Source organism: Hyphomicrobium sp., assembly GCF_051860585.1.
In the GTDB taxonomy this organism is placed as follows: Bacteria; Pseudomonadota; Alphaproteobacteria; order Rhizobiales; family Hyphomicrobiaceae; genus Hyphomicrobium_C.
Map to the genome: position 1 here is coordinate 111,706 of NZ_JBHYDS010000006.1, position 56,492 is coordinate 168,197.

Annotated in this window: 49 protein-coding genes (1 of these 49 running past the window's edge); 32 read left to right on the top strand and 17 right to left on the bottom strand. The window is 64.5% G+C overall.

Features of this window, described 5'->3' with window-relative positions:
• Positions 1–84 precede the first annotated feature (84 nt).
• The 8 genes from panB to ACTIFK_RS11350 all read left to right on the top strand — a co-directional run bounded on the left by panB (position 85) and on the right by ACTIFK_RS11350 (position 10,150).
• Positions 85–960 carry a 3-methyl-2-oxobutanoate hydroxymethyltransferase gene (gene panB / locus ACTIFK_RS11315; protein WP_439543175.1) on the top strand — a complete coding sequence of 292 codons (876 nt, stop codon included), beginning with the start codon at positions 85–87 and terminating at the stop codon, positions 958–960.
• Between the two features lie 194 nt (positions 961–1,154).
• On the top strand, positions 1,155–1,976 hold the full coding sequence (locus tag ACTIFK_RS11320) for a tetratricopeptide repeat protein (RefSeq protein WP_439543176.1): 822 nt from the start codon (positions 1,155–1,157) through the stop codon (positions 1,974–1,976).
• Positions 1,977–2,123: 147 nt separating this feature from the next.
• The gene (locus ACTIFK_RS11325) at positions 2,124–3,530 is read left to right on the top strand and encodes an outer membrane protein assembly factor BamB family protein (RefSeq protein ID WP_439543177.1); all 1,407 of its coding nucleotides are present in this window, start codon (positions 2,124–2,126) and stop codon (positions 3,528–3,530) included.
• Between the two features lie 151 nt (positions 3,531–3,681).
• A complete protein-coding gene (locus tag ACTIFK_RS11330) occupies positions 3,682–5,016 on the top strand; it encodes a trypsin-like peptidase domain-containing protein (RefSeq protein ID WP_439543178.1) in 1,335 nt (444 codons plus the stop codon).
• Between the two features lie 66 nt (positions 5,017–5,082).
• Positions 5,083–7,266 (top strand): protein kinase domain-containing protein, encoded by a 2,184-nt coding sequence (locus ACTIFK_RS11335; RefSeq protein ID WP_439543179.1) that lies wholly within the window; start codon positions 5,083–5,085, stop codon positions 7,264–7,266.
• 273 nt (positions 7,267–7,539) lie between these two features.
• A complete protein-coding gene (der, locus tag ACTIFK_RS11340) occupies positions 7,540–8,922 on the top strand; it encodes a ribosome biogenesis GTPase Der (RefSeq protein WP_439543180.1) in 1,383 nt (460 codons plus the stop codon).
• Between the two features lie 214 nt (positions 8,923–9,136).
• Positions 9,137–9,433 (top strand): hypothetical protein, encoded by a 297-nt coding sequence (locus ACTIFK_RS11345; RefSeq protein ID WP_439543181.1) that lies wholly within the window; start codon positions 9,137–9,139, stop codon positions 9,431–9,433.
• A 252-nt stretch (positions 9,434–9,685) separates the two neighbouring features.
• On the top strand, positions 9,686–10,150 hold the full coding sequence (locus ACTIFK_RS11350; RefSeq protein ID WP_439543182.1) for a DNA polymerase III subunit chi: 465 nt from the start codon (positions 9,686–9,688) through the stop codon (positions 10,148–10,150).
• A 109-nt stretch (positions 10,151–10,259) separates the two neighbouring features.
• Here the strand turns inward: ACTIFK_RS11350 and ACTIFK_RS11355 are convergent, their stop codons facing one another.
• The 3 genes from ACTIFK_RS11355 to argB are packed head-to-tail and all read right to left on the bottom strand — an operon-like array spanning position 10,260 to position 12,586.
• Positions 10,260–10,784 (bottom strand): Csp1 family four helix bundle copper storage protein, encoded by a 525-nt coding sequence (locus ACTIFK_RS11355; RefSeq protein ID WP_439543183.1) that lies wholly within the window; start codon positions 10,782–10,784, stop codon positions 10,260–10,262.
• A gap of 57 nt (positions 10,785–10,841) precedes the next feature.
• A complete protein-coding gene (locus tag ACTIFK_RS11360; protein ID WP_439543184.1) occupies positions 10,842–11,630 on the bottom strand; it encodes a pyrimidine 5'-nucleotidase in 789 nt (262 codons plus the stop codon).
• A complete protein-coding gene (gene argB / locus ACTIFK_RS11365; protein WP_439543185.1) occupies positions 11,627–12,586 on the bottom strand; it encodes an acetylglutamate kinase in 960 nt (319 codons plus the stop codon). Before argB ends, ACTIFK_RS11360 begins: the two co-directional genes overlap by 4 nt.
• A gap of 296 nt (positions 12,587–12,882) precedes the next feature.
• Between argB and ACTIFK_RS11370 the strand changes: the two genes are divergently transcribed.
• Entirely contained in the window at positions 12,883–14,604 is a 1,722-nt protein-coding gene (locus tag ACTIFK_RS11370; RefSeq protein ID WP_439543186.1) for a Clp protease N-terminal domain-containing protein, read from the top strand.
• An 11-nt stretch (positions 14,605–14,615) separates the two neighbouring features.
• Positions 14,616–15,131 (top strand): DNA-deoxyinosine glycosylase, encoded by a 516-nt coding sequence (locus tag ACTIFK_RS11375; protein ID WP_439543187.1) that lies wholly within the window; start codon positions 14,616–14,618, stop codon positions 15,129–15,131.
• Between the two features lie 72 nt (positions 15,132–15,203).
• Here ACTIFK_RS11375 and ACTIFK_RS11380 read toward each other — a convergent pair whose 3' ends face one another.
• From ACTIFK_RS11380 to rpmH, 5 genes are all read right to left on the bottom strand, one after another.
• Positions 15,204–16,262, bottom strand: coding sequence for a linear amide C-N hydrolase (locus tag ACTIFK_RS11380; protein ID WP_439543188.1), 1,059 nt, complete (start codon positions 16,260–16,262; stop codon positions 15,204–15,206).
• Positions 16,263–16,441: 179 nt separating this feature from the next.
• Positions 16,442–17,092, bottom strand: a complete 651-nt coding sequence (gene yihA / locus ACTIFK_RS11385; RefSeq protein WP_439543189.1) for a ribosome biogenesis GTP-binding protein YihA/YsxC — start codon at positions 17,090–17,092, stop codon at positions 16,442–16,444.
• Positions 17,089–18,948, bottom strand: coding sequence for a membrane protein insertase YidC (yidC, locus tag ACTIFK_RS11390; protein ID WP_439543190.1), 1,860 nt, complete (start codon positions 18,946–18,948; stop codon positions 17,089–17,091). The genes yihA and yidC overlap by 4 nt, the downstream gene beginning before the upstream one ends.
• Before the next feature lie 132 nt (positions 18,949–19,080).
• Entirely contained in the window at positions 19,081–19,494 is a 414-nt protein-coding gene (gene rnpA, locus ACTIFK_RS11395; RefSeq protein ID WP_439543191.1) for a ribonuclease P protein component, read from the bottom strand.
• A 52-nt stretch (positions 19,495–19,546) separates the two neighbouring features.
• Complete coding sequence (gene rpmH, locus ACTIFK_RS11400) at positions 19,547–19,681, bottom strand: 50S ribosomal protein L34 (protein ID WP_291153660.1); 135 nt, start codon at positions 19,679–19,681, stop codon at positions 19,547–19,549.
• A gap of 283 nt (positions 19,682–19,964) precedes the next feature.
• Between rpmH and ACTIFK_RS11405 the strand changes: the two genes are divergently transcribed.
• From ACTIFK_RS11405 to ACTIFK_RS11420, 4 genes are all read left to right on the top strand, one after another.
• Complete coding sequence (locus tag ACTIFK_RS11405; RefSeq protein ID WP_439543192.1) at positions 19,965–21,482, top strand: dihydrolipoyl dehydrogenase family protein; 1,518 nt, start codon at positions 19,965–19,967, stop codon at positions 21,480–21,482.
• Positions 21,483–21,730: 248 nt separating this feature from the next.
• Complete coding sequence (locus ACTIFK_RS11410) at positions 21,731–23,245, top strand: sensor histidine kinase (RefSeq protein ID WP_439543193.1); 1,515 nt, start codon at positions 21,731–21,733, stop codon at positions 23,243–23,245.
• Positions 23,246–23,375: 130 nt separating this feature from the next.
• Entirely contained in the window at positions 23,376–24,029 is a 654-nt protein-coding gene (locus ACTIFK_RS11415; RefSeq protein ID WP_439543194.1) for a response regulator transcription factor, read from the top strand.
• 3 nt (positions 24,030–24,032) lie between these two features.
• The gene (locus tag ACTIFK_RS11420; protein WP_439543195.1) at positions 24,033–25,385 is read left to right on the top strand and encodes a sensor histidine kinase; all 1,353 of its coding nucleotides are present in this window, start codon (positions 24,033–24,035) and stop codon (positions 25,383–25,385) included.
• A gap of 55 nt (positions 25,386–25,440) precedes the next feature.
• On the opposite strand, the gene ACTIFK_RS11425 is transcribed toward ACTIFK_RS11420, so the two are convergent.
• Together ACTIFK_RS11425 and ACTIFK_RS11430 are read right to left on the bottom strand one after the other, a co-directional pair.
• Positions 25,441–25,671 carry a hypothetical protein gene (locus ACTIFK_RS11425; RefSeq protein ID WP_439543196.1) on the bottom strand — a complete coding sequence of 77 codons (231 nt, stop codon included), beginning with the start codon at positions 25,669–25,671 and terminating at the stop codon, positions 25,441–25,443.
• Positions 25,672–25,898: 227 nt separating this feature from the next.
• Complete coding sequence (locus ACTIFK_RS11430) at positions 25,899–27,272, bottom strand: glutamate-1-semialdehyde 2,1-aminomutase (RefSeq protein ID WP_439543197.1); 1,374 nt, start codon at positions 27,270–27,272, stop codon at positions 25,899–25,901.
• Between ACTIFK_RS11430 and ACTIFK_RS11435 the strand changes: the two genes are divergently transcribed.
• Positions 27,271–27,486: a hypothetical protein gene (locus tag ACTIFK_RS11435; RefSeq protein WP_439543198.1), complete on the top strand. Its 216-nt coding sequence runs from the start codon at positions 27,271–27,273 to the stop codon at positions 27,484–27,486. The two genes, ACTIFK_RS11430 and ACTIFK_RS11435, sit on opposite strands and share 2 nt — an antisense overlap.
• A gap of 199 nt (positions 27,487–27,685) precedes the next feature.
• Positions 27,686–30,247 (top strand): glycosyltransferase, encoded by a 2,562-nt coding sequence (locus ACTIFK_RS11440; RefSeq protein ID WP_439543333.1) that lies wholly within the window; start codon positions 27,686–27,688, stop codon positions 30,245–30,247.
• Between the two features lie 9 nt (positions 30,248–30,256).
• Here the strand turns inward: ACTIFK_RS11440 and ACTIFK_RS11445 are convergent, their stop codons facing one another.
• Complete coding sequence (locus ACTIFK_RS11445) at positions 30,257–30,982, bottom strand: TylF/MycF/NovP-related O-methyltransferase (protein WP_439543199.1); 726 nt, start codon at positions 30,980–30,982, stop codon at positions 30,257–30,259.
• A 259-nt stretch (positions 30,983–31,241) separates the two neighbouring features.
• On the opposite strand from ACTIFK_RS11445, the gene ACTIFK_RS11450 reads away from it, so the two are divergent.
• Positions 31,242–32,870, top strand: a complete 1,629-nt coding sequence (locus ACTIFK_RS11450; RefSeq protein ID WP_439543200.1) for a GMC oxidoreductase — start codon at positions 31,242–31,244, stop codon at positions 32,868–32,870.
• Here ACTIFK_RS11450 and ACTIFK_RS11455 read toward each other — a convergent pair.
• The 3 genes from ACTIFK_RS11455 to ACTIFK_RS11465 all read right to left on the bottom strand — a co-directional run bounded on the left by ACTIFK_RS11455 (position 32,846) and on the right by ACTIFK_RS11465 (position 35,699).
• Positions 32,846–34,195: an NAD(P)H-dependent oxidoreductase gene (locus ACTIFK_RS11455; RefSeq protein WP_439543201.1), complete on the bottom strand. Its 1,350-nt coding sequence runs from the start codon at positions 34,193–34,195 to the stop codon at positions 32,846–32,848. The two genes, ACTIFK_RS11450 and ACTIFK_RS11455, sit on opposite strands and share 25 nt — an antisense overlap.
• Before the next feature lie 14 nt (positions 34,196–34,209).
• Positions 34,210–34,770 carry a dTDP-4-dehydrorhamnose 3,5-epimerase gene (gene rfbC / locus ACTIFK_RS11460; RefSeq protein ID WP_439543202.1) on the bottom strand — a complete coding sequence of 187 codons (561 nt, stop codon included), beginning with the start codon at positions 34,768–34,770 and terminating at the stop codon, positions 34,210–34,212.
• 62 nt (positions 34,771–34,832) lie between these two features.
• Positions 34,833–35,699 carry a glucose-1-phosphate cytidylyltransferase gene (locus ACTIFK_RS11465; protein WP_439543203.1) on the bottom strand — a complete coding sequence of 289 codons (867 nt, stop codon included), beginning with the start codon at positions 35,697–35,699 and terminating at the stop codon, positions 34,833–34,835.
• A gap of 259 nt (positions 35,700–35,958) precedes the next feature.
• On the opposite strand from ACTIFK_RS11465, the gene ACTIFK_RS11470 reads away from it, so the two are divergent.
• The 3 genes from ACTIFK_RS11470 to ACTIFK_RS11480 are packed head-to-tail and all read left to right on the top strand — an operon-like array spanning position 35,959 to position 39,143.
• The gene (locus tag ACTIFK_RS11470; protein ID WP_439543204.1) at positions 35,959–37,149 is read left to right on the top strand and encodes an NAD-dependent epimerase/dehydratase family protein; all 1,191 of its coding nucleotides are present in this window, start codon (positions 35,959–35,961) and stop codon (positions 37,147–37,149) included.
• Positions 37,146–38,486, top strand: coding sequence for a UDP-glucose dehydrogenase family protein (locus tag ACTIFK_RS11475; protein ID WP_439543205.1), 1,341 nt, complete (start codon positions 37,146–37,148; stop codon positions 38,484–38,486). Before ACTIFK_RS11470 ends, ACTIFK_RS11475 begins: the two co-directional genes overlap by 4 nt.
• 9 nt (positions 38,487–38,495) lie before the next feature.
• A complete protein-coding gene (locus tag ACTIFK_RS11480) occupies positions 38,496–39,143 on the top strand; it encodes a PIG-L deacetylase family protein (protein ID WP_439543206.1) in 648 nt (215 codons plus the stop codon).
• Positions 39,144–39,183: 40 nt separating this feature from the next.
• Here the strand turns inward: ACTIFK_RS11480 and ACTIFK_RS11485 are convergent, their stop codons facing one another.
• Together ACTIFK_RS11485 and ACTIFK_RS11490 are read right to left on the bottom strand one after the other, a co-directional pair.
• The gene (locus ACTIFK_RS11485) at positions 39,184–40,044 is read right to left on the bottom strand and encodes a WecB/TagA/CpsF family glycosyltransferase (RefSeq protein WP_439543207.1); all 861 of its coding nucleotides are present in this window, start codon (positions 40,042–40,044) and stop codon (positions 39,184–39,186) included.
• Between the two features lie 27 nt (positions 40,045–40,071).
• Entirely contained in the window at positions 40,072–40,326 is a 255-nt protein-coding gene (locus ACTIFK_RS11490; protein ID WP_439543208.1) for a hypothetical protein, read from the bottom strand.
• A gap of 400 nt (positions 40,327–40,726) precedes the next feature.
• Between ACTIFK_RS11490 and ACTIFK_RS11495 the strand changes: the two genes are divergently transcribed.
• The 8 genes from ACTIFK_RS11495 (at position 40,727) to ACTIFK_RS11530 (ending at position 50,395) form a co-directional block, all read left to right on the top strand.
• The gene (locus ACTIFK_RS11495; protein ID WP_439543209.1) at positions 40,727–42,013 is read left to right on the top strand and encodes a polysaccharide biosynthesis/export family protein; all 1,287 of its coding nucleotides are present in this window, start codon (positions 40,727–40,729) and stop codon (positions 42,011–42,013) included.
• Position 42,014: 1 nt separating this feature from the next.
• The gene (locus ACTIFK_RS11500; protein WP_439543210.1) at positions 42,015–42,998 is read left to right on the top strand and encodes a Wzz/FepE/Etk N-terminal domain-containing protein; all 984 of its coding nucleotides are present in this window, start codon (positions 42,015–42,017) and stop codon (positions 42,996–42,998) included.
• A gap of 37 nt (positions 42,999–43,035) precedes the next feature.
• The gene (locus ACTIFK_RS11505) at positions 43,036–44,397 is read left to right on the top strand and encodes an O-antigen ligase family protein (RefSeq protein ID WP_439543211.1); all 1,362 of its coding nucleotides are present in this window, start codon (positions 43,036–43,038) and stop codon (positions 44,395–44,397) included.
• Positions 44,397–45,860, top strand: a complete 1,464-nt coding sequence (locus tag ACTIFK_RS11510; protein ID WP_439543212.1) for a right-handed parallel beta-helix repeat-containing protein — start codon at positions 44,397–44,399, stop codon at positions 45,858–45,860. The genes ACTIFK_RS11505 and ACTIFK_RS11510 overlap by 1 nt, the downstream gene beginning before the upstream one ends.
• Before the next feature lie 281 nt (positions 45,861–46,141).
• Positions 46,142–47,143, top strand: a complete 1,002-nt coding sequence (locus ACTIFK_RS11515) for a glycosyltransferase family 2 protein (RefSeq protein ID WP_439543213.1) — start codon at positions 46,142–46,144, stop codon at positions 47,141–47,143.
• Positions 47,140–47,829: a class I SAM-dependent methyltransferase gene (locus ACTIFK_RS11520; RefSeq protein WP_439543214.1), complete on the top strand. Its 690-nt coding sequence runs from the start codon at positions 47,140–47,142 to the stop codon at positions 47,827–47,829. The genes ACTIFK_RS11515 and ACTIFK_RS11520 overlap by 4 nt, the downstream gene beginning before the upstream one ends.
• A 209-nt stretch (positions 47,830–48,038) precedes the next feature.
• A complete protein-coding gene (locus ACTIFK_RS11525) occupies positions 48,039–49,166 on the top strand; it encodes a sugar transferase (protein ID WP_439543215.1) in 1,128 nt (375 codons plus the stop codon).
• 374 nt (positions 49,167–49,540) lie between these two features.
• Positions 49,541–50,395 (top strand): response regulator transcription factor, encoded by an 855-nt coding sequence (locus tag ACTIFK_RS11530; protein WP_439543216.1) that lies wholly within the window; start codon positions 49,541–49,543, stop codon positions 50,393–50,395.
• A gap of 418 nt (positions 50,396–50,813) precedes the next feature.
• Here ACTIFK_RS11530 and ACTIFK_RS11535 read toward each other — a convergent pair whose 3' ends face one another.
• Complete coding sequence (locus ACTIFK_RS11535) at positions 50,814–51,839, bottom strand: helix-turn-helix domain-containing protein (protein ID WP_439543217.1); 1,026 nt, start codon at positions 51,837–51,839, stop codon at positions 50,814–50,816.
• Positions 51,840–52,021: 182 nt separating this feature from the next.
• On the opposite strand from ACTIFK_RS11535, the gene eat reads away from it, so the two are divergent.
• The 4 genes from eat to ACTIFK_RS11555 all read left to right on the top strand — a co-directional run.
• The gene (gene eat / locus ACTIFK_RS11540) at positions 52,022–53,467 is read left to right on the top strand and encodes an ethanolamine permease (RefSeq protein ID WP_439543218.1); all 1,446 of its coding nucleotides are present in this window, start codon (positions 52,022–52,024) and stop codon (positions 53,465–53,467) included.
• Positions 53,468–53,507: 40 nt separating this feature from the next.
• On the top strand, positions 53,508–54,896 hold the full coding sequence (locus tag ACTIFK_RS11545; RefSeq protein WP_439543219.1) for an ethanolamine ammonia-lyase subunit EutB: 1,389 nt from the start codon (positions 53,508–53,510) through the stop codon (positions 54,894–54,896).
• A 24-nt stretch (positions 54,897–54,920) separates the two neighbouring features.
• Complete coding sequence (gene eutC / locus ACTIFK_RS11550; protein WP_439543220.1) at positions 54,921–55,733, top strand: ethanolamine ammonia-lyase subunit EutC; 813 nt, start codon at positions 54,921–54,923, stop codon at positions 55,731–55,733.
• Positions 55,734–56,450: 717 nt separating this feature from the next.
• Positions 56,451–56,492 carry the beginning of a response regulator gene (locus tag ACTIFK_RS11555; protein ID WP_439543221.1) on the top strand. The gene runs 324 nt beyond the window's last position, so 42 of the gene's 366 nt are visible here — the first part of the coding sequence; it begins with the start codon at positions 56,451–56,453; the stop codon falls past the right edge of the window.

A 56,492-nucleotide genomic window follows, 5' to 3' on the forward strand; every position in this document is an offset into this window, starting at 1 on the left:
TTGCACGAACGCACGACTGGCGCCGCCGGGCGGCGGGGGGTAGGGTCCGCGTCCCAGAGTTCTCTTGGAGACGTCAGCAGGACCATGTCCCTCCATCCGCTGAGCCGCCGCTTGATGGCTCCCGACATCACCGCCATGAAGCGGGTGAAGCCGATCATCTCGCTCACGTCCTACCACGCCCACACGGCGGCGATTGCCGACAAGTATTGCGATTTCCTGCTCGTCGGCGACAGCCTGGGCATGGTCATGCACGGCTACGAGACGACCGTGCCGGTGACGCTCGACATGATGATCGTGCACGGGCGCGCCGTGGTGCGGGGCGCGAAGAAGGCGCTGATCGTGGTCGACATGCCGTTCGGCTCCTATGAGGAGAGCCCTTCGGTCGCCTTCCGGAACGCGGCGCGGGTGATGAAGGAAACGGACTGCGGCGCCGTCAAGCTCGAGGGCGGCCAGCGCATGGCGGAGACGACGCGCTATCTGGTCGATCGCGGCATCCCGGTGATGGCGCACGTCGGCCTCACGCCCCAATCCATCAATGTTTTCGGTGGGTTCAAGACGCAGGGCCGGACTCGTGATCAATGGGCGGCGATCGAGAACGACGCCCGCGCGGTGGCCGAGGCCGGTGCGTTCGCCGTCGTACTCGAGGCGATGGCTGAGCCGCTCGCGGTCCGGATCACGGACGCGATCCCGATCCCGACCATCGGCATCGGCGCGTCATCGGCCTGCGACGGGCAGATCCTGGTCATGGAAGACATGCTCGGGCTGTCGCCGCGGGTGCCGAAATTCGTCAAGAAATTCGGGGCGGTAGCGATTGCCATCGAAGAGGCCATCCAGGCCTACGCGGAGGATGTCCGCGGCCGCCGCTTCCCGGGCGAAGAGCATGTTTACACCATGAAGGACGGCGCAGAGGCGGATCCCCCTCAGGGGTCCGCGCAGTCACGAAAAAGCCGGAAAAGCTGAGCATTTTGCGGCGGCGGTTGAGAACCGGCGGGAACCGGTCTCACATCATTTGCTCTCAGCGGGGTTAGCGCGCTATCTAGCGCATCTCAGCGGGCCGGTGGCCCGGTCGGGTTGCGAGAGCCCCCAGCCGTCGTTACGGCTGGTCTTTCACGGCTTGGGCAAGCGTCAATCACAATGGGTGTTACGGGGCTTTTATGGTCGACAATAACGACGCGCTGTTCCGCGAAGTCAAAGAGGAGCTCCGCCGCGAACAGTTCGCAAAGTTCTGGGAACGCTACGGATATTATATCGCCGGCACGGCCGTCGCGATCATCGCGATCATTGCGGGCGCAAAGCTTTGGGAAAGCCAGCGCGTCGTGCAGGCCAACCAGGCGGGCGCCGAGTACGAGCAGGCTGTCGATCTCGCCAAGTCAGGCAAGATCGAGGACGCCGGGAAGGCGTTCGACGGCCTCGCGGCCAGCGGACCCAAAGGCTATGCCACGCTCTCGGCCCTGGCGCACGCCGGCTCGCTCCTGAAAACAGACAAGCGCCCCGAAGCCCTCGCGGCTTTCGATAAGGTCGTGGCCGATACCTCGACCGACCCGCTGCTCGCCGATTTCGCGCGTATCCAAGCCGCATCGCTGCGTCTCGGCGAGGCCGACTTTACCGAGATGGAGAATCGGCTCAAGCCTTTGACGGGTGAAGACAGCTCGTGGCGCTACATCGCAAGCGAACTGCTCGGCACCGCGGCGTTGAAGGCCGGCAAGCTCGACGAGGCGCGCACCATTCTCGCGCCGCTGCTCGCCGAACCCGGGCTGACGCAGTCCGCGAGGGAACGCATCGATCGCCTGATGGGCAGGATCGCCACTTCGGAGCTTTCCAAGGCCGCTCCGGCACCGGCTGCGCAGACCGCGCCCGCCGCGTCACCCGCCGAACCGAAGGCGGCCGAGCCAACTTCGGCGCCTGCTGCGACCCCGGCCAAGCCTGAGACGCCGGCTGCAGAGAAGAAGACGGAGAAACCCGCATCGACTCCGTAGAGTCGTTCCGGCTCAAGTGGATCGCGGAACGCCTCTAGTTCTTTGTTTATCGTGCTTCTTATCGGACACTGTCGCTGGCGTGGCTTCGCCATGACCGGCACCCACTTTTCCGGAAGCACTCTAAGGGTCGGTCCTGGAGGGTTGAACATGACGCCGCGTCGCCCGAGCTGGGCTGCACTCCTCGGGGGGCTCGCCGTCCTGGCGACCGGCGCGCTCGCCGGTGGCTGCTCGGACAGCCTGCCCAGCCTGCCGAAGATGGGCGATCTCAACCCGTTCAAAGAGACGGTGCCGCCGCTGCCCGGCAAACGCATCGCGGTGCTTCCGACGCAGGACAAGGCGTTCGGCGAACTCGCCGAAGCCAATGCGCCGATCGTGCTTCCGCCACCGCATCTCAACGACAGCTGGCCGCAGCCGGGCGGTGAGGCCAGCAACGCGCCGGGCCATCTCGCGCTTGCCGGCAATACGCTGCGCCAGACCTGGAGCGTCAGCGCCGGCAAGGGCACCAGCAAGGTCGGCCGCGTCTCGGCTCCACCGATCGTCTACGACGGGCGCGTGTACGCGCTCGATTCCGACGGCAAGGTTTCCGCGTTCGCAGTATCCGGCGGTGCGGCGGTCTGGAGCGCGACGCTGGCGCCCACCACCGACAAAAAGGGCCCCGGCTTTTCCGCCATCACCCAGAACATCCTCAACCTGACGGCCGAAGACGGCGGCGGCTACGGCGGCGGCATCGCCGCGGACGGCGGGCGTCTCTATGGGGTCAGCGGCTTTGGCGCGGTGATCGCGCTCGATCCGGCGACCGGAAAGCGGCTCTGGGAAAAGAACATCGGCGTGCCGATCCGCGCGGCGCCGACCTCCGCAGCCGACCGGCTGTTCGTTCTGACCATCGAGGGCAAGCTCTATTGCCTGTCCACGACCGACGGGACGGAGCTGTGGGTCGTGCGCGGGTTGCCGCAGCAGGCCAGCCTCGGCCTCAACGCCAGCCCCGCAGTGGAAGGGGATGTCGTCGTCGTTCCCTATCCGTCGGGCGATCTCGTCGCGCTGCGTATCTCGGACGGCAGCGGCCTCTGGTCGGAAAGCCTGTCGCGCTCGCGCACCACCTCTCAGCTCGCTTCGATGAGCGATGCGGCCCGGCCGGCGCTCAACAACGGCACGGTCTTCGCCATCGGCCACGGCGGGCGCATGGTTGCCACGGTCGCGTCCAGCGGCGAACGGCTCTGGTCCATCAGCCTGCCGGGAACACAAGCCCCTTACGTGGTTGGAGATACGGTGTTCGTCGTCGACACCACGGGCCAGCTCATGGCGCTCAACCGGCGCGACGGCAAAGTGCAGTGGACGGTGAAGCTGCCCAATTCGAACACATGGTCGGGGCCGGTGCTGGCCAACGGCACCCTGTGGCTGGCCTCCAAGGATGGCCAATTGGCAGGTGTGGATGCTGCAACCGGGCGCGTGACAGGCCAGATGGGTGTTGGCGGGCCGGTTTTCATCACGCCGATCGTGGCTCAGGGCAAGCTGTTCGTGCTGACGGACGACGCCAAACTCGTCGCCTTCAACTGAGCCAGCGCTGATCTCGACGTTTCCCGTACCTCATTGTTACTGCCGCGCTTCTCGTGGCCAGGAAGGTAAGGACATCTGCCGAAGCACCTAGCTTCGCGGATGCGTTTGCCTTTATACTCATCTTCAGTCCACCTCGCTCATGGGGCAGAAGATGGCGAAGCCTGCCGTGCCGAAGCGTTGGAGATTCCTCGCCCTCGCGGCGCTTCTCGGCTTCCTGCACCTGCCCGCAGACCGTTCGGCCGCCAGCGAAGCGTTCGACACGTCGGCCATCGAGGCAAGCGTTGTCCGGGTGATGGCGCCCCAGATCAACAATCCCGACCAGATGAGCATCGGCACGGGCTGGATCGTGTCCGGCCGCCGCATCGTCGTGACCAACAATCACGTGGTCGAGGGCGGGGCGAGCTTTCACCTCGCCATGCTGGTGGACGGCAAACCCAAGGTGATCGACGCCAAGCTGCTCAGGCGGTCTCCGGACAAGGATCTGGCGGTTCTCGAAGCGGTGAGCGATCTGCCCGGTGAAGCGCTGCCGCTGGCAGGCTACGAGACGAAAGCGACCACGCGCGTGATCGCCATCGGATTTCCCGGCACGGCCGACGTGGCGCTGTTTGCCGACAAGAGCACCGGCGAAATGAAGTCCGTCCGCTTCGGTCCGCAGGACGAAGACTTCTATCGGCCGACGTGGACGGAAGGCGTTGCGTCGCGCAACCTCAGCTACTTCCGCAGCATCGACGGGCCGGCGCTGCAGCACTCCGCCGCCATCAACCAGGGCAATAGCGGCGGGCCGCTGATCGACAGCTGCGGGCGCGTGCTCGGCGTCAATACGATCCGCGCGGTTGAGAACGATCCGCAGGGCGTGTTTTATGCCATTCACCCCAGGGAGATCACGCGCTTCCTGGAAGTCGCAAGCTTTTCACCGCAGGTGATCTCGAGCACTTGCAACATCACGAGCACCGCGTCCAATGCGCTGATGTTTCCGATGTTCTTCGCCAGTCTCGCGCTTGCCGCGGCGTCGCTGTTCATCGCTTACCGCAAGCAGGTCCCGGCCGTCGTGCGCCCGGTGACGGCCGTCGCCAACCGCGTCAGCCAGGTGGTGGCGGACGCGGGCTTCGGCGACCGTGTGGCGCGCGACCGCGCCAAGCGCGAGCGGCTCGCGCCACCGCCGGCGCGGCGTAACAAGGCCCTCACGCTCGTTCCCAAGGCGGCGGGTCCGGAATTCGTGATCGACCGCGACAAGCTCGCGAGTGGGCAACCCCTGATCGTCGGGCGTTCGCGCAGTTCCGACGTGGTGCTCACGCACGAGAGCGTCAGCCGGCGCCATGCGCGCCTGTGGCTCGACAAGGCCGGGGCGCTCTGGATCGAGGATCTCGGGTCGAGCGCCGGAACGTTCATCGGCACCGATCGCGTCACCAAGGCCGTCGTGCCGGCGGGCCAACCGGTCCGGTTCGGCGCGGTGGGATACACGTTCCATCTGGGGCGAGACTTATGACACTTGCTTTCCGTTTTGCCAGCCGCGCGCATCGCGCAGGCTGACATCCTCACGTCAGGGCCCTGAATGGAACACGAATTCTCGCTTCCCATCGGCACGCTTCTCGCGGACGAATATCGCATCGACGGCATCCTCGGCGCGGGCGGCTTCGGCATCACCTATCGCGCGCGCGACGTGAAGCTCGATATCGACGTCGCCATCAAGGAATACTTTCCGCGCGATTTCGCGAGCCGGTCGAACACGGTCACCGTGCAGCCGCGCGGGCGGAGCGAGGTCGAGCAATTCAAGTGGGGGCTGTCGCAATTCATCGACGAGGCGCGCCGCCTCGCGCGTCTGCAGCACCCGAACATCGTGCGCTGCATGCGGTACTTCGAGGGTAACGAGACCGGCTACTTCGTCATGACGTTCGAAGAAGGCCAAACGCTCGAGAACCGGTTTCCGAAACCTCCCCAGCAGCGCGAACTCGACCAGGTGCTCGAGCCGCTGCTCAATGCGCTCGAAGCGCTGCACGCGGCGGGCATCTATCATCGCGACATTTCGCCGGACAACATCCTGATCCGCGACGACGGCAGTCCCGTGCTGATCGACTTCGGCGCCAGCCGCCAGGCGCTCGCGCGACGCACGCAAACCGTGGCCGCGATCGTCAAGCCCGGCTATTCGCCGATCGAGCAATACGATCGCGAAACGAGCCAGCAGGGCGCGTGGTCGGACATCTATTCGCTCGGCGCCACCATCTACAGCGTCATCTCGGGTGGGCCGCCGCCGGACGCGCTGTCGCGCGTGCGCAGGGACACCTATGTGCCGGCCAGCGAGACGGCGCGCGGCGCGTACCGGAGCGACTTTCTCGCCGCGGTGGACTGGGCGCTGCAAACGGATTCCGAGAACCGGCCCGTCACCATTCGCGAGTGGCGGCGCAAGCTGATGGGAGCGCCGAGCGGCCGCGGCTCCGTGCCGACTGCGGCCACGCGCTACCAGCCGGGCGCGGACGTGAAGACGAAGGTCACGCGCTTTTTCGGCGGCGGCGGTGGCGACGGGAAGCCCCCCGGCGATGCGGACAAGACGCCGCTGCGATGGCCCGACTACGTGCTGCGCGGCGCGGCGCTCGTGATGCTTGCCGTGTTCTTGATCCGCACGTTCAGCAGCGAGCCCAAGACGACGGTGTCGCCGGTCCCCACGCCACAAGGCGAAGCCGCCGCCGTGGACACGACGGAGGAGCGGCGCCTGCCGATCTTCGCGAGCCAGGATGCGAATGCGGTGTGGGGCCGCGTGGAGCTGGTGCTGCGCCGTCTCGGCCATATGACCGGCACGGGCACGGCGACGATTTCCGACATCCGCGAGGGCCTGAAGGCGTATCAGGGCGCCATCGGCGAGCACAAAACCGGCATTCTGAACCAGGCCACCGTGAACCGGATCCTCGAGGAGCCGGTCGAGCTCGACAACTACACCGTGCCGGGCGCGGTTGCCGACGGGCGCTGGCTCTACGAGCAAAACACGGAGCTGTGCTCGATCTCGACGGGCGCAACCCAGATCGAGGGCCGTACGCTCGTGACGACGCGGCCGACGCTGGCGTTCTCGCGCAAGCGTAAAACCGACAACGTCGACGAAATCGACATCTACATGGCGAAATCGAACCTGTTCGATACGTCGCTTCCGATCAGCATGTCGGCGGGCGGCACGCATCAACTGCTGCAGGTGGACGGCGAGAACATCTCGATGATCCAGGACGCTGACGGGTCGTGGTCGCGGGAGGTCACGCGGACGCTTCGTTATCACCAAGGCGAGGTGCAGATGACGGGCGCCTCGGTGTTCGGCGGCACGCTGAAGCTCACGTTCTCGACCGATGGGTTCGAACGCGCATTCCGGGCCTTGGCGGCCGAATGCGGGCCGGGCGCCACGTACTGGATCGACGACTGGGGCGGCGTGGCGAAAGACTCGCAGTCGATGATCTTTCACTCGATCAAGCATGGCAACGAAGACAAGGCGAAGGAAGCGGCGATGCGTGAGTGCACGTCGCGTTCGGAGCAGGGCGGGTGCGAGCACTACGTCACGTTCAAGGATCAATGCTGGTCGATCGCGAGCGGTTTGCGCGGCAAGGACGACTGGGGTACGGGCTGGGCTTCCGACACGACGCTCGAGTCCGCCAAGACGCTGTCACTCGAAGCGTGCGCCAACGACGGCGGCAAGAATTGCGAAATCGTGATGCACGTTTGCGCCGACGGATCCAACGAGTGGCACGCTTCGGCGCAATAGCGGCGCTGGCCTGACGCTTGGTGGATGTGCGGTGGCCGGGCTGTCCTGCCTTGCGCGGTGCCCAAGCCGGTTTACATGCGGCCGCATCTGTGAAGATGGTCGGACGCGCCGGGGACTGATTTAACCATGCGGGCGGGTTCCTGGAGGGCCCCGCGGCGGGCCAGACCGGCCGGTTACGATCCTCGCCTCAATCCTGGCCTGAGTGGGCGGCGGCTGTGCCGCTTTGCTTTTCGCGACGTTTCAGGCCATAAGCGCGCCTCAAGCGAGCGTGACATGACCCCAAAAATCGCCATCGTCGGCCGGCCCAACGTCGGGAAGTCGACCCTTTTCAATAGGCTCACCGGTACCCGCGACGCCCTCGTCTCGGATTTGCCGGGGCTTACGCGTGACCGCAAGCACGGCGAGGCGGAGCTTGGCGGCCACGTCGTCAGCCTGATCGACACGGCAGGTCTTGAGGTCGCGCAGCGCGGCTCGATCGCCGACCGGATGCGGGCGCAATCGGAAGCGGCTATCGAGCAGGCCGATCTCGTTCTTTTCGTCATCGATGCCAAGGCGGGCGTGACGGCGACGGACCAAACGTTTGCGACCACGGTGCGCGCTTCGGGGCGCCCGGTGGTGCTGATCGCAAACAAGTGCGAGGGCCGCACCTCCGACAGCGGGTTCTACGACGCGTTCAAGCTCGGACTTGGTGAGCCGGTGGCGATTTCCGCCGAGCACGGCCTGGGGCTGTCGGACCTCGAGCGTGACGCGATGGCGGCGCTCGGTCTCACGCCGAAGAGCCGGCCGAAACGCCGCGACGGCGATGCACCCGAGGACGAGCCTGTCCAGCCACGCAAGCCGCTGCGTGTGGCGATCGTCGGGCGGCCGAATGCGGGCAAGTCCACGCTCGTCAACGCGCTGCTCGGCGAGGATCGCATGATCACGGGGCCGGAGCCGGGGCTGACGCGCGATACGGTCGCGAGCGACATCCAATGGAACGGGCAGACCATCAAGCTGTTCGACACGGCGGGGCTCAGGCGGCGCGCGAAGATCACGGACCTCGCGGAAAAGCTTTCCGCCGGGGATTCGATCAAGGCGATCCGTTTCGCTGAGGTGGTCGTGTTGCTGATCGATGCGGATCGCGGGCTCGAGCATCAGGATCTCAGCATCGGCGAACATGTGACGGAGGAAGGTCGCGCGCTCGTCATCGCCATCAACAAGTGGGACCTCATCGAGGACAAGCAGAAGTTCCTCAAGGCGATGTTCGATAAGATCGGCGCGGGACTGGCCCAGGTTCCCGGCGTCGCCGTCGTGCCGATCTCGGCGGCGAGTGAAAAGGGCCTCGACAAGCTGCTCAAGGCGATCGTGACGGCGTCGGACATCTGGAACAAGCGCGTGGCGACGCCGAAGCTCAACCGCTGGCTCCAGGAGGCGCTGGCGCGCCATGCGCCGCCCGCACCCTCCGGCCGCCGCCTCAAGATCCGCTACATGACGCAGCCCTCGACGCGGCCGCCAACGTTCGTGGCTTTCTGCACGCGTCCCGATGCGTTGCCGCAAACGTATCAGCGTTATCTCGTGAACAGCCTGCGCGAGGCGTTCGATCTGCCCGGCGTGCCGATCCGGCTCAATCTGCGCAGCGGCGACAATCCGTTTGCGCCGAAGCGGCGGGGCCGATAGCGCCTGCCGGGATCTCTCGGCTTAGTTTCCTGTATTGACCGCATTTTCTTGCCGCCTCTGCCTCGGCGCCGACGCGGCCGAAGCGGCGTAACCGACATGTCGCGCCCATTTTGACGTTGGCCCTGGCGCTTACAATGTCTCTGGCGCGGGCCTGTTGCGCGGGGTAATTTCCGGCGGGGATCCGGCCGGTTGAAATCAAGAAACAGGAAATACGATGTCCGAAGTTGTCAGTTCAGTCCCGACGGCGGCCGTGCGGCGCGCCGTTCGCACGGCGATGATCGCAGCGGTTGCGATCTCGTTCGTCTCGGTCGAGGCGAATGCCTACAGCAAAAAAGTCGAGAACGCGTGCCGCGGCGATTACGACACGCATTGCCCTGCCTACAAGGTCGGATCGTCTGCGCTGCGGGACTGCATCACGCTGGCCGGCAAGCGTGGCAATCTCAGCAAACAGTGCTTCGATGCGCTCGTGGACGCCGGCATGGTGCCGAGGAAGTATCTGAAGAAGAAGTGAGTGACTGCTGGGCCCGCCGGGGGACGTCAATCCCTCGCGGGCTGCCCCGATCCGATGCGCGTCGCCCACAACTCGCAGCGGAACTACTCGAAGCGAGAATCGCAGCGGGCGGGAGCATGGCAGCGAACCCGAAGATGCTGCCTCACTCACCGCCCGCACGGGCGTCACCAAAGATGGCGCCGCACCGGACCTCGGTAGATAGGTGACACGCCCTTAAACATCAAGGGCTCAATTTTTCTAATGCGGATGCCGATGACGGACGAGAAGGCCGAGGTTCTGTTCTATCACCTCGAGCGCACCTCGCTCGAAAGCGTGTTGCCGTCGCTCGTCGCGCGTACGCTCGAGCGCGGATGGCGCGCCGTCGTGCAGGCGGGAAGTCAGGAACGGCTCGAAGCGATCGATCTCTTCTTGTGGACATACGACGACGCTAGTTTTCTGCCGCACGGAACGCTGCGCGACGGCGATCCGGCGCGCCAGCCGGTCTATCTCACGCTGGGCGACGAAACACCCAACGGCGCGGGCGTGCGCTTTCTCGTCGATGGCGCGGAAATCGCGGAATATCAGGGGTTTTCGCGTATCGTCTGCATTTTCGACGGTCGCGACACCGAGGCCACGGGACGGGCGCGCAGCCAATGGCAAGCGGCGCGCGCCGCCGGATGCACGGTGACTTACTGGCGGCAATCGGCGGACACCGGACGGTGGGAGAAGCAGGGCTGAGGCCGGCGAACTAGAGTCGTTCCGCTTTACGTGGAATCTCGGAACGACTCTGTCTTTGTTTTGTCGTGCTTCTAATCGGAAAACCGGTTCCCACTTTTCCGGAAGCACTCTAAGCGCCAGTCAGCTTCTTGCTCTCCTTCACGAAGGCCGCGCACGCATCGGCGCACGCTTTGCACACCTCGTGATGGCTCTCGTGCTTGCGGCAGACCTTCTCGCAGTCGGCGCAGATGTCACCACAGACCTTGGCGAGCTCCTTCAGCCGCGGCGCATCAATGGACGCGAGGCGCGTGACCGCGGTGCACACCGGCATCATGGCGAGCACGCTCTCCAGGCATTCGGCGAGCATGGTGTCGCCCTTGGCCAGCGTCTCCAGGCAATGGGGGACGCACGCTTCGCCGCGGCGCACGCAGTCGGCCGCCGCGTCGATCAGGGCTTGGTGCTGCGAGGCCGCCTTGCTGTTGGCATCTGTTTCGGTGCGGTGCTCATGGCCGGCGTGCGGGTCCTGAGCGAGACTCTTTGGTGCGGCGCCAAAGAGGGCGGCCGCGCCTGCGAGTGCCGCGCCGCCGAGAGCCAGAGCGGAGCGGCGGCTCAGGCCGTCTTGCGCGCCCATCGTGTGACGATCGATCTCGGACATGAAAACCCCAATTTAATTGACGTGTCGCCGACGTTAGCCGCTGGCGCCGGGCAAAGTTTAGGCGCCCGCGGGACCGCCGATCGGAGCACGGCGATCCTGCAGGAATCCCGTCAGGTCGAGCGTCATGTGGTGAATGTGGTCGGGCAGCTCGGTCCAGGACTTCATCTGCTGCTGGACGGGATGATCGAGATAGCTCGAATGGACGAGCACCGTCGTCATGCCGAGATCGTGCGGCACGGCAAGGTTCATCGGCATGTCCTCGAACATCGCCGCGCGAGCGGCCGCAACGCCATGGCGGCGGATCATGCGCTGGAAGGCTTCGGCCTCCGGCTTCGGCACGTACTCGCACGCCGCGATATCGCAGATGTCCTCGAACAGATCGAGCACGCCGAGTTTTTCGGCGACGCGCTCCGCATGGCGGTGCGATCCATTGGTGAAAATCAGCCGGCGGCCGGGAAGGACTTCGATTTCAGCGCGCAAGGCGGGCGATGCGCCGACCGGGGAGAGGTCGATGTCGTGCACGTAGGCCAGGAACTCGGCCGGGTCGAGCTTGTGGATCTTCATAAGGCCGGCAAGCGTCGTGCCGAACTGGCGATAGTAGGTCTTCTGCAGGTGGCGGGCGTAGACGTACGGAACGCCGAGGTAACGGGCGATGAATTCACCCATGCGCCGATCGACTTCGGCGAACAGATTGCATTCGGCCGGATAGAGGGTGTTGTCGAGATCGAAGATCCAGACGTCGGTGCTGTCGAAGCCTCGCGGCGTGAGCCCGGCGCGCGGCGCGAGCAGAGCCGGTTTTGCGGCTGCGGCAGATGCGCCCGGCGTGCTGGAGCGGCTCGCCGTCATCCGGCAATCTTCGGCTTGGGCTTGCGCCGGCCAACGAGCGTGCCGGCGCCGTGATCGGTCAGTAGCTCGAGCAGCACGCTGTGCGGCACACGTCCGTTGATGATGACCACGGCCTCGACGCCCGCTTCGACCACTTCGATGCAGCCTTCGATCTTGGGGATCATGCCGCCCGTGATGGTGCCATTGCGGATCAGCTCCTGGGCCTCGTCCACGGCGAGTTCGGGGATCAATTTGCCGTTCTTGTCGAGCACGCCTTCGACGTCGGTCAGCAGCAGCAGGCGCTTGGCCTTCATGCGCGCGGCGAGGGCCGAGGCGAACGTATCGGCGTTGATGTTCAGCGTTTCGCCTTCCGGCGAGATACCGATGGGCGCGATGACGGGGATCAGATCGGACTTCGAGATGACGTCGACGATGTGCGGGTTGACGTGCAGCGGATCGCCGACAAAGCCGATGTCGACGTCCATGACCTCGTTCGTCTTGGGGTCGGCCATCCTGGTGATCTTGCGCGCGATCATCAGGTTGGCATCCTTGCCGCAGATGCCGACGGCCTTGCCGCCCTGACGGTTGATGGCGAGGACGATGTCCTTGTTGATGCGGCCGGCGAGGACCATCTCGACGACTTCGACGGTTGCCTTGTCCGTTACGCGCAGGCCGTTGACGAACTCGGACGTGATGTCGAGCTTCTTCAGCATGGTCGCGATCTGTGGGCCGCCGCCGTGCACGACGATCGGATTCACGCCAGACTGCTTCAGGTAGACGATGTCCTGGGCGAAGGCGTCCGACAGCGCCTGGTCGCCCATGGCGTGGCCGCCGAACTTCACGACGACGGTCTCCTCGTCGTAGCGCAGCATGTTGGGAAGCGCTTCCGCGAGAATGCGGGCCTGGACGTGTGCCGAAACTTCCTTCGTATCGAAATTACCCTGGGCCGCGCCGGGCATGTCCTTCACGTTCGCCATCGTTCGTTCGGCTCCTGCTGCGCAGCATTCTCCACGGAATTCGGGTCCGGTCCGCGTCCGGCAGGCACATATACCCCTTGGACGGCGCGTCTCAACGGATTTCCTACACATTCACGCGCCAAGATTACGCGTTGAGTTCTCCGGGTTTGGGGTCCAACCTTGCCCGGATTGGGATCATAACGTCATATCCCACATGGGAGATTCGGCGGAGATCCGCTCCGCTAGGCCTGGCTGCGCCGATTTGCCGGCGGCAGGAGGGACTGGCGGGCAGGGGCGGCGTTCAAAGGGAAGCCTGAATGACGACCATGATCGTCGATGATCTCGGTAGAATTCCTATGTCGCCTTACCTGACGGCGACGCTGACGCGGGCCGCGGACTATGCAACCGCGCAAAGCCACCGCGAGGTCGGGCTCGAACATCTGCTCCTGGCGCTGACCGAGGATCCCGAAGCGACGGTCGTCATGAAGGCGAGCAACGTCGATCTGGCTCAGCTCGCGGCCGAAGTTTCGGAGTATCTGGGCCGCTCCGACGACCGCCTGCAGCCGAACAGCACTCAGACCACCGCCATATCGACCGACTTGAGGCGCATTCTCGAAGCGGCCGCGGCGGCTGCGCGGCAGGGACGGCGCCGCGAGATCAACGGCGCGATCGTGCTTGCGGCCATCGTGGGAGACGGGACCAGCGCGGCCGCGAACTTCCTGCGCGTGCAGGGACTGACCTTCGAGGAGGTGATCAGGGCGTTGCAACGGGCCGCGCCGGTCGCGCCTCCGCCGCCGTCGCCTGCTCCCGTGCCGGCTCCGTCACCCGCGCCAACCGGCGCCGCGCCGCCGGTCTCTGCACCGCCTGTCGCCGCGCCTGCGCCCCGGCCAGAACCCCAACCCCAGCCAGCGCCGGTTGCCGCGCCTCCACCGCCCGCACCGGTCCCGGCACCCGCGCCGCATTATCCAGCCCCGCCGCAGACCGATTTCACGCAGCCTGCGAGCACGGAGGAAATCCTCGCCTCCGCGCGCGAACGGCTGCAGACCCGCACTGAGCCGCGCGAGGGGCCAGCCGCTCCCGCGCCCGTCTCTCCCGCTTCTCTCCCGCGGGCCAACTATCCCGATCTGGGCGGCCCGTCCCATCCGGTCTCCCGCCAGCCCGCGCCTCCTGGTCTAGAGGACGACCGCTACGCCAATTTTGGCGAGGCGGCGCCCGGCACGCCTATGGACGAACCGTTCGACAACGTCCCCGCGCCGTGGCCCGCGGAGACGGAAGACCCGCCATCCAATCCGTCTCCCCATTCGTCCTCCGACGGGTACGCGCATTACGAGGGCGGCTACGCGCCTGCGCCGGTGCCTGTTCCTGGGCCGCCGCAATCCGCGCCGGCAACCGCGCGCCGGCCGGGCGGGGCGGATGTGCCGCGTACGGGTCCGCCCACTGCTCCCGAGCGACGACGCGCAAGCTCGTCCGGGCCGTTCGTCGGTTCGTGGCCGCTCATCGAAGCCGGGCAGCTGATCGAGAATATCCCGCGCCGCATGCGCGCCGCGCTGCCGGTCGTGGTTGAGGCGCGGATTGCGCGCGCCGACGTCAAGGCGCTGGCTGAGGGTCTCTCAGGTGGCGGGGCGGTGTTCCGGCACGAGGTCGTCGTTACGAAGGCGATGTCGGTGCGGCTGCGGGCGCCAGACGGCGGCTTCACGATCGAAAACCGGTCTCCCGAAACCCAGTGGATCGAGAATGTGCTCGGGCTGGGGAGCGACGATTTCGCGAGCTGGCGCTGGACGGTGACGCCGCGGGTGCGCGGAAAGCGCCAGCTTCAACTCATCGTCTCCGCGCGCACGGTCGGGGCGGATGGGGTGACGGCTGAAACGGCTTTGCCCGATCAGGTGATCGAGGTGCGGGTCGCGACCAACTACGGGCGCACGGCCAAACGCTGGGCCGGATGGATCGCGGCCGCCGTCGCCGGCGGACTGCTGGCCAAGTTCGGCGAGATGGGCTTCGTGATCGTGAAGCTCCTCGCCGCCAAGCATCTTGGCCTCTGATCGGCATTGGCATGCCGAGGCCGCCGCTCACCGTCCGCAGCTTCGCTCCCATTGCCGCGCCGGACGCACGCTTGCTGATCCTGGGTAGCATGCCGGGTGTTGCGTCGCTCGACGCCGGCCAATACTACGCCCACCCGCAGAATGCATTCTGGCGCATTATGGGAGAGCTGGTCCAAGCCGGGCCGGACAAGAGCTACGACGAGCGGACACGCATTTTGCGCAAGCGCGGCATTGCCGTTTGGGATGTCTTGAAATCCTGCGTGCGTCCGGGGAGCCTGGATGCCGACATCCGCGATGAGGTTCCGAACGACTTCGCGGCCTTCTTCGCGGCTCACCCGCGCATCGCCCGCATCGGTCTCAACGGCGGCAAGGCGGCGGCGAGCTTCAGGGCGCACGCGGCGCGACATTGTCCGCCGGGTGTGCCGGTTGCCAGGCTGCCGTCGACGAGCCCTGCGCACGCAGCCCGAAGCTTTGCTGAAAAGTGCGAGATGTGGCGCGCGGGGTTGGGGCTCGATGCCAGCCTGTGACTGAGGCGGCGCCTGTCACGCGAGGATGACGTGCGCCGCCTGTCGTTTGCCAAAAGTGGGCAGATGTCCTGCCTAGAAGGGCACTTTGTCGAGCTTCTGGAACTTGGCTGAAATATCGCCGGAGAGGTCGATGTTGTCGGGGTCCACTTCCCACGCCGGCGCGCCTTCCGAGAGATCGAATTTGGCGAGGTCGGCCCAAACGACGTTCGGGCTCGTCGTCAGCTCGAAGAAGTATCGCTTGCCGGTGAGGTTGAGGGCCGTGCGGTATTCGGTGTTGTAAATTCCGAAGCCCTTGTACGGCGCGCCGAAGGGGACGGACACGTTGCGCATGATGGCGAGGATCTCGGCGATGGCTTGGCGCTCGCTTTTCGGCTCGCGCAACATCGCCGAGTAGTAGGCCGCGCGCTGGAAGCGATCGACCGGGTTGACGTTGCCGGGGAGGGGCATGTCGCTTCTCGGGTTGGAGAAGTCGACCTTCTGCAAAAGAGCGAGCTGCTGATCGAAGGACGGATCGTTGGTCATGATCCGGTATTCGCTGCCGTGATGCACGACCGGCTTGCCGCCGATGTATTCGATGATTGCGGAGTCGCCGCTCTCGTCTTCGAGGGCGAGATGCACATTCGCTTTGTGCCCGCGCGCTTCGGCCATGACGATCTGGACTTTGTCGAGGAGCGCAAGCGCCTCCGCGACGGTCGCGGCATTGTCGAGCACATACTGCGCCCAGAGGGCGGCTTGAATGCCGGGCTTGGTTGGGTCGCGCTGGCCGAAGTCGGTGGCGTTCAGATAAAGGAGGTGCGCGCCCAATCCGCGTTCGTTGAGACCATCGACCGCGCCGACGCCGTAGATCGTGGTGACGATGCTGCCGTACTTCGACGTCCACTGGGCGGCATTCTCCTTGACGATCACGTCAGCGCCGACTTTGCCGCCGTCGCGCGCGATGCCGCGCGGGAACACGGCGAGTGTGGGCTGGGTGCTCTCCGGCCAGTCCATCGTGCGCCCGCTGACTTTGGCGAGGGAGTTGGTGTTCCAGAACACCCGTGTGCAGGCGAAGGCGTCGGTTGCGGCCAGCAGGGCCATGCTGGTTCCCAGCACCGCGGCGGATATCGCCGAGGCGTGCAGTTTGCGGATCATCGGAGCTCCTGACGAGTGGGACTTGAAGAGGTCCGAAGCTTCGTCTCCTGCGCGTTCCGGAGCAAACGCGCGCGGTCGGGCTGCTTAATAAGCTGCTCTATTGTCTGATATAATTCGATGAGCCTCGGGCGACGCCGGGATGGCGGGATGACGCCGGCCGCCGTCGGCGAACTGCCCTGTCAGTCCCGAAGGAGCGCGGCAATCGTGGCGCGAAGCTCAGCCATGCCGTCGCCCTTTTCGGACGACGTCGTGAGCACGATCGGGAAGGCGGCCGGATGCGACGAGAGATCGCCCTCGGTCTTCGTGCGCACGGCGTCGAGCGCGGGCACGCCGATCTTGTCGGCCTTCGTCAGCACGACCTGATACGGCACCGCGGTCGTATCGAGCATTTTCATGATCTCGCGATCCGGCGTCTTGATGCCGTGACGGCTGTCGATCAGCAGGAACACGCGGCGCAGCGTTGGGCGGCCGCTCAGATAGGCGCGGATCAACTTCGTCCAGGTTTCGACCTTGTCCTTCGGCGCCTTGGCGAATCCGTAGCCCGGCATGTCGACGAGGTAGAGCGGATCGTCGTGGGGGCGAAAGAAGTTCAGCTCCTGCGTGCGGCCGGGCGTGTTGGATGTCCGCGCGAGGCCGCCGTGGCGCACCATCGCGTTGATGAGGCTGGACTTGCCGACGTTGGAGCGGCCGGCAAAGGCAACTTCCGTCCAGCCGTCATCCGGCAGTCCGTCGAGCGCCACCACACCCTTCACGAACTGCCAGGGCCGCAGCACCAAGCGTTCGCCGGCCTCGATGTCGTCAGGCGTGAAGAGTGCGTCGGCGGCGGTCATCCCTTTGGTTCTGACTTCGGGAAGAACAATCGCGTCACAGGAGCGAATGTGCGCTTGAGATTGTCGAAGAGATGAACCGGCACGCCCTGCTTGCTCGAAATGTACCACTGCTGTGCAATCGACAGCACGTTGTTCCAGGCCCAGTAGATGACGAGGCCGGCCGGGAAGGCTCCGAGGAGGAACGTGAACAGCAGGGGCATCCAGCTGAAGATCTGCTGCTGAACCGGGTCCGGCTGCGGCGGATTGAGCTGCATCTGGACCCACATCGTGATGCCCATGATGATCGGCCAAACACCGATGTGCAGATATTCCGGCACCATGAAGGGCAGCAAGCCGAACAGGTTGAAGATCGACGTGGGATCGGCTGACGAGAGGTCGCGGATCCAGCCGAAGAACGGCGCGTGACGCATGTCGATCGAGACGAACAGCACCTTGTAGAGCGCGAAGAAGACCGGGATCTGAACCAAAATGGGCAGACAGCCCGCGAGCGGGTTGATCTTTTCCTTCTGGTAGAGGGCCATCAGCTCCTGCTGCTGCTTGGCCTTGTCGTCCTTGTAGCGTTCGCGCAGCTGCTCCATCTGCGGCTGCAGCTTCTTCATCTTCGCCATGCTCTCGTAGCTCTTGTTGGCGAGCGGGAAGAACAGGCCTTTGACGATCACGGTCACGGCCAGGATGGCGAGACCGAAGTTGCCGAGGATGCCGTAGAGCCAGTCGAGCACGTAATAGAGCGGCTTGGTGATGAAGTAGAACATGCCCCAGTCGACCAGCAGCTCGAACTTCTCGATGCCGTGCTCGACCTCGTAGGCTTCGATCACCTTGACCTGCTTGGCGCCGGCGAACAGCCTGCCTTCGGTCTTGTAGGTCGCGCCGGCGGCAACGGGGACGACGCCAAGCTGGTAGTCGGTCCAGAACACTTCCTGGGAGCCACCGACCGACGGCTGGCCGCGGAAGCTGCCGGCGTAGGTGGCCTTCTGGTCGGGGATCAGGGCCGCGGCCCAGTATTTGTCAGTGATGCCGAGCCAGCCGCCGGTCTTGCCGTCGAAGCTCTTGCCGCCGCCGTCTTCGAGGACGGCCTTGTAGGTGATTTCCTTGAGTCCTGCGTCGCCGGGGACGCCGATCAGGCCTTCATGAATGACGGCGTAGCCCGAGGTGTGGGGCGTGCCGAAGCGGTAGAGGCGCGCGTACGGCGTGAGGACGACGTCGCCCGACGTGGTGTTCTGCACTTCGTCGGAGACGGTCAGCATGTACTGCTTGTCGATGGCGACGACGCGGCGGAACTTGAGGCCCTGGCCGTTGTCCCAGGTCAGCGTGACCGGCGTTTCGGGCGTCAGCTTCGCGCCGGCGGCGGTTTGCCAGACGGTCTCGCTATCCGGCAGCGGCACCTGCGAGCGCGCGGCGCCCTGCCAGCCGTATTCGGCAAAGTAGGCGTGGGGTGCGCCGAGCGGCGAGAACAGCACGACCTTTGGGCTCTTGGGGTCGACGGTCTCGGTGTAGTTGATCAGCCTGAGGTCGTCGATCAGGCCGCCCTTGAGCGAGATCGAGCCGCTCAGAGAGGGCGTCTCGATCGGAATGCGGGCCGCTTTCGACAGCGCCTCTTCGCGGGTGGCCGTCGGCAGGGCGGTCATCGATTGCGCGGGAGAGGTCGTGCTCGGCACGGCCGTGCCGGGTGTGACCGGGGTGGCGGGCGTCTCGGCGCTGCGCGTTGCCTCTTGCTTGGCCGCCTGCTCGCGCCGGGCGTGCTCCTGCTGCTGCTTGATCTGGGGTCCGGCGTAGAACACCTGCCAGCCCAACATCACCGCCATGGAGAGGGCGACGGCAATAAGCAGGTTTTTATTGTCGTCCGGACGCTGGCTCATGAAGACCTCGGATGGCGCGGTGCGGCCGCACGTGTCCCATGGACGGCGGCCCCGCAAATTTCAGCTCGGCTCTCTTACATCCCGCACGGCGGTGCTGGAACGGGTGATTTGAGCGCGGTCCGATGCGCCCCGTCAGGGCGATCGCTCTCTTTTCGTGACCGCCGCAGGGTGATGCACGCGTTGCAATGCGCGTTCAAGGTCTTTCTTGAGGTCAGCAAAGGCCCGATCGAGGGCGGCTAGGCGGGCGACGAGGACGTAGTCGTGGTCGGCGCGGGCGAGGTCCGGGGCAACGAGGCCCACGACGGCCTTCAGCCGGCGGCGTATGCGGTTGCGGACGACGGCGCCGCCGAGTTTTTTGGTGACGGTGAAGCCGAAACGGGGTGCGTTTGCCGCGCCGGGGGGCGGTTGGGTCGCGCCGTTCGCGGTTGGGCCGCCGGTGTCCGGACCGCGCGGGCGGGTTTCCACGACGAATGAGGGCGTCGCAAACCGCGCGCCCCCTCTAAGTCTCAGAAATTCCGAACGTTTCTTGAGCGTTGCAACCGCCACGGCGCCGCCTCCCGATCAACGGGTTCCTGCTGCGCCGAGCGTCGTCAGGCGACTAGGCCGACAGGCGCTTGCGGCCCTTCGAGCGACGGCGCGCGATGACCTTGACGCCACCTGCGGTTGCCATGCGGGCGCGGAATCCGTGCCGGCGCTTGCGCACGAGCTTGCTCGGTTGATAGGTCCGTTTCACGGGAGTACTCCAGTCAAAGCTAAAAGCGAACAGCAACGAGGACGGCGAAATGCGCCATCCAGGGCCGCTCGTGATGAGATGAGCGGCTTATAAGTTGCACGCCGCGGCAAGTCAATTGCGTTGGACCGCAAGATGTTGCCCGCCGTTTTCAGCCCTGTGACCCTGCAACTTTGCGAGACCGGCTTTTAAGGGCGGGACGCGGACGGGTCCAGCCGCCCTAAGCCCTTGCCATGGCGTCGCAGACCGGGGAAAGCTCGGTTAACACGAGCCGGAGCGCATGTTCATGAGCCAATCCCCCCGCTTCACCCCGCAGGCGCAGCGTTCCCTTGAGAACGGAGACCCGGCGCCGTCCCAGACCAAGGGCGACGTGCATGTCGCTGGGGAGCCGCTCGAGACCGATATCTGTGTCATCGGAGCCGGCGCGGGCGGTCTTGCCGTCGCGACGATGGCGGCCGCGTTCGGACGCCGGGTGGTGCTGGTGGAAAAGCAGAAAATGGGCGGCAGCGGGCTGCACGCGAGCTGCGTGCCCGGCAAGGCGCTGATCGCCTCCGCACGGCGGGCGCATGCGATGCGGACGGCGGCGCCGTTCGGAATTTCGCCGGTCGAGCCTCAGATCGACCCCCGCGCGGTGCAGGCGCACGTGCGCGGCGTCGTGTCCACGCTGGCGCCGAACGCCTCCCTCGAGCGGCTGACCGGGCTTGGCGTGCGCGTGATCCTGGGCGCGGGACGTTTTCTCGACAAGCGCACGGTGCTGGCCGGGGATTATCGCATTAGCGCGCGGCGCTTCGTGATCGCCACCGGGTCTTCGCCGACGGTGCCGCCGATCGACGGCCTCGAAGGGTGTCCCTATTACACGGAAGACACGATCGCGGATGTCGACCGCAAGGTGACGCATCTCGTCGTCATCGGCGGCGGGCCGGCCGGTCTCGAGCTGGCGCAGGCGCATCTCCGGCTCGGCGCGCGGGTCACGGTCATCGAGGCCGCGCGCGCGCTCGGCCGCGACGATCCCGAGGCTGCGTCCGTGGTGGTTGCGGCGCTGCGGGCCGAAGGCGTCGACATCCGCGAGGGCACGAAGGTCGAGCGCGTCGAGAAGATGGCGGGCTTCGTGCGCGCGCACGTCTCGACCATCCATGGCTTCGAAACGGTGGACGGGTCTCACCTCGTCATCGCGTTGGGCCGGACGCCCAATCTTTCCGATCTCAATCTTGCCGCTGCCGGCATCAAGCACACGCGGGACGGGATCGCGGTCAACCGGGGCTTCAGAACGTCGAACCGGCGCATCTACGCCATTGGCGACGTGAACGGCAGTGCGCCGTCGAACCATGCCGCGAGCTATCAGGCGGAGATCGTGCTCAAGCGGGCGTTGTTCTGGCTGCCGGCAAAAGCGAACACGGCGATCGTTCCCTCCGTTACGATGACAGATCCGGAATTGGCTCACGTGGGCATGAGCGAGGAGGAGGCGCGGGCGGCGCGGCACCGGGTGCATGTTCTGCGCTGGCCGTTCTCGGAGGTCGACCGGGCGCAGATCGACCGCACGGTCGTCGGCCACGCCAAGATCGTCACGAGCAACACAGGGCGGGTTCTGGGGGCGACGATCGTCGGGCCTGCCGCGAGCGAGCTGATCCAGGTGTGGTCGCTTGCGGTTGCGGAAAAGCTTCACGTCAAGGCGATGGCCGCGCACGTGGCGCCCTATCCGACGCTCGGCGAAGTTTCGAAGCGCGCCGCCGTGCGCCATTTCTCCCAGCTTCCCGGGAGCCCCAAGGCGCGCAAGCTCATCGATCTGCTCGCCCGGTTTGGTTAGCGCCGTGCGCTCGGTATGGTGTGCGCGGTACGCGGCGGCGCATACAAGGCATGGCTCGCCTGCGTCCGATCGGGCGATGGGTGACATCACGGCCCCGAAGTGTCAGAATCGGCCGGGCCTTTCCGGGTCGTGTCCCTTTCCGTGTCGTGTCAAAGCCGGGGCGGAGCGCGAGCCCACGTCTTGGCGCGATCCTGTAACGACAGCGCAGCGTGACAGGCCGCCACTTTCTAGCGAGCAGACCCTTCGACATGGACGAGCGAGTCAACGAGCCGACGGAGAAGAAAGGCACGGCCATCTGGCCGTGGCTCCGGGCTCGTGCGGCTGCGGCGCGGCACGGGTGGCTCGGCATCGGGCTCTCGGCCAAGCTGCTGGTTCTCACGGCTCTGTTCGTCACGCTCGCTGAAATTCTCATCTTTCTGCCGGCCATCGCCAACTACCGGGTCAGCTGGCTCAACGACCGGCTAACGGCGGCGAACGTGGCGGCGCTCGCGGCCGAGGCGGTGCCGGGGCGCACCGTGCCGCCGGCCTTGCGCAACGAGCTTGTGCGGACGGCGCTCGTGCGCGCTGTCGCCATCCGGCGCGGCGGCGCGCGGCGCCTGGTGCTGCCGCCGGTCTCGGAGCTTTCGATCGACGAGCATTTCGATTTGCGCGAACCGACCGATCTGACGCTTACGCAGGAGCTTTCGATCCGCCTGTCGCAGATCGGCGATGCCGTCTCGGTGTTCTTCGCGCCCGACGACCGGGTGATCCGGATCGTCGGACTGCTCGGGCCGCGGTACGACGACGTCATCGAGGTGGTGCTGCCCGAGGAGACGCTGAAGCGGGCGATGGTCCGCTACGGCATGAACATCGTCTACCTCTCGATCATGATCTCGTTGATCACGGCGGCGCTGGTTTATTTCGCGATCAGCGCGCTGCTCGTGCGGCCGATGATGCGCATCTCGCGCAACATGCTGAGCTTCGGAGAGAACCCCGAGGATTCGAGCCGCATCATCACGCCGTCCGGCCGGGCCGATGAGATCGGCATCGCGGAGCGTGAGCTTGCGCACATGCAGCGTCAGCTGACGCAGGCGCTGTTTCAGAAGACCCGACTGGCGCAGCTCGGGCTCGCCGTCAGCAAGATCAGCCACGATCTGCGCAACATGCTGGCGAACGCGCAGCTCATCTCGGATCGCCTGACGACGATTCCCGATCCGACGGTGCAGCAGTTTGCGCCCAAGCTGATCGCGTCGCTCGATCGCGCCATCAATTTCTGCAACACGTCGTTGCGGTTCGGGCGCGCGGAGGAAGCGGAGCCGCGCCGCGATCTGATGCGCCTCAAGCCCCTTCTCGACGAGGTGGCGGAAGGTCTCGGCCTCAGCCGCGACGGAAAAATCGCGTGGATCGTCGACGTGGACGACCAGCTTCTGATCGATGCCGACCATGAGCACCTGTTCCGCGTCTTGAGCAATCTCACGCGGAATGCGGTGCAGGCCATCGAAAGCAAGAGCGATCACGACAAGTCGGACGAAATACGGGTGAAGGCCTGGCGCGACGGACGCCGGGTGTTCATCGAAATCTCCGACACGGGTCCGGGTGTGCCGGAGCGCGCGCGCGAAACTTTGTTCCGTCCGTTCCAGGGCACGACGCGCAAGGACGGCTCGGGTCTCGGGCTCGCCATCGCGTCGGAGCTGGTCGGCGTGCACGGCGGCAAGCTCGAACTGGTCGACACCGGTCTCGGCGCGGCCTTCCGGTTCGATATCCCCGACCGGGCGGTGCGTTGAGCTTTGGGTTCGACTGGCTGGCCGCTTTACCAATCCGCGCCCGCGTTTTGCCCGAAAGCAGGCGCGTTGTTCAGCTTTCTGTCAGGTGAGACCGCTATGGCCGCCGTCAACGTCGTAAACAACGGGTGCGATGAGAATTCTACTGATCGAGGATGAGCCGCTGCTGGGCGAGGCCGTGGCCGCGCATCTGCATAAGCTCCATGCCGTCGACTGGATGCAGTCGCTCGATGCCGCCTCGGAAGCCATGCGCACCGTGGACTACGATCTGGTGCTCCTCGATCTCAACTTGCCCGACGGGCATGGCCTCGATCTCCTGACCTCGGTCCGGAAGTCTGGACAGGCTGTCCCCATCATCATCATTACGGCCCGCGACCAGGTGCGGGATCGTATCCAGGGCCTCAACGCGGGCGCGGACGATTATGTGCTGAAGCCGTTCGACCTCGACGAGTTGTCGGCGCGGATCCATTCGGTCCAGCGCCGGGCGATTGCGACCGCTGGCCCGCAGCAGACCATCGGGGATATCGTGATCGATCAGGCGGCGCGCCGGATTTCGAAAGGTGGCGTTGAAGTCTCGCTGACAGCGCGCGAATGGGCGGTGCTGGAGTGCTTCACGAATCGGCTGGGCGCTACCATCTCGAAGGCCAAGCTTGAGGAAGTCTTGGCCGCGTTCGGAGCGGAGATCGAGAGCAACGCGGTGGAGGTTTACGTCAGCCGTCTCCGCAAGAAGCTCGGCAGCGAAGCCATTCGCACCTTGCGCGGGCTCGGCTACCGGATGGACCGCTAACCCATGACGCGGTGGACCATCAGGCAACGTCTCGTCAAAACGCTCATCGGTCTCGTTGCCGTGCTTTGGATTTCCGGCGTGACGATTGCCGGCCTCACGGTCCGGCACGAACTCGACGAAGTTTTTGACAGCGCGTTGCGCGAGACGACCGGACAGATCATTCCCGTCGCGTTGCACCAATACAAGCTGATGGGTTCGGGCGCCATCGATGCAAAGGTCGGGCACGGCCGGACGACCTCGTTCCAGGCCAGCCGCGGTCACGTGCATTACTATCTGCAGGACGCCGACGGGGCCGTGCTGGTCGCGTCGGATGACGCACCGGGAACGCCTCCGCCTGGCTCGCTGAGCGACGGCTTTCGCAACAGCAACGGGTTTCGCTACTACTCGAAGTTCCTGCGCCAGGACAATGTGCGCATCGTGGTCGCGCAAGAGCTGAAAGAACGCCACGAAGCGGTGGTCGGGCTGTGGCTTGGGCTCGCGTCTCCGTTGCTCGCGCTGCTGCCGCTCGCGCTGTTCGCCATTCTACGCACGGTGAACCGGGCGACCGAGCCACTGGCCCAGGTGTCGCGCGAGCTCGCGGCGCGCGGCGGCGACCATCTCGAACCGCTCGATGGCGCGGGCCTGCCGGGAGAGCTCACGTCGGTCATCGATGCCGCCAACACGCTGATGGAGCGGCTCAAGGCGGCCATCGCGTCGGAGCGGGCGTTCGCGGCCAATGCCGCCCACGAGCTGCGCAATCCGATCGCGTCCGCGCGGGCGCAAATTCAATTGCTGGCGGCCAATCTCAAGGGCACATCCGACAGCGCGCGGGCGGAGAATGTCGCCTCCCAACTCGGCCAGTTGGGACGGCGCGTCGAGAAGCTGCTGCAGATGGCGCGCACGCAGGCGGGACTTGGCCACGGGCGGGAGCGGAGCGATTTGTCCGCCATCACCGGGATGATCGTCGACGAGTATGCGTGGCGTCCCGATGTCGGCGAGCGTCTGTTGCTGGATACGCCCATGGAGTCGCCGTGCTGGGTGGCCATGGATCAGGATGCGCTCGCGATCGTACTGCGGAACGTCATCGAGAATGCCGTGCATCATGGCGACCGCGACGCGCCGATCGCCGTGAGGGTGGGGTCCGACCATAGCGTGCGCGTCACCAACGGCTGCCCGGCTATCCCGCCCGACGTGCTCGCGGGACTCAAGAAGCGGTTTCGGCGCGGAGGCGCGCCCGGCAGTCCCGGCGACGGCCTCGGCCTCGCGATCGTGGATGCTCTGATGCGGCAGGCGGGCGCAGAATTCGAGATGACATCGCCGGCCGAGGGGCAGGCCGATGGTTTCGAGATCGGTCTCAAGTTTCCGGGCGCGGTCTAGCTCCTGACGCAGACTGCGATGACGCAGACTGCGATCTCGACGCTGAATGCGCTCGTTAGCTCGAGGATGCCGTGGATATGAGCGGTGTCGCGTGTTGCACCACCCAAAGGATGTTGGTCGAGCCGTCCACGACATCGCGGGCGATGGCAAAACCGCAGGCCATCAGCGCGAGGCCGGCAAAAATCAGAAACGTTTCGAAGCTGCGCTTGCCGCTGCGCTGATAGATCAGCGTCACGCCGCCAGCTGCAATCATCGAGACGGCCAGCGTTACCAAAGGAAGCGTCATGGGGCCCTCAACGGTCTTTTGTGCGCTCACCATGACCGCTCAACATGAAAGTAACCTGACAGCGAATTGATAGCCGCGCCAAAAGGGTGGGGAGGATCGACGAGGAGCACGGCGGTTATCGGCGCCGTGCCGTTCAACCATCGGAGTTTTTGCCGGGATGGACGTGGGCGGACGGCAGGCATGCGCGCGGCGTCAAGGCTCGCTTCGCGGAGTGGTGCGGCGAACGCTCAGCAGTGTTTGCGCATCACAGGCTTGACGGGGCGGCCGACGAGGTACCTGTCGACACCGACGTCCAACGCCTGGCGATAGATTTCGAGAGCGCCATGCGCGGCCTCGATCGTGCGATCGACATCGGCGTCGGTGTGCGTATAGCTGACGATGAACGACGGCGCGAGCAGGCCGCGTTTCAATGCTTCCTGGATGAAGAGCGTGCGGAACGGCTGGGACGGCTGTTTTTGCCGATCGCGCGTTCCGTAGACCATGCACCAGGGCTTGCCGAGCAGCGAGAAGTGGCCGTCGAGCCCGAGTTCCGCGATCGATTTCGTCACGCCGGCTGCCAGCCGCTCGCCCTGGCGGCGCAGCGTGTCGACGACCGGCTGTTCGCGGTAGATCCGCATCACTTCGAGGGCGGCTGCGAGGCCGTGACTTTCCGCGCCGTGGGTCGTCGAGACGAGGAAGACGCGTTCCCGGTCATGATCGATGCCGCCGAGGCGCATGATCTCCCGTTTGCCGACAAGCGCCGATATCGAGAACCCGTTGCCGAGCGCTTTGCCGAAGGTCGAGAGATCGGGATCGATATCGTAGTAGGCCTGAGCGCCGCCGTTGTGCCACCGGAAGCCCGTGATCATTTCGTCGAGAATGAAAACGGCGCCATTCGCTTTGCAGAGCTTTTGCGTCTCGTGGAGAAAGCCGTCCACGGGGTCTGTTTCCTTCGCGGCCTCAAGGATGACGCAGGCGATTTCGCCGGGGTATTGGGCGAACAGGTCGCGGACGCTTTGGATATCGTTGTACTGGAATTTGACGGTGAGGTCGCTGACCGCGCGCGGGATGCCGGCTGCGATGGCGGTCGTGCCCATGAACCAGTCATCGGTCGAGAAAAACGGCTGGCTGCCGCAGATGGCGACGCGGTCGCGGCCGGTATAGGCGCGCGACAAGCGGATCGCGGCGCTGGTGGCGTCGGAGCCGTTCTTTCCGAATTTGACCATGTCGCCGCGCTTGATCATGCCCAGCAAGGCTTCCGCGCATTCGAGTTCGATCACAGCGGGGCGGGTAAAGTTCGAGCCCAATGCCATCTGCCGCTGGGCCGCCTCGACGACCGGCGGGTAGGCGTGGCCAAGCGATACGGATCTGAGGCCCATGCCGTATTCGATGAACTCGTTGCCGTCGGCATCCCAAACGCGGCAGCCTTTTCCCCGGACGATGTAGGGGGGCATGAACTCCGGATACTGGTCGTCACCCTTGGCGTAGGTGTGAGAGCCGCCGGGAATGATCTCGTGAAACCGCTTCTGCAGCCGAAGCGAGGCATCGAACGCGGGATCGCAATCAACTGCAGGGTGCGCAATCGAAGCGTCCAAACGCGGTCTAGAAAGAGGGCTGGTCATGTTTAGCCCGAATGTTATTCCCGCCGAAAACATTATTGGCGTTTCCAATCTTAGGTTTTTGAAAACTCAAACATCAACCCTTTCCAACCCCTCAGTATTTTTGAGGCAAGCGATGTTAAATGGAATTCAATTAAGCATTCTGTGCCTGTTTTCTGGCCTTGCGCGCGATCGCGGCCGAGCGGCGATGCGCGATCGCAATTCCCATCTGACGTAGCGCAGAGGGAGTACCCACAAAGGTGATCGCACCCTCTAAGAAAACCCAATACCGCCCGTACCGCATCGCGGCATCATTCGCGTGATGGGGTCGCGATCTCGCTGGCGACGCTTGCGGCAATCGCTCGGGGCTTATGGTCCTAGCCCCCCTCCGACGTCTTGGGTGCAACGGCTTGGGGAGATTGAAGGGCGTGGCGCAAATGAACGCGAAGGTGCTTGCTGCCATCATCGCCCCACCTCACCTTTCGGTCAGCGGGGGCGCCGGGGCAGGCGAAAGGCTGAGTCGATCCCTGGCGGGCCACGTCGACATCACCGTCGCGAGCATGTTGAACGGAACGGGTGAGGTGCAGCCCGTCGACGACGGAGAGGGGTTCCGCCGTGTGCACGTGGAAACCCAGTTGCCGCCGTTTCTCTCCAGCTCCGCAATTCCGAACCGTTACAAATCGCTTTTTTACCGGTCCAACATTCCGGAAATCATTGCGGACGGCGACTATGACCTGGTCCACATCCACAATCCGATGCCGGCGCTCGAAATGGAGCGTGTCGCGAATGTCTGCCGGCAGCGCGGCATTCCCTATGTCGTCTCGGCGCACGGTTTCAACGAAGTCGAGAACGGGGTTCGGGTCTACGGGTTCAATTCCATCCAGAGCATGGTCTGGGACCAGTACATGGTCAAACCGGTCCGTCGCGTCGTGGAGGGGGCCGATGCGATCTTCGCGCTGACGCCGGCCGATTTTCCGTTCGTTCGCGCCTGCGGCTTTCGCGGTCCGGAGCTGATCGTCGTGCCGGCAGGCGTTCCTATGCCCGAGCCCGGCGATGCCGGGACGGATTTTGCCGCCCTCACCCGGTGCGGCATTCCCCCGGAGCGGACGCCGGGCCAAATCACCTGCATGTTTCTGGCCAACCACACGCCGAACAAGGGGCTTCCCGTCTTGTTCGAGGCGTTCGCCAAGCTCGACATTCCGTATCTGCTGATCGTCGGAGGAGAGCGCCGGCCCGGCGTGGATTATGACGGCGCGATGAGCCGGTGCGGGCCGAACCAGCGGATCATCGTCACCGGCTTTCTCGACGATGACCAGGTCGACGCCTGCTTCCGCCGCGCCGACCTGTTCGTCTTCCCGACGCTCGCCGAAACGTTCGGCATTGTCGTTCTGCAGGCCATGTCGCAAGGGCTTCCGGTCGTCGCCAGCCGGGTCGGCGGCATTCCGTTTTTTCTGAAGGAAAGCTGCGGCCAGTTGGTCGATCCGGGTGATGCCGAACAGCTGGCGAGAACGGTCGAGGACCTCGCCGGCAATCCAGAGCGCTGCCAAGCCATGGGCGAATGCGGGCGCGCCGAAGCCGCCAAATACACTTGGGACAGCGCCGCCGTGACCGCCGCCGAGAGCTACGAGCGCGTTCTCAAGAAGGCGAAAAGCACCTCGCACACCGCTCCGCCGCCGCGCAAAACGCCCGGCGACCGGGGCGACCTCAGGGCGCGCGCCAGCGATGTGGGGTCGAAGATCCGGTCGTCTCAGCATGTCCAGAACGCGTTCCATACGCTCGTGGACCAGGGCATCGTGAGCCTTGGAAATTTCGTTCTGCAGATCGTGCTGGCCCGGTATCTGATCCCGGCCGACTACGGCTACTTCGCGCTTTTGATGACGCTGTTCTTCCTCGTCCAGCATGTCCATCTGTCGCTGGTGCTCTATCCACTGACGTTGCGGGTCGCGGGCCGGGAGACCAAGGATCCGTCGCGGCTGATTTCGACCAGCATCGCGGTGGTGGTGGCCTCAAGCACCCTTTATGCGCTTGCGATCGGCGGCGGCCTCGCCGTGCTCGGCCGCGGTGATCTGCTGTGGGCGTCCGCCGCGTTCCTCATCGTGTGGCAAACACAGGATGCCATGCGCCAATCGCTCATGGCCAGTTTGCGGCACCGGGACGCGGTCTGGGGCGATGCGGTCTGCTACCTCGGCCAGGCCGCGGCCATCGCGCTGCTGGTTCACTACAACCACCTCACGCTGCCGAACGCGTTCCTCGCCATGGCGGCGGCGTGCTTCGCGGCGATGTTGGTGCATGGCCTCGTGCTGCGCCTGTCGCGGCCCTCGCTGCGGCTCGCGCGCGAGAACGTCTCCTACTTCTGGCACATGGGACGCTGGGCCTTTCTGAACGGATCGGTCATCCAGGTCCGCACCCACATGTTCACCTGGGCGCTCGTCGGATTTGGCGGAACGGCCGCGGCCGGTGCCTATCAGGCGGCCATGAACATCGCGAATTTCACCAATCCCGTCATTTTCGGCATGAGCAACATCATCGCGCCCATCGCGGCCAGGACGCTTAAGGAGAGCGGCCTGAGCGCAAGCTGGCAGGCGGCACGCACGTACTTCCTGATTGGCGCGCCGCTCATCTTCGGCTACTGCGCCATCGTGTTTGCGGTGCCCTATGTCTTCCTGCACCTCTGCTACAGCGCGGACTCGCCGTACCTGCATCTGGATACGGTGGTGCGGCTGGTCGTTCTCGCCGCGGCCGTGAACTTCCTGGCTGAGATGACGAGCACGTTCCTGCTCGGCATCTCGCGCGGCAACAGCGCGCTCCTCATGAACTCGATGGCGATTGCGGCGGCCTTCCTGATGCTGCCGCTGGTCGGAGCGTGGGGCGTGACAGGCGCCGCGGTCGCGCTCACGGTGGCCAACAGCGTCAGGCTGATCGGGTCATTCTTTGCCTTGAGAACCGCGACGACGGAACAGGCCGGCCCCCCCATGCACCTCAGGGCGCCGGCCGAGTGAGCGCTCGCGTCACGCGGGAGACGCGAGACGCGGCGGGGTTTTTACCCTGAAGGCCACGCATTCGAAGCCCAGCTCGAAGATCTGCTCCGTCTCGAGGCCGGTGCGCTCCGTGTATTCCTTGAACGCGCGGCGTTCGCCGTGCAGGTCCGACCGGCCCATGTCGTTGAAGTCGTCGAACACGAGAATGGAGCCCGGGACGAGCCGGGGGCCGAGGAAGTTGAGAACCGGCACGCACGATTCATAGACCACGACGTCGATCACGGCGATGGAGACTGGATCGAACGTCACGCGCGACGAGAGTTCGGAGAAGAACGGGTCCGAGTAGAACCCTTTGTGGAGCTGGATCCGGCTCCAGTCGGCGCCGAAGCGGGTGAGGTTGTCGCGCACGCGGTTGTAGCCGGCGGTCAGGTCGCCGCGGCCGAAAAACCGTGCATCGACCCGCGTCTCGGGCAGCCCCTGGAACGAGTCGAAGCCGTGAAACTGGAAGTCCTTGGGTGTGCGGCCGCGCGAAATCTGCTCCGCGAACCACAGGCTGTAGCCGCGAAACACGCCGAACTCGTAATAGGCGCGGCCTTCAAAATCGGTCTGCTCCTCGAGCGCGCGCACGACCGCGACGAGCAGGTCGGGTGAAAGGCTGTGAAAGCCGGTTTCGACGTTTGCCTGGATCCACCGCTTGATCGGACGGGCGACGCCCATCCGTTTGGCGATGCCGGTCAAGTTGGCGATTGCGGTCATGGCGGCGGCCCTCGTTGGGTTCTGGGAGTTTTCCCCGCTCGGCACAGAATGGCGACGAGACGCCCGGTGGCGCCAACTATGCTTGTTGCGCAACGGGGGGCCGGTCAATTGCTCACAAGCATGCGCGGTCTACCCCTTTCGGGACATATTAACCGTCATTGCTCCTAACGCGCAGTGGCGGGGAAACGCGGAGTTTGTCACCAATTCGTAAGCACGCGGATTGTCCAATTAGAGCGTGTGCGCGTTCGCCAGGTTGTCCATGTTCAGCGATGCCCGATCGATTGCCAGCGGCTCGGTTCTCGAGGCCGACATTTGCGTCATCGGCGCTGGTGCTGCCGGAATTACGCTCTGCCGCGAGTTCATCGGCCGGCGCGAGAAGATCATTCTCCTCGAAGGCGGCGGCACGGAGTTCAGCGTGTCGCTCAAGGCGCTGCCGTCGATCTTTCGCCGGCACGTGCTGGAGGAGCAGGCGCTCGCGGGCGGCAACAATACGGGCGAAGCTTACTATCCACTCCGGTTCACGCGCGTCCGGTCGTTCGGCGGATCGTCCCTGGCGTGGCAAGGCCATGGCCTCCAGGCGCGCCCGCTCGACGCCGTCGATTTCGAGGCGCGCGACACGCTGCCGTTGCACGGCTGGCCGTTCTCGCGGGGCGATCTCGACCCCTACTATCGGCGCGCGCAGACGATCTGCAATCTCGGGCCGTACGCGTATGGCGCCGAGGCCTGGGAAAACGGCGGGCACGGACACCGGCTGCCCCTCGATCGTAGCGTCGTCGCGTCCGAGGTCGTTCAGTTCGGCCGGAAGAGCAGCTTCGACCGGTATCAGAACGAGCTCTCCAGCTCGAACAACGTCGATGTGATCGTGCACGCCACGGCTGTCGAACTCTCCGGCAAAACCGGAGGCGTCGAGCATGTCGCGTGCGCGACGCTCGAGGGCAATCATTTCAACGTGCGCGCCGGTACGGTCATCCTTGCGGCCGGCGGGATCGAGAACGCGCGTCTCCTGCTGGTCTCGAAGGCTGCGAACCCGCGCGGGCTCGGCAACGAGCACGACCTCGTCGGCCGTTATTTCATGGAGCATCTCGACGTCGAGGCGGGCTTCCTGCTGCCTTCAGAGACGTTCGATCGCAAGCTTCCGGCGTTCTATCTCCGCCAGAATGGGGGCGACTCCTACGATTTCCAGGCCATGCTGCGGCTCTCGGACGAGGTCATTGTCCGGGAAGGGCTGCTCAACTCGGTCATGCGGATCAGGCCGACCTATCCGTCCGCCATGCGCCCGGCCCTGCGGTCCGCCCGTGTCATTCGCCGGGCCGTGCACTTCGGGGTCCCGGTTCCTGGCCTCTTGGGGCATGCCGCGCGCATCGCGGCGGGAGCCCGGGACGTGGTCAGCCATCAGCTCGATAAACGGCGCGGGAGGCGAGCGGACATCCTGCGCATCGACGTCATGGCCGAGCAGGCGCCGAACCCGGAGTCGCGCGTGAGGCTCGGACGCAAACGAGACCGCCTCGGTCTGCCCGTCACAGAACTCGACTGGCGCTGGACCGAACAGGACCTCTACTCGCTCCGCCGCACGCTCGAGATCTTCGCGGAGGCGTTCCGCCAATCCGGCCTGGGCACGCTTGAGACGATGCTCAATCCCGGTGCACCGGCACCAGCCGTTTTCGGCAACTGGCACCATCTCGGCACCACGCGCATGCATCGCGACCCGGCCAAGGGCGTGGTCGACGAGCATTGCCAGGTTCACGGGGTGCCCAATCTCTTCCTCGCGGGCAGCTCCGTCTTTCCGACCGGCGGCTATGCGAACCCGACCCTCACGATCGTGGCGCTCGCGTTGCGGCTCGCGGACCGGCTGAAATCCGGCTCCTACGCGCCGAGTGCCGCACCGTAATGGCCGTCGCGGGGAGATTTGAAAGGCGCGCGTGAGCTGTCGCCGGCGCCGAAGTGGCGGGCCTGCTCGGCGCGCAGCTGATCGCAGAGGCGCCCTTCGGGCAGCGCGACATCGGCATAGCCGATCGCGGTGTCCTTCGGCAGATCGCGCAGGACGCGGCATCCTTCCGCCACGCCCATCGGGAGCAGGTCTTCCGAGGTGAACGCCTTCGCGTTTTCGATCACGCCGTAGGTCGTGTAGCCGCCGATTTCGTCGATGATCTGGCCGGCCTTGAGATCGCGTTTGGCCACGGCCGCCACCTCGCACAGGGGCGCGCCAAGGGGCGCAACGGTGGCGTCGTTATAGAGCACGGCATGCGCGATGGTCGATGCGATCTGGATGTGCGGCAGGTGATACGGCACGTAGAACGCGTAGAACGGACCATCGCCCAGCTTGAAATAGGCCAGCTCCTTCTGCTTCTTCGGATTGTCCTCGTGAACGAGCACGAAAGCGCCCGTGTACGGCGCGGCCCCGAGCGCATAGTCCACGAGGCCGCCCGAGAGAAGCTGATCGGCCGGGAGCTTGCCGACCATCTCCGAGACGTGGGCGCATTTGGGGCCGTACATGCCTCGTTGCCCGACGCCAAATCCGCTCGCATTCGCCAGCACCGCGCATTCCATGGCCAGTTTCGTGCCGTCGGCAAACGAGGTTACCTTGGGGGCGCTCTGGCCGTATTTCTCGGCAAACTCGCGCTGGGTCTCCGGCGTCCGATAGTGGTCGATCATGCCCTTCATATTGCCGGCGGCGACGGGGCGCAGTCCGATCGACTTCAGATAGCGGATCAGGGTCATGGCGACACCAGGCTCGTCGCCGTCGGTATTCGTCATGACGACGCCGGCCTTGCGGGCGTACTCGGCGAGGATCGGACCGACGGTGCTATCGACCTCGGCGTTCACCAGGATGATGTGCTTGCCGTGCCGGATGGCGTCGAGGGCGACAGACGCACCGTGCTCCACGGCGCCGGTGACCTCGATGATCACGTCGATGTTGCCCGCAGCGCAGAGCAGCGCGGGATCGTCCACCACGCAGTAGGCGCCGCGCTCGATGCAGCGCTCGACTTGCCCGACATCATCCGCCCGGCTGACCTCCTCCACGCCCGCGTTGCTGTAGGCGAGCACGGCCCTGTCGATCGAACGATTTGCGATCGCGGCCAAGCGGATGCCGGGGACGGGCGTCAGCAGCTGGACGGAAATCATCCGCCCGGTCGTGCCCGCGCCCACCATGGCCACCTGAATTGGCCGACCATCGCGGTGGAGACCCGCCAGGGCCGCGTCGATATTCACCATCGTTTTGCTCCGGGCTAGGTTACGGCAAACGCTCGGTCATCTACCCGATCCCCGAGATTGGGCCAGGCTTGGTCGCCCGCCGAAATGATGCTGACGGGTAACGGCCAAGTGATGCGGAGCTTGGGGTCGAGGTAATGGATGCCGCGCGCGGCGGAGGACGCGAAAGGCGCGGACGTGAGATAGGAAATCTCGGAGTCGTCCACGAGTGTCTGGTAGCCGTGGGCGCAGCCCTCTGGCACGCACAGCGACAGGCCGTTCTCGGGCGTCAGTTCCACGCCGAACCAGCGTCCGTAGGTCGTCGAGTCCGGGCGGAGGTCCGCCACGACGTCGAACACCCGGCCGCGCGTGCAGCGCACGACCTTGCATTCCTCGTGGGGATAGGCCTGGAAGTGGAGACCGCGAAGCGTGCCCTTCTTCGAGCTGTAGCCGACGTTGATTTGCAGCATGTGCGTCGGCAGGCCCTGGCGGGCGAATTCGTCACTGCACCAGATGCGAGCAAAATGCCCCCGATCGTCCCGGATCGCGACCGGCTCGATCAAGAAGGCATCGGCGACGCTGGTTTCAATGAAGTTCATGAGAACCGTGCTTCCTTGTCCCGACGCTCCGTCGTGTCCGGCTGCTGGGCCGGCTGCCGGCGCTAGGTGTGGGGATGCGTGTCATTGTGGTGCTCGCCGAAGTGATCGCTGCCGTTGCGCGCGCGGTAGATGGAGCAGGCACGCTCCGGCGAGCGGTAGCCGTTGATCAGCCAGGGCATCTTGCCGTTTTCGACCAGGTCTTCGAGCGCCTGTCGGTCCTTCAAAGTGTCCATGCCGCGCCAGAAGCCGTCGTGCTTGATGGCCATGATTTTGTCTTCGGCGATGAGGCGGCGGAACGGCTCCTCGACGAGTTCCTCGCCCTCACGCATGTAGTCGAAGATTTCGGGCCGCAGGATGAAGAAGCCGCCGTTGATCCAAAGGTTGCGATCCTTAACGCTGCGGATGGAGCGAACCTCGCCGTTGTTGCCGATGTCGGCAAAGTGAACGCTGACGTGGGGGCGTACGGCTAGGAAGCAGGCGAGCTTGTTGCTGCGCCGGAACTGCTCGATCATCGACGACAGGTCGACATCCGAAAGGCCATCGCTGTAGTTGGCGAGGAACATCTCCTCGTCTTCGACCATGTGCCGCACGGCCCACAGCCGCTCGCCGATGCACCGCCAGACGCCCGTATCGATCAGCGCGACGCGCCAATCGTCGTTGGCGTCGTCCAGCATATCCACCTGCTTGCCGGAATCGGAGATCACGCAATCGCCGAAGGTCTGCGGGCGATAGTTGAGGAAGAAATCCTTAATGACGTTGGCCTTGTAGCCGAGGCACAGGACGAAATCGCGGTGGCCGTACTGCATGTAATATTTCATCAAGTGCAGAAGGACCGGTCCGTTGCCGATGGGGATCATCGGTTTCGGCACGCTTTCGAAGTTCTCCCGGATCCTCGTGCCGAGCCCACCGCAGAACAGCACAACCTTCATGGAAACGCCTCCGAATTTAGCCGTGCTGCACGCTGGCGACGGATATGCGTGGCGGGCGTGCGAACGCTAGAGCCTGCCTGACAATCCGGCAGTGTTCGCCCCGAGAGCAAGGCACCGTAGGTGGTACCCACTTATGGCCGGAGCGCATTTTGCGGGGCATTTGCCCTTCGTCTTGGACATTGACCCCGATGTAGCCGCCGCCCAGTGTTTGGCGATGCCGACTGTTGGCGATGTCGTTCGATCAGAGATGGGGGCGCGTATGGCGGGTCTGTTTCAACCTGCACTCTCGGCCGGAATGGCGCGGCTCAGGCCGGCGCCGACCGATCGAGCGGGCCTGCCGCAATCCGCGGACGAGGTCGTTCATGACGATCTTCTAAACCTCTGCGATAGCCTATCGGATGAGCTGGATCAGATGGCCGGCAAGCCGCTGCTGATCACCGGCGGCGCCGGCTTTTTGGGCTACTACCTCGTGCTGACCATCGCCGCCTTCAACGCCCATGCGGACAAGGGCAGACGGGTCCGCCTTACGGTGTTCGACAATTTCTCGCGGGGCATGCCCGGATGGCTGGCGGACCTGCGCGGGCAGGAGGCCATCGATATCGTGGCGCACGACCTGCGCCATCCGCTGCCGGATCTCAAGGAAGAGTTCGCGTACGTCGTCCACGGCGCGTCCATTGCGTCTCCGACCTACTATCGCAAAGATCCGATCGCGACGATGGACTCCAACGTCAACGGCCTGCGGACGCTGCTGGACTATGCGCTGGCGCAAAAAGAGAAGGGCCAGCCGCTCGATGGCTTCCTGTTCTTCTCTTCGAGCGAGATCTACGGAGATCCCGAGCCGGCGTTCATTCCGACCGACGAGACTTATGCGGGCCGCGTGTCCTGCACGGGTCCGCGCGCGTGTTACGACGAAGGCAAGCGCTATGGCGAGACGCTTTGCGTCAACTTCGCCAGGCAGCATGGCATTGCCGTCAAACAGGCGCGTCCGTTCAACAACTACGGCCCCGGTCTCAAGATCACCGACGGGCGTCTCATTCCAGATTTCGCGCGCGATATCCTCGCCGGGCGGGACATCGTCATGCTGTCCGACGGCGCGCCGACGCGGACGTTCTGCTATTCGGCCGATGCCGTCTCCGGCTACTTCAAGGTGCTGGTCCGCGGCCGCCCGGGCGAGGGCTACAACATCGGTTGCGACAAGCCCGAGATCAGCGTCGCCGACCTGGCCCAGGAAATGATCGCGATCGCGAAGGACCTGTTCGGCTATTCCGGGCAGGTCGTTCGCCAGAAGAGCCACGACGGCGATTACCTGATCGACAACCCGAACCGGCGCTGCCCCATCATCGACAAGGCGCGTACGGAACTCGATTACGCGCCGAGAGTGCCTCTGCGTGAAGGCTTGCGACGCTCCCTGTTGTGGTACAGCGCCAACGCCGAAGCGGAGGCGAAATGAACGTTTCGATCGTCGGCTCGGGATATGTGGGGTTGGTGACCGCGGCCTGTCTGGCCGAGCACGGCCACAGGGTCGTCTGCGTCGACCAGGACGCAAGTAAGGTCGCGGCCATCACTGCCGGCCGCTGCCCGATCTACGAAAAGGATCTGCCGGAGCTTGTCGCAAAGCATAGCGGCGGCGCGCTCACGGCCACATCTTCGCTGGAAGAGGCGATCCGAGAGAGCGAGATCACGCTGATCGCCGTGCCGACGCCGTTCGACGGCCGGGACATCGACCTCAGCTACGTGGCGACGGCCGCGCGCCAGATCGGCCAGGTTCTGCGCACCAAAGATGCCTATCACGTGGTGGTCGTAAAGAGCACCGTCGTTCCCGGCACGACGGATAAGGTCGTCGGACCGGAGGTCGCCGGAGCCTCGGGCAAGGCGGCGGGGACCGGCTTCGGGCTCGGCATGAACCCCGAATTCCTGTCCGAAGGGGCGGCCGTCGAGGACTTCATGCGTCCGGACCGGATCGTGCTCGGCGGCATCGACGAGCGCACGCACGACGCGCTTGCCGGGCTCTATCGGTCGTTTGCGGGAATTCCCGTGCTGCGCACCACGAATTCCACCGCGGAGATGATCAAGTACGGGTCCAATGCGCTGCAGGCGACGATGATCTCGCTGGCCAACGAGCTTGCCAACATCTGCGAGCGGCTGGACGGCGTCGATGCCATCGAGGTGATGCGCGGCGTGCATGCCATGAAGGAACTCAACGTCGAAACCGAGACGGGTCGGCAGGCCGCCGCCATCACGAAATTCCTGCTGCCGGGCTGCGGGTTCGGCGGGAGCTGCTTCCCGAAGGACCTCAAGGCGATCACGGCCTTTGGCGAGCATCTCGGAGTCAAGGTTCCCATTCTGCGCTCGGTGATCGAGGTCAATGCCGGGCGCGCGGTGCGGCTGGTCGAAACCGCGGAGAATGAGCTCGGCAATCTCGACGGACGCCGGATTGCGGTGCTTGGGCTCGCGTTCAAGCCCGGCACCGACGACATGCGCGAGGCGCCCAGCATTGAGATCGTGCGCGAACTGCAGCGCCGTGGCGCGGACGTGATCGCCTTCGATCCGGTCGCATCCGACGAAGCCCGCAAGGTCTTCAATGGCTCGCCGCCCACGTTCGCCGGGTCTGTCGGTCAGGCCGTCGAGCAGGCCGAAGCCATCCTGGTGGTCACGCCTTGGCCGGAATTTTCTGATCTTCCCCAAATGCTGTCTGGGCGCCGCCCTGCCCCTGTTGTCGTCGACGGCAGGCGGTTTCTCAAGCCTTCGTCTGTGGCCCGCTATCGGGGCATCGGTCTTACCGTGTAGGCGCGATCCATGAAGGCCTTGATCGACTTTTCGGGCGTCAGACGCCTTCTCTGTCTCGGCGCGCACAGCGATGACATCGAGATCGGCGCCGGCGGCACGGTCATGCATCTGGTCGATGCCAATCCTGCGCTCGAAGTCCGGTGGGTTGTTTTCGGCGCCGAGGATCCGGCGCGATCCAAGGAAGCCCGGCGTTCGGCGGGCATTTTTCTTGCCGGCGTCTCGCGGAGCGAAGTGACGATCTGCGGGTTCCGCGATGGCTTCCTCCCGTTCCAGGGGGAGCAGGTCAAGGAGAAGTTCGAGGAGATCAAGGAAAGCTTCGAGCCGGATCTCATCCTCACCCACCACGACGACGACAGGCATCAGGACCATCGGCTCGTCTCCCAACTGACCTGGAACACGTGGAGAAATCATCCGATTCTCGAGTACGAAATCTTCAAGTACGACGGGGATATCGGCCGGCCGAACGTGTTCGTGCCACTGACCGAGGATTGCTGCCGGCAGAAAATCTCACAGCTGTTCGAGGGCTTCCCATCGCAGGCCAAGCGGCAATGGTTCACGGACGACGTGTTCTGGGCGCTGCTCAGGCTGCGCGGCGTCGAGTGCAATTCTCCGTCCCGCTTCGCGGAAGCCTTCTATGCCCGCAAGCTGATGGCCTGACGGCCGGTTGGCAGCCGCAAACTCGCTAGGGAAGCGGGCGCTAGGCGAGCGGGGGCTTGGTCCGCGGCTCGAATCCGAACCTGCGCCACACCAGCTCCTGCGTACCGAGGACCACGAATGCAGGGATGGTGACCGCATACCGCTTCCACAGGCGGCGCGGCTCGCACATGAGGCGGTAGACCCACTCGAGCCCACTCTTTTGCATCCAGAGCGGTGCGCGGGGAATGTCGCCTGCGTTGATGTCGAACGCAGCTCCCACGCCGACCATCGTCACGCCGCCGAGCTTGCCGTTGTGCTCGTTCATCCAAAGGTCCTGCTTGGGCGTACTCAGGCTGACCCACACGAAATCCGGCTTCGCGGCCCGGATTTGCGCAATGTGGTCTGCGTTTTCCGCGGTGGTGAGCGGGCGGAACGGAGGAGACAAGGTGCCGACGATCTCGATGCCAGGATAAAGCTCGTTCAGGCGTTTCGACAGCGTTTCGAGGACGGCCGGCGATGCGCCGTAGAAGAAGTGGCGCCACTTGCGCTCGACGCCGTAGCGGCACGCGGCGGGCAAAAGGTCGATGCCGCAGACCCGCGAGATCGGCGATTTGCCGGCCAGGCGCGCCATCCAGACGAACGGCATTCCGTCCGGCAGCACCAGGTCGGCGTTCTCCTGGGCGATGGCCACATTACGCTCGCGCCGGGCTTTCATGGCGCCGTGCACATCGCGCAGAAGAACAATGCGGTCACGCCCGGAGCCAACCCAACTGTCGAAGATTGAGAGTACGCGCTCCATCGTCACGAGGGAGACCGGGGCGCCGACGATGCGAATGGCGGGAGCGGCGGGCTTCGGCGCAATGCTCACCACTTTCTCTCCGGCGATGAGATTGGGACGCCATGTCTTTGCGAAGTCGTTCATGGCCCGTCTGGCCTTTCTGATGTTGGGTTACTCGAATGCCCGGGGGTCGCCTTTGAGCGCGCCTTCGAAAAAGGCGAGCGTGCGCCTGAGGCGCGCTTCAAGGGCGGCCGGCGGCTCCCTCGACAGACGTGCGCTGGGGGAGGAGTCCACGCGCCGCAACTGGGGATGGAGCCGCTCGACTTCGAACTTCGGATGGGCGGTTAAGCCCTCGAACAGGCGCTTCGCACGGAGCTGGGAGCCGGTCATTGCGGTGCCGCGTACGACGGGATGGCGTCTGCCCATGTCATTCCCTCGACAGTCCCGGGACCGACAGTCCCGGACGCGAAGTCTTCGCCACAGGATGTCTTCATCACGGGAAGTCATTCATCGCTGGAAGTCTGGGCCAGGTTCGCGCCTGCGGGTCATGCGCATTCGGGGCAAGGCGGCTGACGGAACCGGATGTGCTCCGGCCCAATGGTGTGCGTAGGTGGTAATCCTTCTTGGCCAGAACCCATCCTGATTGTCCCCGCGGATTTCGCTAGGCGCGCCTATGATCCAAGGTCTCGAGGTTGTTAGAACTGCCTTGATATCCGCGCCATAGCCGTGCGCTCGAACAAGGGTGGTTGTCATGAGTAAGAGCTTCGTTTTCGTGACTCGGCCGCAAGCCCCGCGGCCCACTGCACCAGGCCTCCGGCCCACCGCGATGCGCGGTATCGTTCAGCGGCCGTTGCAGTCTGTCTCGAACAGGCGTGCCGCGACGGGCATGGCCATCCTCGCGCTGGTTGCCAGCGTGGGGCTCGTCAATCTCGGCCTGTCGGCCGGCGTCCGCGCCAGCAACGAAGCCGGGACGTCCTACAAGCTCGCGCCCGGCGACCGGCTGACGGTCACCGTGTTCGGTCAAGCCGAGCTGTCGGGTGACTTCGTCATCGACGGCGACGGCGAGATCCTGCTTCCGGTCGTGGGGCCGGTGGCGGTTGGCGAACTCAACGCCGCTCAGGCGCAGCAGGCCATCTTCGAGCGTCTGTCGGATGGCGTGCTCGCCAAGCCGACGGTCAGCCTAAGGGTCAGCGAATACCGGCCCATCATGGTGGTCGGCGACGTCAAGACGCCCGGCAGCTACGCGTTCCGGTTCGGCTTGTCGGTCAAGGCGGCGATGGCGATCGCAGGTGGCGAGGGGCAGCCGGGCAATCAGCGGGTGACCCGGATGTCCGATTTCCTGCAAACGGACGAGCGGGTTCGTCTTTTGGACAACCGGCGCAGCATCCTCGCCGTCCGCAAGGCGCGCCTCGAGGCGCAACGGGCGGAGTCGCCGGACTTTCAGCTGCCGAAGCTCGTCGGGATCGGGCTGAAGGAAGACAAGTTCGAAACCATCTACGCGTCCGAGGGCTACGCGTTCAGCGAGTTGACGCAGGCGCATGAAAAACAGATGGCGGTGCTCAATGCACAGCGGCCTCGGCTCGAGGAACAGCTGAAGGCGGTCAATGAGCAGCTCACGAGCGAACGCCAACGGCTTCGGCTGGGACGCGAGCAGTCGGCCGAGCTCGCCGATTATCTCAAGCGCGGCTCGCTGCGCCGGACGGTCTACAACGATCAGTTGCGCGAGGAGGCCCGTCTCGAGGCCGACGTTTCGCGATCGGTCGCTGAGGTCGCACGGATCCAACGGGAAATCGGCGAGATCGACATTCGTTCGCTCGACATCGAGAACGCCTACAAGCGGCAGGTGACGGCCGAGCTGACGGATACCGTCCAGCAACTGCGCGAAACCGAGGTCAGTCTCGATACAGCCCGTGAGATGCTGGACTTGAGGGTGGCTGACCGGACCGACCTTTATCCCAAGAAGGCGCGGGACTACAGCGTCACGATCATCCGCACGGACGGCCGCGCGACGCGGACGTTCCGCGCTTCGGACGACACCCTGCTGAAGCCGGGTGATGTGGTCGAAGTCAAGAACACGCCTGACGAGACCATGGCCGAAATGCGGGGCAACTGACATGGAGGTCCCGACGCGGCAGGAGGCCGCCGAGGCCACGACAGGCCGCACCGACGACAAGCGTTCCGCTCCAGCCGTCTCGATGGTTGAGCATTACGAAGAGGTTCTCTACGCCACCCTGCGCAATCTGTGGCGGCGAAAGTTCCTGGTGTTGTCGGCAGCGGTGCTGGCCGGTCTCGCCGGGATTTTCGCGCTCATGGTTCTGCCGAAGACCTACACGGGCGAGGCCTATATCCAAGTGGCGTTCTCGTCGACCGATGCGAACCCTGGCGGCGGCGTGACGATCGATGCGAGTTCCGTGGTGGAAACGCGCTCGCGCGTGATCAAGTCCCAGCAGCTCGCACGGCGGGTGGTCGATCTCGTCGGGCTCCAGCGCTTGGATCCGGAAATCGGCGATGGCGCGATTTCCAGTTGGCTGCAGGCCCTCGTGGTCGGCCGCGCCGGAATGACCGACGCTTATGTGAGGGATCGGGCGGCCAGCAAGCTTCTGCGCATGCTCACGGTCCGGACGGAGCCGCGGGCCTATCTCATCACGATCGGCGTTTCAGCCAGTGATCCGGAGCTGGCCGCCGAAATCGCCAACGCGTTCGTTGTCGAATGTCTCAGAGAAGCGCAGCTGCAACGGCTGTCCGAGCAGCTCGCGCGGGCGCGGGGAGCGCTGGCCCAACAGGCGGGAACGTTCGGCAAGAAGCATCCGAACTTCATCTCGGCGACGGCGGCCGTGTCCGACCTCGAGGAGCGCCTCGCGCTGCAAAAGAAGGCCGCCGCAGACGAGATCATCGGGCTCGAGAGTGTGACGCTGGCCGAGGCCAACGCCGTTCCGTCGGCGCCCAATCCGACGATCCTGATCGGCGGAATGGTGTTCCTCGGCCTCGTGCTCGGGTCGCTCGCCGCCATTATGTTCGACGGTCAGATGCTGCGCTTCGGTTGGGACAAGATGCGGCTGGCTTCGCTGATTTCGCTGCCCCGGTCCACGTCCCCTTAGGACCCAGGCTTCCTCGCACCTTTCGAGCCCGGCGCGCATGGTTGGCAGTAACGAGTTCCGGGACGGTCCACGCTCTCTCATGGGCGATGCGTTTATGCTCGCGCTGGGCGTGCTGCTGGCGGGCTACGTCGTGTTCGGCCGCGTGTTCGCGGGGATCGGCGTCGCGCCGCTGTTCGTGGGCGAGCTGACGCTGATGTTGGGGCTCTTCGCCTTCCTGTTCTCGTCATCGGTGCTGGCGAGCCTTGCCTCCGTCCCGACATTCCTGCTCTCGCTGCTGGTCTGCTGGACCATCTTTTGTACCGCGCCCTATGTCGGGGAGTATGGGTTCGACGCGCTGCGCGATAGCGTGATCATCATGTATTCGCTGTTCGCGTTTGCCGTCGCCGGGCTTCTGCTCGCCAAGCCAGGGCGGCTGTGGGACGTGCCGGTGTTTTTGCGCATGCTCACGTCGGTCTTCGTGCCGCTCGCGCCAGCGCTGCTGCTGATAAGCGATCGCGGAGCGTTCGGCGACCAGGGCGAGGCGGCGCTGATCCATATCAAGCCTGGCACGACAGCCGTTCATCTCGCGGCGGCGGCTCTGCTCGCATTGCTGGGTTTCCGTCGCGCCGGTGTCTTTTGGACGCTTCTGCTGCTGGTCGCGATGGCGATCGCCGCCTCCGTGAACCGCGGCGGCATGCTGGCCATGATGGTCATGCTCACGATCGGCCTCGTGGGCAGCGGACGGCTGCGCGAATTTCGCAAGATCCTGCTGGCGGCCGTCGTCCTGATCGCGGTCGCCTACGCGCTGGACCTCTCCATCCCGACCTACCGGGAACGCGATGTGGGCGTGAGGCAGCTCGCGGACAATTTCATCAGCATCTTCGTGTCGGGCGACCAATCGCTGGAAGGCACCAAGTCGTGGCGCATGACGTGGTGGAAATCCATCATCGACTACACGTTCAATGGGCCCTACTTCTGGACTGGAAAGGGCTTCGGCGTGAATCTCGCCATCTCGGATGGCTTCCTCGTCGGCGTGAAGGAATGGCCGAACTCGCCGCTGCTTCGCAGTCCGCACAACGGTCATCTGAACATCCTCGCGCGCACTGGCGTGCCGGGCCTCAGCCTCTGGCTTTTGACGCTGGGCACGTGGGCCTTCGCCCTGGTAGCCGGCATGATCCGCGCCCGGCGGCGGGGCGACGAGACCTGGGCGCGGCTGTTCCTACTCATCCTTTGCTATGGGACGGGGCTTCTCATCGACGCGAGCTTCGACGTGACCCTCGAAGGTCCCATGGCCGGCATCTGGTTCTGGAGCATTTTCGGCACCGGTGCGGCGGCGACGATGATCTACCGGGCCAAGATCTCAGTGCTGGCGCCGCGTGGCCTCCCGAACGGTTCGGAGCCGGTCGCCGGGCCCGCGTGATGCGTCCTACCTCTCATCGTGCCGCGCTCGTGGTGCTATGCGGTCTCATCGGCATCCTGCTTCCGGCCGCCGGTGAACCGCCGAAGCCTGCTTGCCCGGCCGGGGCCATCGCCGTCGCGCCCGGCCAATCGCTCCCCGACATCATCGGCGGGGCAGCCGAGGGCTCGGCGTTTTGCCTGAAAACCGGAACGCACCGCGGCGGCAGGCTGGCGCCCAAAGACAATCAGAAATTCTATGGCGAGCCGGGCGCGGTGTTGAGCGGGGCCATCGTGCTGGGCAGCGCGCGGCAGGACGGCACGCTGTGGGCCGTCGGCAGTGCGGTCCGCGCGCAGGGGAGGCACGGCACGTGCCTGACGGCCTTTCCCGACTGCGACAAGCCGAAGATCCTGTTCCTGGGCGGCCGGCCTCTGCGGCAGGTCGGCAGCCGCGATGCGGTGACCGCGGGCACCTTCTATCTCGATGTTTCGAGCGGCACGTTCCTGTTCGCGGACCAACCGGCAGGTCCGCTCGAAGCCGCGGTTCAGCCGGTGGCGTTCGTGAGTCCGGCGCGCGACGTCGTAATCGCAAATCTCGTCGTTGAGAAGTTCGCGACCCAGGCCCAAACGGCGGCCGTCGAGGGGCGATATGGAACGAATTGGACGATCGACAACGTCGAGGCCCGTCTCAACAGCGGGGTCGGGATTTCCATCGGCTCCGGGGGCCGCATTTCGAACAGCCGGGTCCACCACAACGGGCAGCTCGGCATCGGCGCGAGCGGCAAAGACATCGTCATCGAAGGCAACGACATCAGTCAGAACAATACGCACGGCTTCGATCCCGCATGGGAAGCCGGAGGGGTCAAGGTCACCAACAGCGATCATGCGAGGTTGATCAACAATCACGTTCACGACAACGCAGGCCCGGGGCTCTGGAGCGACATCAACTGCCGCGCCAGCCTCTACGAAGGCAACACGGTGGAGGGCAATGCGGGGGCGGGGATTTTCCATGAGATCTCCTTCGCCGCCGTCATTCGCAACAACATCGTGCGGCATAACGGGCGGGCTCCCTATGCCTGGGTTTGGAACGCGGATATCCAGATTGCCGCCTCCGAGGACGTGGAGGTCACCGGCAACGACATCACCGTCAATGCCGGCGGCTCCGCCATCGTTCTGATCGACCAGGGCCGCGAGGCCGTTGCGCCGTGGACCAAACCCTACGAGACCCGCAACAATCACGTGCACGACAATCGAATCTCGTTCGAGGGCGGCGGCACCGCGGGCGGCGCTTCCGACGTGGCGGCCGGGGCGCCGAATTTCGGCATCATCGCACGCGGCAACAACCGCTTCACGCAGAACGCTTATCGCGCGCCGGCCGGAGCCAAGCTTTCATTCGTCTGGGGCGAGCGGGCGACGGATTGGACGGGGTTCCGGGGGCTTGGCCAAGAGAGCAATGGGACGCTGGTTTTGGATGCAGCGGGACGCTGACCTTGGACGCGGGGGACGCTGTTTTGGATGCAGCGGTACGCTGTTTTGGACCCAGCGGGACGCTGGCCCCTTGGATCGCGCGCCGCTGCACGCCGTCGGGTCCCAATGGGGGTAGCCCTTCGTGACCGCAGCCTTCCATCGGCTCACGTTCTCACCCCTTTGCGCTGAACGCGCGGGGTGTGTTCCGTGCACCATTTCTGAAGCCCCTGTTTTGAAGCCCGTGTTTCTGAAGCCGATGGGGGGGCGTCCAACACAATCGAAGGACTTGGAGCCGCTCGGCAATGCGTAAGGACCCTCGCCTGGCGATTGGAATCCCCGTTTACAACGGGGAGGCGTTCCTTGACGAACTGCTCAACGATTTGCGCGGCCAAACCTTTTCAGACTTCGAGATCGTCATTTCGGACAATGCGTCGACCGACAGAACGGAGGCGATCTGCCGGGCGCACGCCGCCGCCGACGAGCGCGTCAAATACTTCCGCGCCGACATCAACCGAGGTGCGAACCCCAATTTCGACCGGGCCTTCCGGCTCTCGCGCGCGCCGTATTTCATGTGGGCGGCCCACGACGACCTGCATGACAGCACGTTCGCGGAAAAGTGCGTGGCGCTGCTCGATGCCAACCCGGACGTCGTGCTCGCCCATAGCGGCGTGCGGTACATCAACGCCGCGGGACAGACCATCGAAGCCGCGGACGACAAAAGCGCGTCCGGGGCGGAGCTGAAGCGCGACAGCATTGCGTCAGGCGAGGCGGACCATCCCGTCGTCCGCTTCGCCGACGTGCTCTTTTCCAACTCGTACTGCCATGAACTCTACGGCGTTTTTCGCAGATCGGCGCTCGAACAAACGAAGCTGATCGACCGCAAGTACTACGCTTCCGATAAGGCGCTGCTGCTCGAGATGACGCTGCTCGGCCGGTATTTGCATGTCCGCGAGCCGTTGTTCATCAAGCGCTACCACCAAGGCATGTCCGGCGCCCTATCGATGGCAGAAGCCAAGAAGTGGGCGCACTCCGGTGACGGCGTCTACTCCTGGCGGCTTCGCAAGCTCGCCGACTATCTCTCGACGCCGCGCGGCAAGCCCATCGGCACCCTCAGCAAAGCGGCGTGCCTCGCGCTCGTGTTCGCCAGCGCAGCCCGGATCCTATCGATCGTGACATTGAAACGGATCGGCCTTTTTCCGGCGGTCGACGAAGTCAAGGCCGCGGCGCTCGGCGCGACCCCTCACGCGAGCCGGTCCGAAGACGCGGACGAAACGGGCCTGAAAGCTCAAAGGATTTCGACATGAGAGCCGGCATACTCAAGGAAGCGGATATCGCGGCGCTGGACGAGGGGACGCGGAATTTCCACCCTTCAGATCGCAATCGTTTCCGGCTCAAGCGGTTCTCGCGCTTCATGCGCCTGGTCGACCAGGTGCTCGCCGAAAAGGGACGCTGCCGAATTCTCGATATCGGCGGCACGGTTTCCTACTGGCAAGCCATGGGATGGGATGCGCGGGACCCCCGTATCACTGTCACGCTCGTCAATCTCGAGGCGGAGCCTGCGTGCGCCGGGTTCGAATGCCTCGCGGGCGACGCGCGGGCGCTGCCCTTTGCCGATAAATCCTACGATCTCGTGCATTCCAATTCGGTGATCGAGCATGTCGGGCGCTGGCGCGATATGGTCGCCATGGCCGCCGAGGTGCGCCGGCTTGCGGATCACTACTTCGTCCAGACTCCCTACTACTGGTTTCCGATCGAGCCGCATTTCCGCTTTCCGTTCTTTCATATGCTGCCCGAGCCATGGCGCCTGACGCTCGTCAGGATGCGCAGTTGGGGCTTCCATCCGCGCGCTCACACCATCGACGAAGCGATGGACATCCTCGAGAACGCGTGGCTGCTCGATCTCAGGCGATACAAGAGCCTGTTCCCCGACGCCGACATCGAATTCGAGCGTGTGCTGCTGCTTCCAAAATCCATGATCGCCACCCGATAGAAATCGCGTGTCGCGGCGAGACGTTGCTCGCGCTTCGCGGCTTGACGATTTCGCGCGAAGCGCTCTGTTCCCGCTTCCGTTTGTCACATCAAAAAACGAAGGGGGTACCGCGGCTTGTCCGCTCTCCCTAAGCCTACTCCTCCCAAAGCGCCCTGCGGGCGTTGCGCACCTCTGCGTAAGGTCAGGTCAGCGTCAATCGGGAGATCATCATGACATTCGTCGATTGGGACAATGCGGAGTCCATTCCGCATGCCAGCGGCGCGTTCAGCCCACCCGAACGCATCCTCGCCGGCTCTCCGCTCAGTCTTCCGCTCGCCGCGTGCGATGTGGCGGTTGCCTTGGTGGCAGCGATCGCGCTTGTGGTGTCAGGAATTTCCGTGATGTCCGCCGCGCTCGCCGCGCTGCTGCTCGTTGCCATTCACTGGCGCTTCGGCCTGTACCTCACGGACGACCCGGCGCCATCGCGAGAAGCCAAGGGGCGCGTGCTGGCCACGGCCGCGTTTGCGGCCGCGATCCTGTGCACGGAGACGGCATTCGCACTTCTGCATCACGCGCCGAAGTCCGTAGCCACGTTCGTTGCGGCGGGTGTCATCGTGGTCTGCGTCTTCCTGGTCGGCTTCTATGCCGAGCTGGCCATTCGCTGGGCGATAGGCAACAGAGCGTCCGACGAGCAAATCCCTCGTGACCAATCGGATGTGGGGCATGACGCGAGCGGGTCGCTCAGCCGGCGCGTGAAACGCGCGGTCGACCTAACAGCCGCTCTGCTGCTCGCGATCGTTGTTGCGCCGATCGTCGGGATCGCCGCGGTGCTGATCAAGATTTCCGATCCGGGGCCGGCCTTCTTTTGCCAGACGCGCATCGGCCACGGCGGGCGCCTGTTTCGCATGTACAAGCTCCGCACCATGTACTGCGATGCGGAGCAGCGGCTGGATAAGCTTTTTGAAACGAGCCCGGAGGCCAGGCGCGAATGGGACACCCATTGCAAGCTTTCGCGTGATCCGCGCGTGCTGGGTGGGATCGGAAGTTTTTTGAGGCGCTCGAGCCTGGATGAGTTTCCGCAGCTGTTGAACGTCATCAAGGGCGATATGAGCCTGGTTGGTCCCCGGCCGTTTCCCGCCTACCACGTCGAGCGGTTCGATCCGGCCTTTCAATCGTTGCGTGCGAGCGTGGTGCCAGGGCTAACCGGCCTCTGGCAGGTCAGCTCGAGGAGTAACGGCAACCTTCATACCCAAGAAATTCAGGACACGTATTATATTAAGAACTGGTCGCCTTGGCTTGATCTGTTCATTCTTCTTAAGACTTTGCCCGCGGCCCTGCTGGCCCATGGGGCGCACTAAGTCTTTCGCCGTATTGTCACAATTAATGGTAGTTTCCGGCGGAGAGGTACCACCGAATATCCGGCGGTCCTTCATCTGTTTACTTACGTTAGTTAAAGGTATAATTAGAACCGTATCGCAGTGGTACCGTTAGCTGCGTCGATACTTTCCGTAAGAATTGATAATCGGTACCAAGATCAATCCTCTCGAAGTTTACGATCAAGCCTCTCGAAGCAGAGGCAAGTCACAAACATACTTAGGGAGACGGGGGGCGATAGCGCGCGAGCTTCGGAGTTGAGGCAGTGAAGAGTGTTATCCCCGTAGTCGTGACACACCCGTGTACGTTATTTCGCGATGGGTTGCGTCACATCCTAGCCGGCACGCGATTTCGCACGATGCACTTGGCCGAAGAGTTCGATGAAACGGTCTTGCGCCATTTGTCGTCGAATGGACAGTGTCTCTGGCTGATGGGCCTCGCCGAGGGCCATTCGCCGAATTTTGAAAATATCATCAAAGTCGTGACCGGCTCGACCGGCTCCAAGGTCGTGGTGCTGTCTCAGCTCCGCGACGGCAGTTGCGTGTTGCCCGCCCTGAACGCCGGCGCATCCGGTTTTCTCGACGACAACATCAACGGCGAACGCCTGGTAAAGACCCTCGAGGTCATCGTACTTGGCGAGACCGTCGTCCCCGCCGAATTCTTCAAGTTGGCGCGGACAGCCGTCGATATGTCGATCCCGAGATCGCGGGGCACCATCCAGGCGCTCTCGCCGCGGCTCAGTTCCGACAGCAACGGCCATTCCAACGGCAACGGCCATAGCAACGGCAACGGAAATGGCAATGGTCACGGCCATGGGCCCACGCTGCTGTCCGCGCCTACGATCGCAAGCATCCCGCCCGGGGTTGTCGATGACTTAGGCCAGCATCACGTCGGCGCGCAGGTCGTGGAGAAGCTTTCGAACGCATGCGTTGGGATCGCGGACGCCAGAAGCCTTTCCAAGCGGGAGGAGGCGATCCTCCGGCTGTTGATGGAAGGCGGATCGAACAAGATGATTGCCCGCCGCCTCGTCATTACCGAGGCGACGGTCAAGGTTCACATCAAGGCAATCTTGAGAAAGCTGCGTCTCCACAACCGGACGCAGGCAGCGATGTGGGCCTACAACCACCTTCAACACCCGTCGGCTGAAGGGAACGGATCGACCGATCCCGTGGAGAAACAGCCGCTGACACATCTGAGCCGGGAGCGCCACTGACTGGCTGCCGTTTCCGGCTCAATTGACGTCACGTCGTTCAGTCGTTGGGATCAAGGGCCGCTAGAGTCCTGTTCGCGGCGCGGCGCGGGGCGGCGAGGGTTATCCGTCGTGGGCGGTATGACCCGTTGTTCCGCGTCGAGAGGTCGGTTGTTTCGGATGCGCGCTTAGACGCGCTTAGAGAGGCAGCGGGACTGGCGTCGAATTGCGGATCGCCAGCGATCCCGCCTTGGCGTGCCTTGGGTGTGCGGCCTAGGGTTTGCGACGGCCGCCACTCAGCCGTTTGCGGCGATCTCGAGCCGTTTATACATCTCCCATGTGCGCGTCCCATGCGGGCGCTAGAAATGCGCGCGTCACAAGGATGCGCGTATGCGCGCCGCCCATGCGCGCTTCATTCCTGTGCGCATCGGGCGCACGCGCGTTACCCATGTACGCGCCGGAACGCTTCCGATGGCAACTCGCCAAACATCGATTTGTAGTCGCGGGCGAAGCGTCCGAAATGCCAAAATCCCCAAAGCGCGGCCGCATCCGCTACAGAGGTCGCGTGCCTAATGGCGCGTCGTGCTCCATTCAGTCGAACGGCACGCAGATAGGCGGACGGGCCGATGCCCAGAGTTTCGAGGAAGCAATATTGCAATGCCCGGCGGCTCACGCCGACGCTTCGGCACAGCTCCTCCACTGTTATGGCGCCGCCGTCGTGTCCTTGGGCTGCCAGCTCGCGCGCCTGGCGGACGATGCGCGACCGGCGCGGCTCAGGCACCGGATCGCCGGCGTCGGCTCGCTCGAATGCCAGCGCGCCGGCGAGCGCGCTCGCAATATCGCGCGTCATGGCCGATAGGCGGTTGGGGGCGATGGCGATTGCGGGAGATTGCGTGAGCTCGTCGCAGACGTGGGCGAAGAGCTGCCGCAGCCGATCCGCGCCCTGTGGCGTCACCGATCGCAGGTGCGGCTTGCCGAGGGCGTGCACCATGATCTCCTGCTCGTCGGCCGTCAGCGCGCCGTAAAAATCCTCCTCGTCGAAGACGAAGCCGGCGATGTCGAGACCGCACGGCGAGAAGAACTCGAAGGCATCGTCGCCGGAGAAGACGTGGAGCTGCGACCCGTCGCAGCGGCGACCGCAGAAGGTGGCATTGCCGCGTAGCGCCAGCGGAACGCCGACGGCAACCGTGCCCGCACTCAAGATGCCAGTCTGGTAGAGCGCGTTGCTGGTCACCTCGCGGAAGAGATGCACCCGATCGAGCGTCGCTTCCAAGAACGTACCTTGGAAGGATCCGGCTGAGATCTGGTCATACGATTGATTCCAGCCGCGCAAGAGGGCGGCCTGCTCATCGATATCGCGCGTCCGCGCGATGCGCACGGGCTGCTGGCCAGCGGGCGGCGGCTGGTTCGGTTGAGGCGCGTTCTCGGCTCGGTTCGACAAGATCGTGACGCCGCTGTGTTGAAACACGAGACCGCCGGGTGCAACGACCGCCAGGTCCCCTTGAACTAAAGTCGACGGCAGGCACGACCTGCCAAAAATGGATAGACGACATAGTAGCGCAGTTCTAGCGTCGATCGCTACTGCGCTTGATGGCGGCCGATGCCAGGTCGTGGCACCACACAAAGAAAATATAATTCAAGGGGATTCCCATGGAGACGTCTGGCCATTCCGGAATTGAATACGACAAGGTCGACAAGGATTACTTCGAGAAGCGGCAGTTGAAGCGGGGTGCGGCCGGACCATTGCTGCTCATCGGATTGGGCATCGCCTACGTCATTTCCGGCGACTATGCCGGCTGGAACTTCGGCCTCGCCCAGGGCGGCTGGGGTGGATTGATGATCGCATCGGTCTTGATGGCGATCATGTACACCTGCATGTGCTTCGCCCTTGCCGAACTTGCGACCATCGCTCCGACCGCGGGCGGCGGCTATGGATTCGCCCGTCGCGCGTTCGGTCCCTGGGGCGGCTTCCTAACCGGCACCGCGATCCTCATCGAGTACGCCATCGCTCCTGCGGCGATCGCCGTGTTCATCGGCGGCTACATCAAGTCGCTGTTCGAGATCGATGTCTCGCAGTGGCTCGTGTCGGCCGTCTTTTTCGGCATCTTCCTAGGCATTCACATCTACGGCGCAGGCGAAGCATTGCGACTGATCTTCGGCATCACGGCGTTGGCGGTGATCGCGCTCGTCGTCTGGATCTTCGCCATGGCGCCCTTTTTCGACAGCGCGAAGTGGTTGGACATCGCCGTCAATCCGGACGCTGCCGGAGCTTCGCCGTTTCTGCCATTTGGCTATCTCGGGATCTGGGCGGCCATACCCTTCGCCATGTGGTTCTTCCTCGCCATCGAGGGCGTGCCGCTCGCGGCAGAGGAAACGAGCGACCCGAAGCGCGACCTGCCGCGGGGGCTGATCGGCGGCATGTTCGTTCTGCTGGCGTTTTGTGCGCTGATCATGATCCTTGGACCCGGCGGTGTCGGCTCCGAGGCGCTCAAGGCCAACACCAATCCGCTGGTGGCGGCACTCGAGCATCCAGCGACTTACGGCGGACCGACGTGGATTTCGAAGTTTGTGAACTTCGTTGGCCTCGCCGGCCTTATCGCGAGCTTCTTTTCAATCATCTATGCTTATTCGCGTCTGGTGTTCGCCATGTCGCGGGCGGGCTACCTGCCGCGCGGCCTGTCGCTGACCAACGCGCGCCAGTCCCCATGGGTGGCGCTGATCGTTCCCGGTATCGCCGGCTTTCTGCTGTCATTGAGCGGCCAGGGCGATCAGTTGATCCTGATGGCCGTGTTCGGCGCGACGATTTCATACATCCTCATGATGGCCTCCCACATCAAGTTGCGCCTTGCTGAGCCGGATTTGCCGCGTCCGTATTCCACGCCGGGCGGCGTGCTGACATCGGGCGTCGCACTCGTGCTGGCCTGCATCGCCTTGGCGGCGGTGTTCGTGGGAGACACGAAGATGGCCATCGGCGGTCACGCGATCAGCGTAGCCTTCCTGTCGGCCATCGCCTATGCGATCCTCGTCGCCTACTTCGCTATCTATAGCCGCCACCACCTTGTTGCGGCCGCTCCAGGCGAGGACGCTCCATTCTGAGTTATAGTCCTAGGTCAGCATCTATCGGCGAGCGAACATCATGAGCTATGTGCAAACTGTCGGCGGACACCGCTTCGTCTTCGAGACCCTCAAAGTGCTGATGGCGAAAGCCACTCCGGCGCGCTCGGGGGACTATCTCGCGGGAGTGGCGGCGGGTGACGACGAGGAGCGGGTGGCGGCTCAAATGGCGCTCGCCGACGTGCCGCTGCCGGTGTTCCTCGCCGAGCACGTCGTGCCGTACGAAACCGATGAGGTCACCCGCCTCATTATCGACGATCACGATGCGAAGGCGTTCAGCGTGGTTTCGCATCTGACGGTCGGCGGTTTCAGGGACTGGCTGCTTTCGGACGCGGCAACGGAAACGTCGCTTGCCGCGCTCGCACCCGGACTGACACCGGAAATCGTGGCGGCCGTGTCCAAGATCTGCCGGGTGCAGGATCTGGTTCTGATCGCGCAGAAATGCCGGGTCGTTACGAAGTTCCGCAACACCATCGGGCTCAAGGGGCGGCTGTCGACGCGCCTTCAGCCCAACCATCCGACCGACGATCCGACCGGCATCGCCGCCAGCATCGTCGACGGGCTGATGTACGGCAACGGCGACGCGGTGATCGGGATCAATCCCGCGACCGACAGCATTGCCGCTGTCACGACGCTGATCGAGATGCTGCACGAGATCATCCAGCGCTACAACATCCCGACCCAGTCGTGCGTGCTGACGCATGTGACGACGAGCATCGACGCCATCAATCGCGGCGCGCCGCTCGACCTCGTGTTCCAATCCATTGCCGGCACACAAGCGGCCAACAGCAGCTTCGGCATCAATCTCGCGATGCTGCAGGAGGGTTATGACGCGGCCCAAAGCCTGCAACGCGGCACGGTCGGAACCAACGCCATGTATTTCGAGACGGGGCAGGGCAGCGCTCTTTCGGCCAACGCGCATCATGGCGTCGACCAGCAGACGCTCGAAGCGCGCGCTTACGCGGTGGCGCGCAAGTATCGCCCGCTGCTCGTCAACACGGTCGTCGGCTTCATTGGCCCCGAGTATCTCTACGACGGCAAACAGATCATTCGCGCCGGGCTCGAGGATCATTTCTGCGGCAAGCTGCTCGGCGTGCCGATGGGGTGCGACATCTGCTATACGAACCATGCGGAAGCCGACCAGAACGACATGGATACGCTGCTGACGCTGCTCGGTGTGGCAGGCATCACGTTCATCATGGGCATTCCCGGCTCGGACGACATCATGCTCAACTATCAAACGACGTCGTTTCACGACGCGCTCTATGCGCGAAAGGTTCTCGGCCTCAAGCCGTCGCCGGAATTCGAGGCCTGGCTGCTTCGTGCGGGCATCTTCGAGGAGGGCGCCGAACTCAAGCTCGCCGACACGCTGCCGAAGCCCTTCCAGCGTGCGCTCGCGCATCTCCACTAAAGCTCCTGCATCATCGAGGCGCCCATGTCAGACGAGCCGAAGCCCATCGTCGTCTCCAATCCCTGGAGCAAGTTGCGCCAGTATACGCCGGCGCGCATCGCGCTCGGCCGGTCGGGGACAAGCCTGCCGACCAAGCCGCATCTCGAGTTCCAGCTGGCGCATGCGCGGGCTCGCAATGCCGTGCATCACGAGATCAATATCGGTGCGCTCGAAGCGGCGCTTCAGGCGCGAGGCAACGCCACGCTGGTGGTGCACAGTGCGGCCGGCAATCGCCCCGTCTATCTGCAACGGCCCGACAAGGGCCGGCGGCTGGATGAGGCTTCGCGAGACGCGCTCGTTGCCGCGCCGAAGCCAACCGTGCCCTACGACGTCGTGTTCGTCATCGGTGACGGCCTGTCGTCGTTCGCCATCGAGGAGAACGCGGCCGCGTTCCTCGACGTGATGACGCCGGCGCTCGCGGCTTCCAGCTGGAACATCGCGCCGCTCGTGCTCGTCAAGGAAGCGCGCGTGGCCGTCGGCGACGAGGTGGGCGAACTTCTCGGCGCGGCGATGGTGGTGGTGTTGATCGGCGAGCGGCCGGGCCTCAGCTCGCCGGATAGCATGGGGATCTACATGACCCTGAACCCACGGGTCGGACTGACGGATGAATCGCGCAATTGCATCTCGAACGTCCGGCGAGAGGGTCTCTCTTACGAAGGCGCGGCGCACAAGTTGCTCTATCTGATGACGGAAGCGCGCAAGCGCGGACATTCGGGCGTGCAGCTCAAGGACGAGGCCGAGGCGCTGCCCAGCACGCTGACCACGTCGGGCGAAAACTTCCTGCTCGGTGCAGACTGAAGGGACTGAGGCTGGGGAAGCCCGGATCCTCGTTTCGAGAGCGCTGGGGCGTCGCGCCGAGGCGTCGCTGCAACATTTGATGCCCTTGCCGTGGCTAACGACGTCGGCGCCAAAACTTCAGCCCGGGATTTTCCCTCTGAGCGGTCAATGGAAGAGCTGCGCCCGCGGCCGGACGTTATTCCAACCGCCGGCCTTCAGATGACATTGAACGCGCCTGTGAAAAATTCGTGATTCGGGCGGCGAGACAGTTCTGATCGCTTTCGGGTCCGGTATTGGTGCGCAGCCATCATTCCAAATTGGACGCTTCGATGCCGTGTGTCGCGCTTTTTCAAAAGCGACGGTTCAACCCGTTGCGGCCCGCACTATTTCGGCGCTTGCGCTCGCGTAATCGTTCCGCGCATGGGGCGAAGATTGCTCGAAAAGACGAGCGCGCCGAACGATAAAATCATCATCCATAGGTCGAATGACAAAGAATATTAACTATTATTCGTCAAATTTATCTCAACTGAATCAACCTGTTCTTGGTCTGACTAAATCCATTTTAGTAGCATGTGAAAGTCGTTGCGCGCCGGTGTTGATCGGGAAACAGGTCGATTATGGCGGGGCTTTTCCGGAAAGGATTGGGGGACAATTCCTTTCCGGGTTCAAGCAGCGGCATTTGCAATGAGATGAAGATTCGCGGCGGCGCTGGCCGACGTTTGTGAAGGGGGGATGATCATGAAATCCGTTTTAACGGTCGACGATTCGCCGAGCATTCGG

What these genes read in the sequence shown, in the direction of transcription:
- ACTIFK_RS11355 (WP_439543183.1), bottom strand. Translation starts at nt 10,784, where the DNA reads ATGTCCGAGATCGATCGTCACACGATGGGCGCGCAAGACGGCCTGAGC.
- ACTIFK_RS11475 (WP_439543205.1), top strand. Translation starts at nt 37,146, where the DNA reads ATGAACGTTTCGATCGTCGGCTCGGGATATGTGGGGTTGGTGACCGCG.
- ACTIFK_RS11360 (WP_439543184.1), bottom strand. Translation starts at nt 11,630, where the DNA reads ATGACGGCGAGCCGCTCCAGCACGCCGGGCGCATCTGCCGCAGCCGCA.
- ACTIFK_RS11350 (WP_439543182.1), top strand. Translation starts at nt 9,686, where the DNA reads ATGACGGACGAGAAGGCCGAGGTTCTGTTCTATCACCTCGAGCGCACC.
- ACTIFK_RS11345 (WP_439543181.1), top strand. Translation starts at nt 9,137, where the DNA reads ATGTCCGAAGTTGTCAGTTCAGTCCCGACGGCGGCCGTGCGGCGCGCC.
- ACTIFK_RS11375 (WP_439543187.1), top strand. Translation starts at nt 14,616, where the DNA reads ATGCCGAGGCCGCCGCTCACCGTCCGCAGCTTCGCTCCCATTGCCGCG.
- ACTIFK_RS11445 (WP_439543199.1), bottom strand. Translation starts at nt 30,982, where the DNA reads ATGACCGCAATCGCCAACTTGACCGGCATCGCCAAACGGATGGGCGTC.
- ACTIFK_RS11490 (WP_439543208.1), bottom strand. Translation starts at nt 40,326, where the DNA reads ATGGGCAGACGCCATCCCGTCGTACGCGGCACCGCAATGACCGGCTCC.
- ACTIFK_RS11405 (WP_439543192.1), top strand. Translation starts at nt 19,965, where the DNA reads ATGAGCCAATCCCCCCGCTTCACCCCGCAGGCGCAGCGTTCCCTTGAG.
- ACTIFK_RS11530 (WP_439543216.1), top strand. Translation starts at nt 49,541, where the DNA reads ATGCACTTGGCCGAAGAGTTCGATGAAACGGTCTTGCGCCATTTGTCG.
- yidC (WP_439543190.1), bottom strand. Translation starts at nt 18,948, where the DNA reads ATGAGCCAGCGTCCGGACGACAATAAAAACCTGCTTATTGCCGTCGCC.
- ACTIFK_RS11515 (WP_439543213.1), top strand. Translation starts at nt 46,142, where the DNA reads ATGCGTAAGGACCCTCGCCTGGCGATTGGAATCCCCGTTTACAACGGG.
- ACTIFK_RS11425 (WP_439543196.1), bottom strand. Translation starts at nt 25,671, where the DNA reads ATGACGCTTCCTTTGGTAACGCTGGCCGTCTCGATGATTGCAGCTGGC.
- ACTIFK_RS11525 (WP_439543215.1), top strand. Translation starts at nt 48,039, where the DNA reads ATGACATTCGTCGATTGGGACAATGCGGAGTCCATTCCGCATGCCAGC.
- ACTIFK_RS11485 (WP_439543207.1), bottom strand. Translation starts at nt 40,044, where the DNA reads ATGAACGACTTCGCAAAGACATGGCGTCCCAATCTCATCGCCGGAGAG.
- ACTIFK_RS11480 (WP_439543206.1), top strand. Translation starts at nt 38,496, where the DNA reads ATGAAGGCCTTGATCGACTTTTCGGGCGTCAGACGCCTTCTCTGTCTC.
- ACTIFK_RS11335 (WP_439543179.1), top strand. Translation starts at nt 5,083, where the DNA reads ATGGAACACGAATTCTCGCTTCCCATCGGCACGCTTCTCGCGGACGAA.
- ACTIFK_RS11470 (WP_439543204.1), top strand. Translation starts at nt 35,959, where the DNA reads ATGGCGGGTCTGTTTCAACCTGCACTCTCGGCCGGAATGGCGCGGCTC.
- ACTIFK_RS11450 (WP_439543200.1), top strand. Translation starts at nt 31,242, where the DNA reads ATGTTCAGCGATGCCCGATCGATTGCCAGCGGCTCGGTTCTCGAGGCC.
- ACTIFK_RS11505 (WP_439543211.1), top strand. Translation starts at nt 43,036, where the DNA reads ATGGTTGGCAGTAACGAGTTCCGGGACGGTCCACGCTCTCTCATGGGC.
- ACTIFK_RS11510 (WP_439543212.1), top strand. Translation starts at nt 44,397, where the DNA reads ATGCGTCCTACCTCTCATCGTGCCGCGCTCGTGGTGCTATGCGGTCTC.
- ACTIFK_RS11420 (WP_439543195.1), top strand. Translation starts at nt 24,033, where the DNA reads ATGACGCGGTGGACCATCAGGCAACGTCTCGTCAAAACGCTCATCGGT.
- der (WP_439543180.1), top strand. Translation starts at nt 7,540, where the DNA reads ATGACCCCAAAAATCGCCATCGTCGGCCGGCCCAACGTCGGGAAGTCG.
- ACTIFK_RS11415 (WP_439543194.1), top strand. Translation starts at nt 23,376, where the DNA reads ATGAGAATTCTACTGATCGAGGATGAGCCGCTGCTGGGCGAGGCCGTG.
- ACTIFK_RS11500 (WP_439543210.1), top strand. Translation starts at nt 42,015, where the DNA reads ATGGAGGTCCCGACGCGGCAGGAGGCCGCCGAGGCCACGACAGGCCGC.
- ACTIFK_RS11380 (WP_439543188.1), bottom strand. Translation starts at nt 16,262, where the DNA reads ATGATCCGCAAACTGCACGCCTCGGCGATATCCGCCGCGGTGCTGGGA.
- ACTIFK_RS11330 (WP_439543178.1), top strand. Translation starts at nt 3,682, where the DNA reads ATGGCGAAGCCTGCCGTGCCGAAGCGTTGGAGATTCCTCGCCCTCGCG.
- ACTIFK_RS11520 (WP_439543214.1), top strand. Translation starts at nt 47,140, where the DNA reads ATGAGAGCCGGCATACTCAAGGAAGCGGATATCGCGGCGCTGGACGAG.
- yihA (WP_439543189.1), bottom strand. Translation starts at nt 17,092, where the DNA reads ATGACCGCCGCCGACGCACTCTTCACGCCTGACGACATCGAGGCCGGC.
- ACTIFK_RS11325 (WP_439543177.1), top strand. Translation starts at nt 2,124, where the DNA reads ATGACGCCGCGTCGCCCGAGCTGGGCTGCACTCCTCGGGGGGCTCGCC.
- ACTIFK_RS11495 (WP_439543209.1), top strand. Translation starts at nt 40,727, where the DNA reads ATGCGCGGTATCGTTCAGCGGCCGTTGCAGTCTGTCTCGAACAGGCGT.
- ACTIFK_RS11455 (WP_439543201.1), bottom strand. Translation starts at nt 34,195, where the DNA reads ATGGTGAATATCGACGCGGCCCTGGCGGGTCTCCACCGCGATGGTCGG.
- eat (WP_439543218.1), top strand. Translation starts at nt 52,022, where the DNA reads ATGGAGACGTCTGGCCATTCCGGAATTGAATACGACAAGGTCGACAAG.
- ACTIFK_RS11545 (WP_439543219.1), top strand. Translation starts at nt 53,508, where the DNA reads ATGAGCTATGTGCAAACTGTCGGCGGACACCGCTTCGTCTTCGAGACC.
- ACTIFK_RS11410 (WP_439543193.1), top strand. Translation starts at nt 21,731, where the DNA reads ATGGACGAGCGAGTCAACGAGCCGACGGAGAAGAAAGGCACGGCCATC.
- ACTIFK_RS11440 (WP_439543333.1), top strand. Translation starts at nt 27,686, where the DNA reads ATGAACGCGAAGGTGCTTGCTGCCATCATCGCCCCACCTCACCTTTCG.
- argB (WP_439543185.1), bottom strand. Translation starts at nt 12,586, where the DNA reads ATGGCGAACGTGAAGGACATGCCCGGCGCGGCCCAGGGTAATTTCGAT.
- ACTIFK_RS11370 (WP_439543186.1), top strand. Translation starts at nt 12,883, where the DNA reads ATGACGACCATGATCGTCGATGATCTCGGTAGAATTCCTATGTCGCCT.
- eutC (WP_439543220.1), top strand. Translation starts at nt 54,921, where the DNA reads ATGTCAGACGAGCCGAAGCCCATCGTCGTCTCCAATCCCTGGAGCAAG.
- ACTIFK_RS11465 (WP_439543203.1), bottom strand. Translation starts at nt 35,699, where the DNA reads ATGAAGGTTGTGCTGTTCTGCGGTGGGCTCGGCACGAGGATCCGGGAG.
- ACTIFK_RS11435 (WP_439543198.1), top strand. Translation starts at nt 27,271, where the DNA reads ATGTTTAGCCCGAATGTTATTCCCGCCGAAAACATTATTGGCGTTTCC.
- rfbC (WP_439543202.1), bottom strand. Translation starts at nt 34,770, where the DNA reads ATGAACTTCATTGAAACCAGCGTCGCCGATGCCTTCTTGATCGAGCCG.
- panB (WP_439543175.1), top strand. Translation starts at nt 85, where the DNA reads ATGTCCCTCCATCCGCTGAGCCGCCGCTTGATGGCTCCCGACATCACC.
- ACTIFK_RS11320 (WP_439543176.1), top strand. Translation starts at nt 1,155, where the DNA reads ATGGTCGACAATAACGACGCGCTGTTCCGCGAAGTCAAAGAGGAGCTC.
- ACTIFK_RS11430 (WP_439543197.1), bottom strand. Translation starts at nt 27,272, where the DNA reads ATGACCAGCCCTCTTTCTAGACCGCGTTTGGACGCTTCGATTGCGCAC.